Below are 56,895 nucleotides of genomic sequence, written 5' to 3' on the forward strand. Positions count from 1 at the left end.
GAGAATATACGCCACCCTCCGTCCTTTTAACTCTTGCAATAAATCCAGAGGCAAACGGTTTTTGGCACTATTAAGGCCCTAACTCCGGGGCCGGATCGGGGCCGTCTTCTCGGAATTCGCTGGCAGATTTTCCGGTCCACTTTTTGAACGCGCGGCTGAAGTTGGAGAGATCGGCGTAGCCCAGTTCGTAGGCGATTTCGCTCACGGATTGGTTGGTGTAGCGTAATAGCTGAATGGCGCGGTCTTTGAGCACGGATTCTACAATTTCACGGTAACTGGTTTCTCGTTCCGCCAACCGTCTCTTTAGTGTTCTGGAGGAGACGCAAAAGCGTTCCGCCATGGCTTCAAGCGAAGGCAGCGGGCCGGGCATCATTCGCAGCATGTTGCGCACGGCCATGGCAAGGTCGCCTTGGTCCTTGAGGGCCTTCTGTAATTCAAATTCACACTCATCTCTGGCCAGACGGGAAGCGTCTGCGTCGGCCAAGCGCATGCGCACATCCAGCAGTGTTTTCGGGAACACCAGCATCTCATCAGGCTGGTCATACTGAAATTTGACCGGCAACTGATCTGCAAACTGGCGGTAATAGGCAGGCTCTGCGCCGCTAAGGCGAACGTTTACGCCGGGAAGCTTGCCGTGATCAAGGGCAAATCCGCGTTTTTCAGCATCGCTACGGTCCAATAGCTGTTCAGTAAGCATGACCAGTGTGGCGCTGACGGTTTCTGCCAGAAACGGGGAGAGGCTTGGCACGTCGAACTCGGTGCAGAGCTTCACCAGTACGTGCTCACCAGTTTCTGACTGGCTCATGCTCAAAAAGGGCGCTCGTAGCTGCAGGTAGCGGCGAACGGAGTCCAGCGCTCCAGCAAACGTAGGGCTGGTTAATGCAGCAAACCCAAGGGTGCCGTGAATGGTTACCCGCAGTTCTCTGGCCAGCATGAAACTCAGCCCGTCTTTGCCAGCGAGTTTCAGTGCGCGCTCGGCCATAACCATGGCATCGGTAACAAACACGCGGCTATCGTTGGCTTTTAGTTCTTCAGCATTAACGTTAAGGCCTTCATATAGCTGGCGATCGTTATGGCCAAGCTGCTGTACGGTTTTGGCCAACACCCGCATGTACACGCCAGGCACTAGGAAGAGTCCCAGCATTTGCCGTTCTTTTTCCGACCCGGAAATCGCCATAGAGTGCCCTGTTCTTGCTTGAGTGCTGCTTGAGTGAAGCTTCTTAAAGACTCTAGCAGAAGCCAGCAATCATCACAGTGGGAGAGATTGCACACCAGACAGCGTCGCGCTGGCCAACTTCACGCCACTTTCTCCTACCTGTCCTATTTTGAATGGTGAGCGGCCCGCTTTCGCATTCACCCCAACCGTCGACTCCAACACACTGGCTACATGACATCAGCCCATGTGAGGAGTAGACCCATGCTGAGTACTAAAACCGCCCCAAACCAAATTACCTTAGACAACCGAGCATCAAAAACGCCAGACAACGTCGATATCAAAGCCCAACGCATGGGTTTTGAGTTTGATGAGCAGGTTCCACAGTATTGGATGGAGGAGAGCCCCTTTTTTAGCCATCTAATGAATGCACTTTCGGTGCTCTTTCCACAGGGGGAACAGTTCTTTGTGGATGCTGTCCGTGCCTTCCGGGATGACATTGACGATCCGAAGTTGAAAGCCGAAGTACGGGGCTTTATTGGCCAAGAAGCCATGCACTCACTGGAGCATATGGCCATGAACCAGCATGTACGGGATCGCGGAATGCCGGTAGACGACATGGAAAAGCAACTGAACGTCGTTCTGAATGTCGCCAAACTGTTACCAAAGCGCCATCAACTGGCCATTACCTGCGCCCTTGAGCACATAACCGCCATGATGGCGGATATGCTTTTGGAGCGCGACGATGTGCGTGAGGGCATGCATGAGACCATGCGCCCGCTCTGGGCATGGCATGCTGTTGAAGAAACCGAGCACAAAGCAGTGGCTTACGATGTGTTCCAGCAGGTTGGCGGCACCTATGCCGAACGAACCTTTTATCTGGTCTTAAGCACGGCCGCTCTGGGTGTGGTGGCTTCGTATTTCACAGGTCGCATGGTGGCGAATGACACCAAGGGTTTCTCGATTACCGATACTGGCAAGAGCTTGTGGCGCATGTGGGGCAAGAACGGTACTTTCTCAACCCTAATACCTACCTGGTTTGGTTACTTCAAACCGGGCTACCACCCTTGGGACAATGACAACAGCGAGCTGATTGCGCGGTTCAAGGCTGAGATTCAGGCATACATCGCACCGGAGTACCAGAACGGGAATCGCAAAACCCTACAGTGATTACGCAACACAACAGGCCAGCAAAAACAACGCTGGCCTGCTTAGCTCGCAGTCGAACCCTTCTGTTTATTCATCGCAATACCTTTGGCTTCGACAATACCCTTGCGCCACAACCGCCACTCACCGGGCTGGTAGATATCCCATTCCTCATCGCTGGTCAGCGGCTCGGTTACGATAACGCTGACGATATCGTTTGGCGTGGTTTCAGATTCAAAATCCACAATCACGTCGGCATCTTTCAGCCTTGCGGGACCAAAAGGCGCACGGCGGGTAATGCTGGCCATTTTGGTGGTGCAGTAGGTGAACAACCAGTCGCCGTTGCTCAGCAAAAGATTGAAAACACCCTGTCCTGCGAACGTCTTCGAAAGTTCCACCAATTGTTTCGTGACCGCCTCGGCCGGGTCATTCCTGTCACTATGGCTACGCAAATGGTTGAGGATTTCGCAGAACAACGCCTCGCTATCGGTGCCACCAACCGGCTCGTAAAACCCCGGTGAAGACTGGAACTCGGAAAGCTGGCCGTTGTGGGCAAACACCCAGTAACGGCCCCAGAGTTCGCGCATGAACGGATGGGTATTCGCCAAGCAAATTTCGCCTACATTTGCCTGACGAATGTGGCAAATAGCCACTTCGCTTTTGATCGGGTGGGTCTGAACCACTTTCGCAAGCCGGGAGTTAGCGCTGGCATCCACATCGTGGAACGCCCGCACACCCCTACCCTCATAAAATGCCACTCCCCAGCCATCCTTGTGGGGACCAGTGTCGCCGCCTCTACGAGTCAGCCCGGTAAAGCTGAAGCAGAGATCGGTGGGTGTATTGGCACTCATAGCCAGCAGTTCACACATAGAGCGAGGCAGTTCCTTGCGTTATTAAAGCGGGTTAACGATACAAACTCTTACCGGCGAAGCGCTCTACCAACGGCTGATAGGCCGAACCCAGCAAGCGGTTAATGGCATCGATTCCCCAAGCGTCGGACCCTACAAGAATGCGGGACTCGTTTTTGAGAATGCCTTTCACAATTGTTTCAGCCGCTTTTTCCGGCGTGGTCATCGCCAGTTTATCAAAACTAGTGCGCAGCTCTTCCGCACTCTTGGGCTTACTCATGCGCGCCGAGTTGGCAATGTTGGTGCGGATACCGCCCGGGTGTACGCAACTGACGGCAACCGGCTGTTTTTCCAGCTTCATTTCTTGGCGCAGGGATTCTGTGAATCCGCGAACTGCAAACTTGGCTGCATTATAGGCACTTTGCGTGGGCACACCGATTAGGCCAAATACACTGGATATATTCACTACATGTCCATCACCAGACTCAATTAGGTGGGGCAGGAAAGCTCGGGTGCCGTGAGCAACGCCCCAAAAATCGATATCCATAATCCAGGCGAAGTCCTCGTCACTCATCTCTCTCACCGTTGCTGAAAGCGCAACGCCTGCGTTGTTGATGATCAGGTTGACCTGACCAAAATCTTTTACTACTTCTGCAGCATGGGCGTAAATGGCATCCCTGTCGCTTACGTCCAAATGATAAGTTCTAACTGGCGTGCCAGTAATGCCTGCAGCCGTTTCGGCCAGCCCTTCCTCGTTAACATCCGATAACGCCAGCCGGCAGCCCCGCGCCGCCAACGCTTTGGCGAGTGCTCGCCCGATTCCGGAACCTGCTCCGGTGACGACTGCGACTTTGTTTTTCAGATCTTTCATGGGTATTGATCTCTTGTTGTGTGTTGTTCTGATTAAAGAAGATACTCTAACAACTGCCGCTGATCAGCCTATGGCTCTGAATTAATGACTTGCACGACGCCCGGGCCACTCGGACTCAGCTCTCACTTTTGGGTACAATTCATCAACCGGGAGTTCAGTCTTCCGGGTTTCTTAAACCCTGAACCTGCGGATCTTCTGTATGGAATGGAGTCTTACACATTTTTGGCTAATTCTAGCCCTAGCGCTGGGTTTGGCTGAGCTGGCCAATGGCATATTTTTGCTGCTGGCGCTGGCTGTTGCAGCTGCTTTAACCGCCGCTCTGGCGTTCGTTGGCATGTCGTTCGAATGGCAACTGGTTGGCATGGGTGTGTTCTCAGGCCTGTTGGTTCCCATCGCCATCCGTTGGATTCGCCCACGCTTCTCCCCCAAGGGAGTGGCCTACGGAACCACCGGCACAGGCGTCGAGCAGGGCCTACGCTACCGCACCCTGAAAAGGGATTTTGATGGTGCCACGGGTATTAAGGTCAACGGCGACTTTTATCGCTTAAAAGACGAAAAGACCGGCGCCACCGACTTTCCTGAGGGAACCGACGTTATTTTCAAAAAGTTTGATGGCACAACAGCCATTGTCCAAACCGCTACACACAAGGAACAGTAAGCATGGAATCCTATATCACACCGGGGCTGATCATCAGCCTGATTGTTGTCGCCATCGGCATTTTTGTTATCGCCAAAGGCTTGGTGATCGTTCGGCAGTCGGAAGTTATGGTTATTGAACGTTTGGGGTCGTTTAACCGCGTTCTGGAAAGCGGCGTGAACATCATCATTCCATTCGTCGAACGGCCCCGCCCCATCACCATGATTCGCTACGTGCGCATGGGCGAGGAATACCATCCGATGACCACCGATGAAGTCCGCATCGACCGCCGGGAAACGGTAATGGACTTCCCTGGTCAGCCTGTTGTAACCACCGATAACGTAACGGTAAAAATCAATGGTGCTCTCTACTACCAGATCATTGATCCCCGCCGCGCTGTTTACGAAGTGGCGAACATGAGCCAGGCCGTTGAAGTATTAGCCAAAACCACCTTGCGTTCGGTGGTAGGCAAGATGGAGCTGGACAAACTGTTTGAATCCCGCTCTGAAGTGAACAATGCCATTCAGGCCGAGATGGAAGAGCCTGCGTCCAAGTGGGGCGTAAAGCTGACGCGGGTCGAAGTTCAAGACATCAGCATGCCGGAAGAAGTGGAAGAGGCCATGCGCCTGCAAATGGCAGCAGAACGTAAGCGCCGTGCCACAGTTACTGAAGCGGAAGGTGAAAAGTCGGCAGCCATCGCCATGGCACAAGGCCAGCGCGAGTCCGCCATTCTCAACGCTCAAGGCGACAAGGAATCTGCCATCCTGCGCGCTCAAGGTGAGCAGGAGTCTATCCGTTTGGTACTGAGCGCCATGGGCGACTCTGAAGACAACAAGCAAACGGTTATCGGCTATTTGTTAGGGCAGAGCTACATCAAGGTACTGCCAAACATGGCAAAAGACGGCGAGCGGGTGTTTGTGCCCTACGAGTCTTCAGCTCTACTGGGCTCCATGGGCATGTTCCGGGAACTGGCTGGCAGCCCGGAAGACGCGGTTCGCCAATCACTGCAGCGGGATGGCTTGCGTGGTGGATTGGTTGGCGGAGCGGGCAACGCTTAACTGAACGTCGCATGTCCATGATATACCTGCCTGACTCACGTCTGGCAGGTATACCAACTCCAGTATCCAAATAAATCCAGACAGCAATCAACTGCTTCATCCTTTTAACTTCAAGCCATTATTGCGTATCCGCTGTACGTTCACATTCATCAGATGTCTTAGCACATAGCGATAGAGGACCTTTTTTAGCCCGCGCAAATTGCTGCCATGCTTGCTGTAGAACTCATCGGGGTTGTCAAAAACCCCAAAGTCGTCGGCAATACCCTCTGCCTGAATGTAGGTATCGTTTCCATCAAACTCATTGCTGGGCTTCTGCAGGCACGGCACAGAAATACCGTAGCCGCTAAAACTTGTCCGGTTCGGAAAAGCTTGTTGAATCTTAGCTAAAAAAACTTGATCGATGATGAACCCTTCGACGTTCAACCATTCGCCGTCCAGCAGAACTTCTACCCAACTGTGCAGGATGCGCTTCGGGGCGAAGGGCATAAGATATGCTGGGATCGCTCCACTCTGTAGTGCATTGAAAATGGTAAATCCATGGAAGCGACATGGGATGTCCAGAGCACGCAACAAAGCCATAAACAGCGTACCTTTAGTATTGCACTGCCCATAGCCGTTGGCTAAAACGTCACTCGCAGAAATGGAATCATCGCGGTTATATCCAAACTTTATTTCATCCCGCACAAAATAATAGATGCTTTTCACAGCTTGCTTACGGGACAAGCTTCGCCAGCCCTGTCTATCGATCAAGTGTTGAATACTGGCGTGGCTGTAATTGAGAATCGCTGTTTCAGCTGTATATCGAACATTCATACTGACCTCCTATGGGTTAGGAGCACCATAGCGATCAATCGAGTATTGAAATTGAATAAACTGGCTAATTTAAATCTTGAAAGCTGCTCAACAACTGGGTCCCTGTCATTCCAAACGTACTTTTTATCGTTCTGCTGAGGTGAGCACTGTCACTAAAGCCAGCTAAATGTGCCGCTTCAGTAGCGCTTTTGCCACGTTTAATCGTCTCAATGGCGCATATCAGCCGCCGCCACAATAGGTAAGGTCGCCACGCAATGCCCAACTCCGCTTTCACCACATGTAAAAACCGACTCTCAGACAGTGCCAACCACTCAGCGACCTCTTTTGCTCGCCATGCTTCAGGCTTCATACAGTCAACACCAAAACACCGATTTAAACGCTCAAGCAATCTAGCGAGCCGCTCATCACGACAATGATATGGGTTGTTCTTCATTGCGCTCACCAGTTCGGGAAATTCCCCAAGTTGCTCGAAAAGTATCTCTAGTCGGGCATCTGCGTTCACGAATGGCAACCGCATGGGTAACTCACTTATAGCCTCACCCAACAGGCTTTCTGGCTCGGCCAGTATTACCCAGCCATTTGGCATGCTCAGTTGATGTATTTCATTGGGCTTGATCACAGCCCCACCTTTTAGCGACTGCTCATTCAACAAACTGTCTGCACTCGGCAGGCAGACCTGCCACAAGGGATGCTTATGCGGTTCGGCATCAATCGAATGGCCGTAGGCAATGGCCATTCCGGGGGCGAAATAGGAAGCTCTTTGTATCACGTTTGTTCTATAGGCCTAATTGCTCAATGAACATCAACCCAACAGATTATCCAGAGGTTCCTCATAACTCGGTGCAAACACCTTCATAAAGTAAGTCACCTCAGGTAAACCTTCTTGCGCAAGCCTTTGCCGGATCTGTTTCTCAGCTGGCTCAAACTCCCGGTTTCCCGCACGTACTTCTGCTTGGCATTTTAACCAGGCCGATAAGCGGTCCGCTGCTTTGATCAGTTCTCGATCCTCTGCAGGCAGTTGGAATTCCTGAAGGTAAGGCGCAAAATCCTCGCGCAGGTCGCCCGGTAGCAGTGCCAGTAGTTCAGCCTCCGCTTTGTGTTCAATATCGCCAAATGCCTCGCGCATAACCTTGGAGTGGTACTTCACAGGGGTAGGCATATCGCCTGTTATCACTTCCGTTGCGTCGTGGTAGAGCGCGGCGGCGGCAATCCTGTCGGCATTCACCTTTCCACCGAAGTGGCGATTTCGGATGAGCGCTAGCGCGTGGGCCAGCGTGGCCACTTCCCAGGAGTGAGTTGCTACGTTTTCTTCAATGGCGTTGCGCATCAACCCCCAACGCTTAATCCAGCGCAAACGGGAAACATAAGCAAAAAAATGACTACTGGCCTTGGGCACGCCTTATTCCTTTTGCATAGCATTGGATGACTTATGGACGCCTTAACGGGCGTCCAGCGTAAATACGACGATTATATTGCCAGTATCCGACACCGCCGCATTTCGGGAGGGGTCGAGCAAAAACAGCTGGTTAGCTGGCACTCCGTGGGTATCTCGCAGCAGTGCCTCAAGCGCCGAGGCCCGGGCATTGGCTAGGTTATTCAGCAACTCCGGCGCCAATGCTCGTTCTCCGGCCAAATAAGCTTCCTTGGCCTCTTGCCAAGTCTCATCGCTTAGCTCTGCATCTTGGCTCGCTGCCAGCTCATCACGCAAAAGTACCAGCCCGTCTTCAGAAGGTGAGACGCCTCCGCGAATGTTAAGCAACAGATCCGGGCGATCAAGCAGGACTTTAGCCAAAGTCGTCAACTTCTCCGCTTCGCCCGGAGCAAGCTTAGCGGTGCCCGGTTCAAAACCTATCTGGCCTAGTTCTTCGCCAGTTAAACCCGCTAGGTCGGCAATGGAGCCAAGCATACTGAACGGAGATGTGGCTGCCTTAGCCAACAGGTTAACAAACGTTCGCATAACCACTTGGCCAATGTTGAATTCCGGGCTCGCCATATCGCCGCTGATGGGCAGATTCACTTCAATCACTCCATTACTATCCCTGAGCAATGCCAACCCGAGCTTTACAGGTGCATTAACGGCTTCTTCGCTTGCAATGGCTCGCCCTAAGCCGAGGCGATCCATAATTACTCGGTTTGAGGCGTTTATCTGGCTACCGGTAATCTCATAATCAAGATCCAAACCCAGCTTGCCGCTGTCGATGCCATACCCCAGATACCGTCCCAAATAGGGTGAAAGCGCGGGTAATGAGAGGTCTTCCATCGTCAACTTGAGGTTACTGGTTTCGTCCGTGCCCAAAGCTCCAATCGTGCCGTCAAATTCAACGCTGGCACTGCCACCTATACGTCCGTTCAGGGAGACTTTGCCTTGTTGCGGCGATACGTTACTCAAGCCTATAACCGAGCCATTGAGCTGATCGAGAGAGGTTGAAAAGGCTGGCTCTAGTGTCCTGTCGGTATAATCGAGCTCGCCTTGCTCAATCATTAACTGACCGATGCGCAAGATGAACTGAGCTTCTTCATCAGAGCTTTCTTTCGACACGGTGTTGGCATCATCAGCCGCAGGCGGCAACATAATCTGCTCCAAGTTGTGCACACCCGTTGTATTGCGCACCAGATTGATACCCGGTTGCGCCAGTGTAACCGTGCCTATCTCCAACCTAGCCGGGTGCACATTGTACTCAATGGGTGAAAGTCGCAGCGTTTGCCATGACACCAACCGGTCGTTACTGCCCGGCAGTTGCAGGTTCAACCCGGAAACCTCGGCCGTCCCGCTGAACGTGCCGGTTAAGGGTTCCTGCTGGCCATCCAAGTCCAGATTCCCATCCAGCCCCAGCGTGCCGCCTGCAATTGCGAGGTTGGCAGACTCCTGTAGATAGGGTTCAAACGCTGCCAAAAGAATGTCTGAGCCGGAGATCGCGGCTTCCAAGGCAAATGGCTGGGGGGTTAGCTGGCCATTGAGTGAAAGCCGGCCACCGGCTGCCAGAACTGCCTGCATCTGGTAGGACACCTGATCTTCCATTTCACTATTAATACTGCCGAGCGAAAATGATAGTTGCTCCAGCACCAGCTCTGCTGGCGAGCTCGGCTGCTGATCCTGCCAAACCACACGGCCATCAGACATATCGATACTCGCAAAGGACCAACGAAAAGGCTGCTGAGTTTCTGCCTGTAACGGCGCCTCGGAGCTCACTCCATTGTCCTCGCTGTTCGTCTCCTGATTTTTGGCAAAGTCAGCCAAGGCTGCGATCCAGTCAATCTCTCCAGATTTGCGGCGGGCGAGGGCGATATCAGGTTGTTTCAGGGTAATCGGGCCAACGGTGGCTTCACGGGCGCGGAGATCAAACCCTATATCCTCGATGGCTATCGAGGCTGTGTTCAGTCGGGCCTGTTCGCTTTGTTTATCTAGAGCGAGGGCCAGATCATCAACTGAAACCCTGCCGCTGTTGGTGGTGAGGTGCAGAGAGTCGCTTGCCTGAAGCTCATAGTTGGAACTTACGGATACCTTACCTCCCTGCAAGCCGTAGGGTAGGTAGGGTGCAAGAAAGTGCCCAAGTGTTTTGTGGTCAACGCCGGAAATCGCGAGATTTCCGCTGGAGTAAAGCGGTGTAACGCTGAGGTTGCCTTGCCATTCAATGGTTTGATCACCCATAGCCGCCAGCAGTTGATAGTCACTACTGCGATCATCCCGTTGCCAGGTGGCCAAATCCGTCAGTTTTAGATCCAACGGCGTAATCTGGAACTCTGCCATGTCTGGCTGCGTGAAATCCCGAAATAACAGTTCGCCACCGTTTATAGCGAATTGCTGAAGGTATAGAGGCGGCAATGTCCCAGCCCCCTCAGGCTCGGCCGTTTGGTCAGTTTGGCCTGCGCGAGCCGCTTGAAAGTCTCGTGCAAAATTCACACTGTAATCTTCAAGTAAATCCAAACGAATGAATGGTTCATCTAGCTCGATAGTCTCAAAGCCGACAACGCCGCGAATAAGGTCAAAAAAATTCAGGTTTATGTACAAGCGATCAAAACCCACAACTCGTTCGTTGCCGCTATCTTGTGCCGACAGGCTCAGAGCTTCGATGCTGAGCGCAAAAGGATTGCTGTGAATGGAGTCAACATTGGCCTGCCACCCCATCTGCTGCTCCAGTTGGTTGGGCAAGGCGCGCTTTAACCACCAGGGCAACAACAAAAAACCGGCCAGACTGTAGAGCAGGATGAGTACGAGCACGCCGATAACCAGATTTCTGGGAAGACGACTGCGCTGACGGCTTTCAGCCACTTTTTTCTCCTTTCGGGTGGTGGAATCCAAACAACATTACTTTCACAAGGATAGTCGTGCAGGCACCAGTTTGTCAGCCACGGTGCAGCAACCGCTGACACGGCAAACTGAACTCTATATCCTGAGGGCTCGTATCACATGCGATTAATAGTCTCTTTCTTCCACGGCTTTTGAGTTGTCAGCACACGAGGGTAGGCGTTTATGGACATTGGCGATATGCGTCGCGACTTTGAAAGTGAAGGTCTGGATCGCGATGCTTTGAGCAACGACCCGGTTCAGCAGTTCGAAATTTGGTTCGGGAACGCCCGCGAAGCCGGTATTCTTGAGCCCAACGCCATGTCCCTGGCTACAACCGGCGCCAACAACATGCCTGATTTGCGCACGGTGTTGCTGAAATACTTTGATGAGCGCGGGTTTGTTTTTTACACCAATTACGAAAGCCGCAAAGCCCACGAGATTGCGGAAAACCCGAATGCCGCCCTGCTGTTCCCCTGGATTGGCCTGAACCGTCAGGTACGCGTTCAGGGCCGGGTCGAAAAGGTCAGCAAGACTGAATCCCTTAAATACTTTGCCTCACGCCCAAGGGGCAGTCAGATAGGCGCCTGGGTGTCAGAGCAAAGCAAAGCCATCAACTCCCGGGGATTGCTTGAGCAAAAAGTGGCAGAAATGAAACGCAAATTCAGTGAAGGTGAGGTGCCACTGCCCGGCTTTTGGGGTGGTTACCGCGTTGTACCAGAGCGCATCGAATTCTGGCAGGGACGTCCCAGCCGCCTTCACGATCGATTTGAGTACGTAAGGGAAGGCGATGGCTGGCTTATTCAACGACTCCAACCCTGATTCCGGCGGCGTGCTACACAACCCAATTATTACGCTGTGCCACCAAACCGGGCAAGTGCCCAAGCTCGCTCCTGACTGGCTAACTGCCCGTGAGAACGAGAGGTTTGCCGAACTGGAGGGAGACTGTGCGGCAGAGTTTCTCACCAGCCGTTGGTTGATACGCCAAACGCTAAGCAAAGCCTGCTCTGCCAACCCTGAACACTGCTGGCCAGTGGAGGGGCGCGCAATAGCCTCAGCCAGCCCCGCAGGCTGGCACCTCTCGCTCAGCCATAGCCATGGGTTAGCAGCTTGCAGCACGCAATATGGCTCAGCACTGGGCATAGATATTGAGCCCAGCAAGCGCCACCCCCAATGGCAGAAAGTGGTTAAGCGCTGGTTCTCCCCCATTGAGCAGGAATGGCTGTTTCAGGAAGACGATCCCCATGTGTTCCTACAGGTTTGGACGTTGAAAGAAGCGTGGCTGAAGGCCACCGGGCGGGGCATTGCAGGCAACCTGCAAACTCTGGAAGTGCGCAGAAACTTCGAGCTCTACGGTGATCAGCCAGACGATCACTGGCAGGCGTGTGCCTTTTACTCAGAAGGTTTTATATGCACACTGGTATGCAGACAAACCAGCGTTGCCCAAGACGCCACATGGCCGGCTATTACTCTTCTGGAACCGCCCACTGAGAATTACAGTCTTTGTGCGGCACAGGCATTGGACACACACTGGGAGCCTATGTTCCGCCACCGAATCCGCGCTAAGCGCTAAACCCACGGCCGGGAGCCACGCATGCCCGCTTCTTCCACCCCGAACGAAATCTCCTCCGCGCTGGATACCAATGCTCGCTGCTCCTGGTGCGGTGATGATCCACTGTATGTGCACTACCACGATACCGTTTGGGGCCGCCCCGAATACAACAGCCTAGCGCTGTTTGAAAAGCTATGTTTGGATGGCCAACAGGCGGGCCTGAGCTGGATTACCATTTTGCGCAAACAAGAAACCTACCGTGCCGCCTATGATCACTTCAATCCGGAGAAGATTGTTCAGTACAGCGATGCCAAAGTCGCTGAACTTTTAGCAAACCCGGGCATTGTGCGTAACAAACTGAAGGTACGTTCGATCATTAAAAACGCGAGGGGTTTTTTGGACCTACAGGAAAAGGGCATAGAATTTTCCCAGTTTCTATGGTCGTTTGTAGGAAATAGTCCTATCCAAAATAGTTGGCGCAGTTTTGATGAAGTACCAGTGACAACCCCGGAATCCGAAGCCATGTCCAAAGCGCTCAAACGCGCTGGCTTTACCTTTGTTGGCCCCACCATTGTCTATGCATTTATGCAGGCAACCGGCATGGTTAACGACCACATGATTTACTGCCCACAGCACGCCCAATGCCGCTCGCTCGACTAATGATCTTAAATGATCACCGGCTCGTAAGTTCTGGGGAATCAGGTTTCCCGGAGTTTCGCCGTGAGAGTTACGCTAGAACAACTTACTAGCCAGCCAAAGCAGGTCGTAGATCTGCTTGAAATTATTTCCATTGAAGGTCAGCAGTACATGGCTCGGCTAAGTGTCGGAGATCAGCAACTTTTGTTGTCTGACCAAAAGGGCGTTACACGCCTTTTCCGAAGCGCTTGGCAGCTTCAAGAGGCCCTTAGTGATCTTAGCATCAAGGAGTCTCACGTTGTTCACCCCTCTGCTTACCATGAAATGATTGGTATGGAGCCTGCCGCCATAGAGCCCTTACGTATCTGCGTTCAGACCCAGCGTACTCAGGGACAAAAACCATGATTTCTGTTGCGAGACTTGCCGTTCTGGTAGGGATAGCAGGATTGATTCCCTTTATTACCTGCGTGGTTGTTCTTATCGTGATGCCGCAATACAGCGTGGCCATGCTGGGTTATTTCTATCTCTACAGTGCAGGCATTCTTGCGTTTATGGCAGGTGTTTACTGGCCCATCGCAATGCAGTTGGACAACCGCTGCTACCCTCTATCGCCGCTGGTAACTATGTTACTCAGCCAAGTGTTTTTCGTCGCCGCTGGCGTTGGACTGCTGTTGAGTACGGCAGCGCAGATCGTGCTCTATACCCTAGCCTACCTTGCCCTTTACATTACCGATGCGCGCTGGATGCGGGTGTACTGGCCTGCTTGGTACCTACGCCTGCGCTTGGTTTTAACTCTGGTAGCCGTAACTTGCCAACTCACCGTTGGCGCTTGGTTCTTCCTGCAACACTAAAGCCGGAAAGTCTTTTCCACTAGGTTTTCATGCTTGTGAATAAGGCGAGCTTGCCAAGGCAAGCATTCGCAAAATGGAAGGGGCGGTGAAATTCAGACAGAACGTTCCCACACCTGAGTTGCTTCATCGCCAGCCGCCCTAGCTGGCGAATGAATCTATTCGGGTTTGCGTCTCTCAGTCACTCTATAACTTAGACAGCCTAGGCTGCGACAATCGCATAGCCATGATTGTGAGGCTCAACAAGAACACCATGCAAAGCAATAATCGCTTTCTCGTAGTTATCTTCATCAACCACGAATTGGATATCAACCTGACGCATACACTGATGCACGGCCAGAACGTTGATTTTCTCATCAGCCAGAACTTTCACAGAGCGCGCTAGGATACCCGGCATTTTAATATCACTGCCAATCGCTGAAACCACAGCCACTTTACGGGTACTGATTTCTCCATTGGAGAACTCATCCTTCAACGCATTCACCACGCGCTTAACGTGTTTGAGAGTGCTATCTACATAGTGAGTTATGGTATTGGCGTTGGTATCCTTTGCCATAAAACGTACTTTGAAACGGCTCAGAATGTCCAGAATACGACGGTCAGAACCAGGCTCTCCCTGCATGTCCTGATCAAACACCTCAATAGCAAACACACCCTTGGATCCCGCAATAATCTCGACCTGTGGCTTTTCACTCACATAATCGCCAGTGATCAGTGTTCCGGTATGTTCCGGCTCGAAGGTGTTCATTACGCGCAAAGGAATCTCAGCCTGACGCAAGCCTTTACCAGCACGGGGATGGATGGCTTCCATACCCAAGTTTGCCAGTTGATCTGCCACGTCGTAATTGGTGCGACCTAACGGAACCACTTTGTCAGCACCCACAATATTGGGGTCAGCCGAACTTAGGTGGTATTCCTTGTGAATGATCGCTTCGCGGGCGTCGGTCATAACCGCCACACGGCTGAACGTCATCTCGCTGTAGCCACGATCGAAGGTGCGCATCAAGCCTTCCTTACACTGGGCGTAGCCGGTCACAATGGGCAGTTCACGGCTTAAATCTACAACATCGAATGCCTGCTTGAGCTTTTCATCCAAGGGTAGCAGCTCGGTATCGCGCCAGCCGGTAAGGTCCACAAAACGCGCATTGATACCTTCCTGCTGAAGCTTCAGAGTGGTATTAAACGCACTGTGCGCCTCCCCAATACCCGCAAGCATTTCACGAACCGTCAGCAAGTGTTCTTCAAGCTGAAACTGGCCGTAAGAGCACAGACGCTGAAGGTCGATCAGGCAACCGCGAACGCCTTCAATACGATCGGTAATAAACTGATCCGCCTGCTGCTTCAGCATAGGATCTTCAAACAGTTCACCGTTGATATCCGTAATAAATTTGATCAACTGCGTAAGATCATCACCCCACGCCCAGTCAGATTCCGCATCGGCAAACAGCGCGTATACACCTGGCTCACCGGTTTTCTTGTGCTCCAGCAACTCGTTGGTTACGCCACCATAAGCGGAGACCACAAAAATTCGCTGGTAGAGATCTTCCTTACTACGGTCCGCAACAATGATGTTGTCGCGCACGGCTTCGTAGTTACTCATTGAAGTACCGCCGATTTTCTCGACGGTATGTAATTGACTAGTCATAGTTCTATCCTGGCTACCCTGCAGAATGAATGTCCTGAAAATTGCGGCGCCTTACGACGCCTCGCTGATTCCTTCCTGCATAATTTCATCCACACTCTTTGCCAGCAGCTCTGCACCCAGTTTCAGGTCTTCCTTGCTGGTTGTAAGCGGCATCAGGCATTTAATAACTTCATCATTCGGACCACTGGTCTCGATAATCAACCCATGCTCAAAGGCACGTTTGGTAATCGGGCCGGTGACATCAGCATGAGTGGCTTCAATGCCCCGCATCAAACCGCGTCCCTTCATTTTGAACTGACCCGGGTACTTATCGCAAATAGCCTTCAGCGCATCACCCAGAACCTGTGTCTTTTCTTTGACACTGTTGGCGAACTCATCGTCTTTCCAATAGGTTTCTACGGCCGTACGGGCAGTAATGAACGCCATATTGTTACCACGGAAGGTACCGTTATGCTCACCTGAGTCCCAAATGTCCAGTTCCGGCTTGAGCAGCACAAGTGCCATCGGCAGGCCGTAGCCACTCAAAGACTTGGAAACAGTGACGATATCCGGCTTGATACCCGCAAACTCAAAGCTGAAGAATTCACCTGTGCGACCATTGCCTGCCTGGATATCATCAAGAATCAGCAACATATCGTGCTTTTTACACAGAGCTTCCAAGCCTTTCAGCCACTCAGCACGAGCCGCATTCAGGCCACCTTCGCCCTGAACCGCTTCCACAATGACTGCCGCAGGTAGTTCAACACCGGAAGAGCTGTCCGATAGCAGTTTGTCCATAATGGCCAAAGTATCAACATCGTCACCCAGATAGCCGTCGTAAAACATAAAGTCGACGTTGCTCAGGGGCGCGCCCACGCCACCACGGTGGTGTTTGTTACCCGTTGCAGCTACTGCACCCATGGTCACCCCATGGAAACCGTTGGTAAAAGAGATGATGCCGGTACGGCCTTTCACCTTACGTGCCAGCTTCAGGGCTGCTTCAACACAGTTCGTACCCGTCGGGCCCGTGAACTGCATTTTGTAGTCCAGGCCACGAGGATCAAGAATGTATTTCTTATAGGATTCGATGAAGTCATGCTTGGCGGTGGTAAACAGGTCCAGACCCTGACTTACGCCATCTGATTCAATGTACTCAAGCAGTGCTTTTTTAAGAATATCGTTATTGTGGCCGTAGTTCAGTGAACCTGCGCCAGCCAGAAAATCCAGATACTGCTTACCGTCTTCCGTGTAAAGATGCGCGTTTTTGGCACGATTAAAAATAACTGGAAAGGCACGGCTATATACACGTACTTCGGATTCAGTCTTGAAAACTTCCATAATAGTTCCTCTTAGCCTGTAGGCTTTTGAATAGAATTCGGTGTCGATGGGGGGGCGAGAGAGCAGCGCGGGTGCGAAGGGGGAACACAGTGCCCCTTAAAAAACACCCGGATAAACTCTGAAATCGCTCCAGGGCTGTTTGAGAGCCGCTTATTGCAGCTACTTGGTGAAAGGCCCTATGCGCAGCAGAAATTCAGAATCGTGCTGGCCACCAAAGTGAGTGTCTTTTTCGAAGTGCTCATGGTGCTCGAGCTCGGCGCCCATATCCCGCGCAAAGGAGCGGAACAATGCCCATGAAGCTTCGTTGTCAGCGGTGATGGTGGTTTCCATGTGGGTCACGTTTTTGCACGCACCCCGAGCCACGATTTCTTTAAGCATCCGCTTGGCTAAGCCCTGACCGCGGCCTTTCTCATGGACGGCCACCTGCCATACAAAAACAGTTTCGGGCTTTGAGGGGGGGATGTATCCGGAAATAAAGCCGACCAGATCGCCGTCTTTCTCCGCAGCAACGCCGGTGTCGGCGAAATGGCTGCACTGCAAGAGGTTGCAGTAAATCGAGTTGGCATCCAGAGGGGGGCATTCTGCTACCAACTGGTGGAGCCTGAAGCCATCATCCTTAACGGGTGTACGCAGGGTGATGGCGGTGGTATTCGATCCTTCTGATGTCATAACGTGGTTAATTCGCCTTAAAAGTAAGAGGTAAATTATATAGACCACAAAATATATTTCAAGTCGGGCCGGCCCAAGGTGCCTAGCGAACCATGAGCGCCTGCGTCAATGATAGACCGGATTATGGCATTCGCCAGTGACGGAAATATTAAAAAACCGAAGGAAACACAAGTTCGCCCGGGGTTAGCGGGGCACCTTCAAGAACACGTTTTCGATAGGAGATAGCAGCCGGCGAACCCTCGGCCCAGAGGCGATCAAACTCCACAAGCCAAGCCCTCACATCGAAGTCAACAGGCATAAGATGCAGATGCAACCCATCGGTCTTCAGGCCTGCAACCGACTCAGACAGCGGTGCTGAGCGACTAACACGAGCAATCAGGCCGCGGGTATCAGAGCTCAGATTGCCCATACCCGATGAGCCGTTGTTGGCCACCAGGCGACGACGCCCCTCGACTTCGCCCGACCAGAGCACCGGCAGGCAGGTATGGGTGGACACCATCACATCTGCACCGGAACTCCGAAACCACTCCGTGAGCTTTTCTCTGTTGCCAGCAGCAAAGGATTCATGAGCCAGCCCCCAACCGGCCAGAGACTCAGGATCGCCATGCAACACCAGAATCTTTAGGCCTCCAAATAACAAACAATGATATCTGGGAAGAGTGGCCAGCCGCTTCTGGATATCCGGATGAGATCCGGCAACATCCTGAAGCTTCACCATAATCTGATTGGAGCGCTCAACCACATCTTGGCCTACAGTCTCAGGGTAGGCACAGCCGCACCCGGCACCGCCATTCGGCGTTGCCAGTTCATAATCCACATTGCCCAGAGTGGCGGTGTGGCTCAGTACCCGACTGTTGATATCACGGAACAGCTCGTCACTGGCATTGAACCAGTTGAAATCGCCATTGAACACCAGCCTTACGCTGCGCCCTTGCCGTTCTTCGGCAAGGGCCATGCGCTCAATTTCGTCCAGAGCAAACGGGTTCCCATACAGCCCACCAATAACATACAGAACGTCTTCCGTAACCGGCATGGGGTTTGCGCATAAAGACGCCGGTTCATAGCGATAAGCCAGAGGACAACTGCGACCTTCACTCATCGTGCTTCTCCCGCAGTCAGAGATTTACCAACCAGCAAGCGCAAGGCCAGCGGCAGGAAAAAGCCCGCAGTGCAAATAAGGAATCCATAGGCATTAACGCCGAGCAACATGGCGTAATTACCGTCACCAATAGCCCAACCTGCCGGGATAAGACCGATTGCCAGCATCAGCCCCAACCCGAGACCGGTCCAGAAGCTCAGGTGAAAACTCCACGGCGACCAGCGCGTGAACCCGTAAAACAGAAACACTGGTGCCAGTCCCATCACCATGGTTCCGGAAATCGTGGTGGCCTTGAGAATATCCGTACCGGCAAACATCGGCAGGTTGCCAATCACTGCAAATACGATCATTACCGCCGCACCCACCCGCATACCGGGCAGCCGGTCTGTCGCGCGCTTCGCCAGCCGTGGCAGATCCACCGCCAGGGATTTAGCGAGAGAGGTAAAGGTTGAATCCAGGGTAGAGCCTGCAGAGGTCATCATCACCACACTCATAAAAAACAGCGCCGCCAACCCAAGTGACTGGCCGACTGCAGCGGGCGCATTGCCCATGGCCTCAATACCATTAAGGCGAGCGTGAACACCCACCAGACTGAACAAGAACACCGCCACAAAACCCAACAAGCCGGCAACTACAAAGCTTTTGAGCATGGTTTTTTCCTTGTTCACAAAACCCCGATCCGTCAGCACCGGGTCGTGAAACGGATAACTGAACATCTGCAACAAAGCGACTAACAACAAATCAAACCCGGCATTTAACCGGAACTCGCCTTCGCTCAGCAAAGCCGAGGTTTCGTTGACCGGGATAATCATGAACAGCACCGCACCCAGGAAAAACACGAACACGAAGGTCTGAATCACATCGGTAAAAATCGAAGACCGGAGCCCGCCTTTCAGGCTGTAGGCTAGCGTGAACGCCGTGAACACCATAGCCGCAACGTAATACTCCCACTCACCGGGCAACCCGAAGTAACCGCCCACAACCGCCGTGTTACTCCAGACCTCGTTATACAACCGAATCAGAATAGCCGCTGCAAACGCCAACCCTGCAAAACGCCCAAACCGCGAAGTAAGAAAATCCTGCAGGCTGCGCGCGCCAGTCTGTGTACGAATGAGATAAATGATGTACCCAGCTACCGGAATCGACAGCCAATAACTGGCATAAGCCAGCCCTCCGGTCACGCCATAAGTCGCGCCAAGATTCGCCGCATTGGTCACCGACTTGGCAAAAATCCAGCTGATAAAGATACTCGCCGTAAGCGACCACTGACTAACCGGGTTACCCTGATCATCCGCGCCTTTGTAAAAAGACTCTGAATTCCTGCTTTTTGGCGACAGCACATACATAACCACGCCATAAACCAGCAAGAACCCCCAAAACAGGGAGGCTTCTGTGATATTCACGGTTGTTTACTTCCTCATTGTGTTCCGGGTTTGCCCCCAGAGCTTTAATCCGGGGCATTACTCAGTTTCTTTAACCTGGAGATAACGGTGCCGAACAACTAGCCCCAAACCGATAACAGGAAAAACACCGGTGGTGCCGCAACATAACCCGCTCATCCATGCTCTCCGCCAGCGACCCACCCAGATCATACTGAGGATCATCATCCACCAGCGTGCACGCATAAACCCGCACCGAATCGCCCTTCTTCACCAACATCCGCGTATAGGTACACATGAAATGCGCACGACTATCCACCGTCGGATATTTCTCCATGCAGTTCTCGGTAATCTCCGGGCTACCGTCTTCTGATCCCGGCGTACCCAGATCCGGGAACGCAGTAAACGCCAGAGTTTCGGGAATCTGCCACTCACGGAAAATCTCCCGGAACGCAGCTTCCACATCTGCCGGAATTTCATTCGGATCTGTCTGGCGAGCAATAGATACCTTGAACCCCTGCTCAACCAGCCAATGAATGCCCTCCAGCGCCTGATCAAAACTCCCCGCACCACGATCCTTGTCATGGCGAGCTCGATCCGGGAAGTCCAAGCTCACGCGAAAATGGATCGGGTAGGGATTTTCCAGCAACGGCAACACCTGATGACGGCGCTTAAGTAACGGCTCCGTGGCGTTGGTAAGCACAAAGCAGGGCCGATGCTGACTGGCATAATCCAGAATGTTCACAAAATCACGAATCACAAACGGCTCGCCACCGGTGAACGAAAGCTGCTCCACACCCATATCCAGGGCTTCGTGAATAAACGGCTTCACATCACTCAGCTTCATGCCGGGAATACGACCATCGCCCGGGTGGCTGCCTTCCAGACAGAACGGGCAGGCCAGATTGCAGGCAGTACCCGTGTGAATCCACAGCTCTTTCAGCCTGGCGGCGTCGATGTATCCGCGAGGGTCGCCATTGCGGGTGTGAGTCCAGCTATCAAACGCTCTGGACTCCAGTACTTCTACCGCCGGAATGCGCTTTCTGGCAGGTCGGGTTTCAATCAGGGGCATGGAGGCTCCTTGATGGTTCAGGAATAAGGGTGCGCGGACATGGGCGACGCCGGCTGGTTGCAGCCATCGCCCCACATTTTTCAGCCCGCAGTTATTTCTTTACGTTTTTGTTGGTGAGCTTGGCCTTTACCCCGGCGCCAGCCATGCAGCTTCTCCAACAATTTCAGAATACCTTCAGGGGCATGGGCACGTTTCCACTCGCCAGCCGCATACTTGGCCGACTCGTTCCAGGTCGGGTAGGGGTGAATGGTGCCCAGAATCTTGTTCAGGCCCAGGCCATGCTTCATCGCCAGCGTAAATTCCGCGAGGATTTCACCCGCATGAGAACCAACCACAACCACCCCAAGGATCTTGTCTTTACCCGGTGGTGTCAGGATCTTTATAAAACCGTAATCTTCACTTTCAGCAATAGCGCGATCCAGGTCATCCAGGCCATATCGGGTAATTTCGTAAGCAACACCCTGCTCTTTAGCTTCCGCCTCACTGAGCCCGACCCGAGCCACCTCTGGCGAAGTAAACGTCACCCAGGGCATTACCCGATAATCCACCCGGAAGCGTTTGAACTGACCGAACAGGCCATTAACCGCCGCATACCAGGCCTGATGAGCAGCCGCATGAGTAAACTGATAAGGGCCTGCCACATCACCACAGGCAAACACGTTGGGGTAGCGAAGGCTCATATCGTCTTCAACTGGCACGGAACCATTGCGTAGAGTTTCAATACCAATTTTTTCGAGCCCCAGACCTTTGGTGTTCGGGGCGCGACCCACTGCGACCAACACCTGATCAAAGGCAATACGAACCCGCTCGCCTTTGTGCTCACAGTAAACGACTTTCTCACCCTCTTCGATGGCGAATTCTCTGGCCGCGTGTTCCAGACGAAGGTCGATACCATCGCTCTCAAACTGGGTTTTTATCAGTTCCGAGACATCGCTGTCTTCTTTAGCCAACAACCGGTCACCCATTTCTACCTGAATTACCTGACTCCCCAAGCGAGCAAACGCATGGGCCAGTTCGGAACCGATTGGACCGCCACCCAGAACCAGCAAGCGCTCTGGCTGTTCCTGCAATTCCCATAAATTATCAGAGTTCAAAGGCTCCATTTCTGCAAGCCCTGGAATCGGCGGCATGGCCGGTTTTCCGCCAGTGGCAACAATTATGCTGCGAGCGGTCAACCGTTCGGTACGGCCGTCGTTATGCCTGACTTCCAGCTCCCAGGGAGATACGAAGCTTGCCTCTCCCGAGATGCAATCCACACCCAGCTTGCTGTACCGCTCCGGGGAATCGTGGGGTTCTACCTTGGCAATCACCTCTTGAACACGGTTCATGATGTTCTTGAAGGAGCCTTTCACCGGCACCGACTCCAGCCCATAGCGGTTGGCATGGCGCATGGTATCCGCGGCCTTGGCACTTCGGATAAGGGCTTTCGATGGCACGCAGCCAGTGTTCAGACAATCGCCACCCAGCTTGTGCTTTTCAATCATCCCCACTTTCGCTTTCACCGCTGCAGCTATGTAGGCGGACACCAGGCCTGCCGAGCCACCGCCAATCACCAACAGGTTGTAGTCAAAGCTCTCAGGCTTCTGCCAGCCGGCATACACCTTGCGGCGGCGGATGAAGCCCACCACGAACTTTGCAATCAGAGGGAAGAGCCCGAGCAATGCAAAAGAAAGCAGCAGGTCTGCGGAGACGATATCACTCGTAGACTGGATCTGACCCAGTTGCGTTCCAGCGTTAACGAAAACAAAAGTACCCGGAAGCATGGCAATCCAGCTTACCAGAGCGTAAGTGCGCAGCTTCATGGCCGTCAGGCCCATGGCCAGGTTAATCAAGAAAAAGGGGAACACCGGAACCAACCGCAGCGTTGCGAGATAAAACGCACCGTCCTTCGAAACACCCCGGTCCATCTTTGCGACGGTTTCCGCGTAGCGCTTGCGCAGCGTGTCCCGCATGAGGAATCGGGCCACCAGAAACGCCAGGGATGCACCCAGAGTTGAAGCAATAGAAACCGCAATCAGGCCATAAAAATTGCCTAAAAAGGCACCACCTGCCAAAGTCATTATGGTAGCCCCTGGCAGAGACAGGGCTGTGACGACCACATAAACAGCGGCATAGCCGACCACGGCGATCAGAAGATTCTGCTCAATCCATTGTGCCAAAGCACTCTGGTTCGCCTGCAGATTCTCCAGGGTAAGCAACTTGTGCCCGTCGAAGCCGATAAAAGCGGCAACAATTACCGCTATGACCAAAAGAAGTAAGAGCTTGCTACGAGTCATATCCATGCCTTTTAAAATATAGGAACCAGTATGTTGATTTCATTCAGACACGGTCATCTGTTGAATGTTACACGCTACTGAAAAATATTTTTGAGTGATCGCTCCAAAATACAGGAACTTTCCCGGAATCAGAAACACTAAAAACAAAATAATCTCCTAACGCCTTACAAGGGACGACGTTCCATGGACACTTCCACCCATCCCGATCCTCAAGGTTCGCTGATCGAAGATCTGAAACGAGGCAACTCATTCGCCTACAAAGAAGCCGTGCGGGAATACTCTCCCGGTATGCTGGCAGTCGCCCGGTTTTACCTGGATCACTCCAGTGCTGAAGAAATTGTCCAGGACTGCTGGGTTACGGTGATTGATGCCATTCAGAAGTTTGAAGGCCGCTCTGGCCTGAAAACCTGGCTGCACCGAATTGTCGCCAACCGCTGCAAGAACAAGCTCCGATCCATCAACAGGGAAGTAGCTACTGACTTTTCAGAGAGCCTCGATCCGGAGCTTGCCGACCGTTTCAATGCCAAAGGCCGCTGGGACCTGCCACCAAAACTAAAGTTCCACGAATCTGCTGACACACTTATGGAAAATGATGCGCTCAGTGGTTGCCTGGACAAGCACTTGTCGGCTCTGCCAGAAACCCAGCGTTCGGCCCTGATGCTGTACGAAGCCCATCAGCACAAATCTGAAGATGTCTGTAACATTCTTGATATCAATGCATCTAACCTCCGTGTACTTTTACACCGCGCGAGGCAGAAGATCTTTCTGATGGTTGAAACGTTTCAGGAGACAGGAAAATGTTGATGTGCAGGGATCTGGCAGACATAGCCAGTGACTACATAGATGGTGAACTCACAAACCGACAGAACCTATCCGTGAAAATGCATCTGATGATGTGCAAACACTGTCGGACCTTTATCGGCAATCTGCGCGCGAGTACCGATCTTTTAAAGGTGCATGCATCCAGACAGGAAAATGAGGAGCTGATTCGCAAAATCGATGAACGGGTGGCCGAAGCCCTCGGAGCCAGAAAATCCGAGAGCGACGGTTGCAAATAACAGGATAAAACCTGCCGCTCACAGAGTGTCAGGCATCCGTTCAGCAAGTTTGTTACAACGAGCCTTGTCGAATCTGGGTCTTTTGAGCCTCCTCGTGCACACTCTGTCTTGCCATTTCGGCTTCCCGTAGTAAGTGCATATCCTTGCTTACACTGGTATAGGTCGAGACGAGGTAGGGCACGCAATAGGTCAACGCAACCTTCAGCCAATCCATTGAACCCGCTCCGGTGACTGCTTCCCACTGATTAATCACCACCAGCAGACTACCTACTACCGCCGCCAACTTTGCGGCACGCCCGGGCGTGCCATCGCTTATGGCAAGTACACCTGCTTGCCTGCAATGGCGAGCTTGCTTACGCAAAATCCCGATAAAAAACATCAACACCTCAACATTATTTGGCATTCTGCCAGACATAGCCGTGTCTGGCTGTTACAAAAATGCTCTCTTGGGTGGAACTCTGTAGGACCATCCCTGTCATTGGAGCGATCGCTCAAAAACCACAAAGGAGAAAGGAATGCCCAAACAGTTACCCCTTGCCCTGCTGTTTCTCAGACTCGGCGTTTTCATTGTATTTCTGTTCTGGACCCTGGACAAACTGGTACAACCCGAACACGCTGCCAAAGTCTTCACCGCGTTCTATGGGCTAGGAAGTCTTGGAGAAAGCGCTTTTTATGCAATGGGTGTCGCCCAACTGGCACTGATTTTCGCCTTCGTTGCAGGGCTCTTTAAAACCTGGACCTACGGCGCCATTCTGGTGTTCCACGGGGTTTCCACCTTCGCGTCATTCAGCAAATACCTTCAACCTTTCGACAACCTCGTATTCTTCGCTGCCTGGCCAATGCTGGCCGCCTGTGCCGCCTTATTCCTGCTACGGGACTACGATACCCTTACGCTTTCACGACAGCCGACTCCCGCCCTTGCCTAGCACCATGCATTAGCGGCTTGTGTAACAGGTGCCCCGATTGTCTGTCTGTGTTATCAATATGAACAGATTCACGACCGGGGTACTGCATGTTTCTTGACTGGATATCGAAACGTCTGGCTACTTATCTTTCCAAACAAGTAGCGCAGCATTCCGTGCCGACGTCAACCTATCAGGCGCTTGAAAAGGCCCTCAGGCCGGGAGACGTTCTGCTCGTAGAAGGGAATACACGCATCAGTACCGCGATAAAATACCTAACCCAGTCCACTTGGTCTCATGCAACACTTTACCTCGGACCGAATTCGGGTTTGGGAACATCGTGTGACGGCGAGCCTCACACCCTGATCGAGGCGGATCTGGAGTTCGGTATTCGTCCCCTGCCGCTCTCCTATTATCGAAATAGTCATACCCGTATCTGCCGCCCTGTAGGGCTGGATGACGATAACATGAGCACGCTCACAGATTACGCACTGAGCCGGTTGGGCCATCAGTATGATATGAAAAATGTGTTTGATCTGGCCCGTTATCTTGTTCAGACGCCCCCAGTCCCCTCACGACACAGACACAAGCTGCTGTCATTCGGAAGCGGGGACCCGACACGGGCAATCTGTTCTACGTTTATCGCAGAAGGTTTTCAGCGCCTTCACTATCCGATACTACCAACCATCGACACAATTCCATCAAACGATCCTGACTGCGCCGACTGTGTTCGTGAGCACTACCGAATTCGGCAAACATCCCTGTTTACGCCGCGAGATTTCGACGCATCTCCATATTTTCAGATCATAAAACCAATGCTGGAAAGCAGCTTTGATTTCAGAACCATCAATTGGGCCAACCAGTAACGGGCTCAGTTTGGTGTTGAAGGGCAGGGTGCTTCACAAGGCGCGCAGGCCGCTTCAGGCCGAGTACGGCTCGCCTCGTTAAACCGGTTCGCCAGACCTGCCAACGCGGTTGCTACGATAAATCGGCCCACCTGCCAGCTAGGCTGCTGAAGCCCCTTCTTCGCTACCTGCATCGGTTGGCTCCTGTTCTGGGACCACTCCGCCATTGAGCCATCATAGAGCGCAATCTCCTGAAACCCAGACTACCAATCAGGCGCTTCCAACAGAACAATAGCCAATATGCGGCTCATGGCGCTTCTCCTTATATCACTATCAATTTTTGAGCGGCCATCATGAATTCAACGTTGAGTAATGGACAGCACAGCTTTTATGACGTTCGGCCACATGGAAATCTCCAATTTTTCTTGCCACTTCCAAAAAATCTGTAACACAAGGGGGAAGTCGGTTGTCTATACCTCGTAAGCGCGGCCTGACCAAGCCTCGGACAGATCCCGTGCATCATCACGAACGAGGTACCAAACCATGAAAAAACTGACACTGATTCTCGCCGCTATCGCTCTGTCGTTCTCTGCTTCCACTGCGCTGGCCATGAACGGTCAAGCAGACAGATACAACGAAGCAAAGACCTACCCGATGACAACCACTGTCAAAGCTGTGGATGTGACAGTCTCGGCAAAGTGACCAGAAGCGGAAAAGTGATCAGAAACGAAAAAGGCCACTACTCTCCGGATTAGCGGCCTTTTCGTGCCCGTTTCTCAGGAGCAGGCTTAACGCAACTCGGAAAAATTGGCCGGACTGTTTAAAGTCCAGTCATAGTCGATGAATTCTATGGACCCTGTGCCTGCCACTCGATCCACCACTATCGGATCAGCCCATTCTTCAATGAAAGCCTTTTCAGAGCCGGATACCTCTGTGAAGTCCTCTGCGTACCATTTAAATAATTCGGTGAGATAAAGAACCTCACCCTCTACACGGAGGTGACGCTCTGTACTGAACGCCCGGCGGGTATTTTCTGCAAGCATGTCTTCCAGATTGTCTGCGGTATAAAGGGTGTCCCGAAGTGGCGGACAACCAACCGAAGCACAGTTCACCGCAAAATGGACACGGGCATCCTTCCAGCCCATGTCGGCGTAGTCGTCACCCAGCAGGATGTCCTTTTCAATCTCATTGAGGCTGTATTCGCGCCCTCCAATAGCAAAGCTCTTCCGCTCAAACACATTGTCAACAAACGGATTCACCCGGCCACCATAATCCCAGACGGACGAAACCAGTTCGCCATCCGGTCGCTCAGTGAGTATCTGGGCAAGCATGAAAAAATTGTAGGCGTTAATCCAGAAGGCAACGGATTCCTCTTGTCCATTCAGGGTCGCGGGGTCGAACTCCTGCAGTTTGGCCTGTTGGTCCGCCAGGTTTTTTTGCAAGCCACTATCGGCCAGAGCAGACCGATAATCGAAAGCCGATATCAGGCCGTTCCCGGGCATCGCTTGCTCAACCACGTAATCAGTCAGAAGGCGCTGGTAGCTCTTGTACAGCCCGGTATTAGTATCTGCCCAAGCAAGGGCAGGCATAACGAGAATGGCCAGAACACAGGATAGACGTCGGTAACCAAGCATAATCACTCCAATCGCATCGGATTTTTAGTAAAGGAATGCGATTACAGACAACAATCTTCGCGTTCTGTTACACAGAAAATGCCCAGACTTAAACAACCTTATTCAGATGCAGCGCTGATGGGCAGTGTCGGAATGGGCCCCACAACCACAGCGAGGATCATCAACAGCATCAGCAGCAGCGGTCCGAACGTGCCCTGATCGTTAAGCCACTCAGACAGTGCTACTGGTGCCAAACTCACAGGCATGCCCAAGTAACGGTTCACACCGCAATAGGCGGTGATAACCCTGAAGGCTGGACTGGAGTTTCGAATGGGTGATCGCCCTCAAGGGTTTACCTTTATTCCGGGCCCGGTAGGTCGAGGCAATGCCACGTGACGGCAATCTTCTGGTAAACAATGACTGGACAGACAACAACACGATCAAGGTAAACCGCACCGTCGACCAAACCATTCTGGGTTTACAGTGGCTAGGGCCACGATTTGGGGCCCACCTCTACCTTTGGCTGTCTACGGAAACCGTCGATGATTCCAACCTGCCGCCGAGTCAGGATCCCAGAAACACGCCGGAACCAATGCGCTTTGGCTCCGGCATCTTCCCTGAATACTGAGTTCGGGCAGCTTAGCGAAGGTCCGGGTTCAGCGTATAGGTGCCCGTCACCCGTGCACTTGCCAGTACATGGCCCTTCATGGCATTGCGCACCGCCTCACCGTCAAACTCTCCGGAAAGCCCTAGCGACTCCACATCCAGCGCATGAACTTCGTAGTGATAGTGGTGCAACAATTCATCGTTCCAGGGCGGACAAGGACCGTCATAGCCGAAGTAAGTGCCGGCCATATCGGGGTTTCCAGCCAGGAACTGGGTGAAATTGTTCACCCCTCGCAGGCCAACCGGGCCAGAGCCTCCGTCTTTGCCTTTGGGCGTAACGCCATCGCTGTCTTCGCCTTCCGGAATACGGCTGATTTTGGCGGGGATATCCACCAGAAGCCAGTGGAAGAAATCAACCCGCGGAATATCTTTGGAAACTGTTTTGCCTTCCTGGTTTGCATCATCAGCCACACTGGGTACATCCGGATCAAACATCATAATCACGAAACTTTTTGTGCCCTCCGGCGCACCTTCCCAGGACATTTCAGGGTTCCGGTTTGGGCCAAAGCTCATGCGATCTTCTGGGTGGAACACGCCGAACGCGAATAAGTCCGGGACCGGTTTGCCCTGTTCAATCCCCTCAACGTTCAGTTTCATGGTGCTTTCTCCTTTCAATGATTGCCATTATTAGCTGGATTCTATTCCAGCAATCATGCCTGAGACTAACTCATTCTGTGATAAAAGGTTGTATCAACGGTATCCTACCCATGTCTACAGTCACGGTTCACCACTGCTTTAAATGGAGCCCAGATGAGCGAAAACCAACCCGGCGAGCCACAGCAGCCAGAAAATCAAATGGATAAAGACGCCATCGCCTTCGCCCAAGGCATTTTTGAACTGGCACGTAACGGCGGGACTAGCATGTTGCGCCCAATGCTAGAAGCAGGCGTACCGGTAAACATGCGCACCAGCGATGGAAAAAGCCTGCTCATGCTTGCTGCCAGCAACGGCCACGCAGATACGGTGCAGCTTCTTTTAGAAAAAGGCGCCAACCCGGAATTACAGGACACAGAAGGCAATACGGCACTGAGCCTTGCACAGGCCATGGGTGCCAAAGAGGCCATCAAACACCTGAGTCCTTAGTAAGCCCCTCTTAAAGAGCACCCTATGTTCAACAAAGGCGAGATTATTCACCACAGCCGGGACAAACTCGGTAGCATTTTGGTGATCGACTACCGAAAACATCGGGTATTAACCTTCAATTCGGTGTTTGAGCAAAGCAAGATTGATCGGCGATACCCGCACGTGCCCGTGCATGAGTACAGCCGGGCGATGTTACTTCCCGCAGCCTTCAGCAACCCTCAACACGTCACCATATTAGGGCTTGGCGGCGGCGTGATGGCCAGCGCCTTTCATCATCTTTTTCCGGAATGTCAGGTGCACGCGGTTGAACTGCGCCAAGCGGTGTTGGATGTAGCTCGGGAGTACTTTGGGCTGCCTAGTAGCGAACGCCTAAACGTAACCATTGCTGATGCCCGCAATGCCTTGAACAAACTGCCGGACGCCAACACCGATATAATTCTGGCCGACCTATACAGTGCAGACCGGATGAGCCCTGCACAGGCACAGCGTCAGTTTGTGGAAAGTTGCAGCCGAGCGCTCAGCTCCAAGGGTTGGCTGGTATTGAATTACCACCGTACGCCAGATGCCGAAGGGCCTTACTTCCGCCAGCTTCGAAAGCACTTTTCCGAGCTGCTGGTGTTTAAAAGCAAAACCAACAACACCGTTGTTTACGCTAGCAAACAGCCCTTCGATGCCATACACCCAAAAGACCCGGTATTGGCCAACCTCGAAAAACGCCTACCTATCGATTGGAGCCGGCTCATGAGCAGAGTCAACAGGCTTTAGAAGCGAGCCGCACACTGCGTATCTTCAAGCCCACTTTTCCTGCGGCGGAACATAGCTGCTAAAACCATCAACCAGTTCTTTCGGAGTGTGTGCCAATACAATCATATCGAGGTATTGTTGCTTCACAAACCCGGCCGCAACCATGGTTTTTACCATGTCTAGCAGCGAATCGTAAAAGCCAGTCACGTTATAAAATGCACAAGGCTTCTTGTGAAAGCCGAGTTGGGCCCATGTCCAAACCTCAAAGATTTCTTCCAAGGTACCAATACCGCCTGGCAGCGCGACGAAACCATCGGCCAGTTCTGCCATCTTTGCTTTACGCTCGTGCATGTTTCCCACCACAAACAGCTCGGTAAGGCCCGGATGTGCAAGCTCCCGGTTAACCAGATGCTGCGGGATAACGCCATACACCTTGCCGCCGTTTGCCAGCACCGCATCAGCAATAATGCCCATTAGGCCAACATGCCCGCCGCCGAACACGAGGTCTATACCGTTATTACCGAAGAATTCGCCCAGCTCTCTGGCCTTCTCAGCATATAACGGCTCGTTACCTGAACGGGAACCACAGTAAACTGCTACTTTCATATTTTTCTGTCTCTAGCTGTGTAGTGAGTGGTCAATGGGTATTCCGACCAATTGTGCAGGCTGACCGGGGCGCGTTAGTATTCACCCCTCAGCGTCCGTATCCTACCCGTAAGCTGGCCCCAGTGACGACAGCCAAGTGTTTTTTCGCAAGAGCATTTGGCTTTCATTACTTAAAGGTCGGAATGCTATGGATAATCTACATCATATTGTTGTGGTCGGCGGTGGCGCTGGCGGTCTCGAGCTTGTTACGAGTTTAGGCCGGAAACTCGGCAAAAAAGGCAAAGCCCGGATTACTTTGGTAGACGCAGGTCTTACCCACGTTTGGAAACCCCTCCTGCATGAGGTTGCATCTGGGTCGTTAGATGCCAATTCAAACGAAGTGAACTATCGCGCCCACGCACGTAAACACCATTACGAATTTCAGCTTGGGCGTATGAAAGGCCTCAACCGTGAAGCCAAGGAGCTGGTCATCGCCCCTTTTGTTGATGAAGACGGCAATGAAGTGGTCCCCAAACGCCTCCTTAAGTACGACACGCTGGTTATTGCCGTGGGCAGCACCGCCAACGATTTCGGCACCCCCGGCGCACAAGAACATTGCCTATTCCTCGACAGCCTGAAGCAGGCACGGCGCTTTCACAATCTGATGCTCAATGCCTTCCTCCGCAAGAACCACGAGGGCTTGCATGGCCGGGATCACAGACTCAACATCAGTATTATCGGCGCAGGCGCTACCGGCGTTGAGCTAGCCGCAGAGCTGAGAACGGCATCACGTGAGCTGCCGGTGTACGGCATGAACCATCTGAAAGCCTCCGATGTATCCATCACTTTGATTGAAGCAGCCGACCGCATCTTGCCTGCACTTCCCGGCAGGTTATCGGCAGCGGCCACCAAAGAACTCGAGCACCAAAATGTAGAGGTTCTGAACGGCCAGCCCGTCAGCGAGATTCGCTCTGGCCTTGTCGTCCTGAAAGACGGCACCGAATTGCCTTCAGAAATGACGATCTGGGCCGCTGGCATTAAAGCGCCCGCCTTCCTTGCCGATCTGGAAGGCCTAGAATCCAACCGCGGCAACCAGCTGATCGTGCACCAAACGCTCCAAACTACTCAGGATGCCAACATTTTCGCCTTTGGCGACTGCGCCGCCTGCCCACAGCCGGATTCTGATAGGCCCGTAGCACCCCGCGCTCAAGCCGCACACCAACAGGCCGACACTCTATTTAAAACCCTGTGTAACCGACTGGAAGGCAAAGACGCAGTACCCTTCGTGTATAACGACTACGGCTCACTGATCAACTTCAGCCACTACACCACCGTAGGCAACCTGATGGGCAACCTCTCGGGCCGCAGCATGTACATCGAAGGCAAGGTAGCCCGGCTGTTCTACGTATCACTTTACCGCATGCACCAGGTGGCATTGCACGGTTTTCTGCGTACTGGCGTGATCTGGTTTATGGATAAGATTGGCAGGGCGATGCAACCGCGGATGAAGTTGCATTGATGCTCGGCTGACGAATCCCAGACCAGAAAATAATTGATGTACTTCCTGGAAACCGGTCCTGATGTCTCGACAAAGGATGAGCAGGGCCGAACGCCTCTAGATTTTGCGAGGCTTTTGCAGGAGAAGAAAGCCGGTGCAGATATAGCTGAGATTGTTAAAAGCTTGGAGGAAGCTGGGGGGTAATTCTGGGCTAGACATGACGCTGAGCCGATGACGCTTGCTTATTTATGTGAATAATAAGCAAGCCCTTCATAAATACATATCTTTCACGTATCGCAAAGCCTATTTAAACCGCACCACCAACTCATGCAACTGCCCGGCAATATTTTCCATCTGCTGAACCCGGTCGATGGCCAACTCCCCTTTATGCAGGCTATCGGAGCCCAAGCTGGAGATGTGTTCAACCTGCTCGTTAATTTGGTCAAACACCTGAGCTTGCTCTTCTACAGCTGCTGCCATCTGGATCGACATTTCTGCGATGGTACCAACCGACTCGGCTATTTGCCCAAGCGTGGTTTCGGCTTCCAACATGTGGGCAAGCCCGCTATCAGCCGACCTTTTACCTTCATCAGTCGCGCGCACAGAGGTGGAGGTTCTCGAGAGTAAGGCTTCGATGATTCCGTGGATCTCCTGCGTTGAATCCTGAGTTCGTTTAGCAAGCCCTCGCACTTCATCCGCCACAACGGCAAACCCGCGTCCGTGCTCACCCGCCCGAGCTGCTTCAATGGCCGCATTCAAGGCGAGTAAGTTGGTTTGCTCCGCGATCTCTTCAATGATTTTGGCAACGCTTGCGATTCTCTGGGTTTCTGTCGCCAGCTCGCCAACTGATTCACTGATGCTGTGTACGGTGGTTTGTAGGCCCTCAATGACCTCACGGGTTGTGCCGATGACACTCGCCCCTCGATCCGCCAACGAGCGGGATTCCTCTGCTTTTTGGGCAGTGTTCTGGACATTGGAAGACACTTCGGTGATGGTCTGGGACACCTCATGCACAGAGGCCGCCACATTACTGATTTCCGCTTGCTGTTTTCTGAGGGCTTCATGGGACTCATGGGTTACTTCAAGCCCTTGCACGGCGCCGCTTTTTACTTCTCCGGCGGAGTCTTCCAGACGTGTGAGCACAGCGTCCAGATGAGCTTTCTGGGCCATTATTGCGACTTTCATACGCCCAGTTTCAAGATCATCATCGGTATAGCTGTGCGCAGCGAGGTCGTCCGTAAAGCTTTTTTCGAGAAGCCGCATCGCTGAGTCTATCAACCGGCGCTGTGAGCGCCGCGTCCAGAGGATATAAGTAACCACACCAAACAAAAGTACAGATTCCGATAACAACGCTTGGCCGGTAAAAAATGTGAGCGCTGCAATAACCAGCATAGTCGCCAGAAACAGAGATTCCGGCGAAAACCTTTTCAAAAACGACTTGTGTGACCTGCCTTGTCGAATGTCGGCGTACTGTTTTTCTGCTCGTTTTATATCCGCTCTGGAGGGGCAGGAGCGAACCGACTCATACCCAATAACCGAACCGTTTTCAGTAATAGGGGTTATGTAGGCACTAACCCAGTAATAGTCACCGTTCTTGCGCCGGTTTTTAACCATACCCATCCAGGAAGTGCCTGTTTTCAGGTGCGACCACATATTTTCATAGGCATCTGAAGGCATATCGGGATGGCGAACAATGTTGTGTGGCTGGCCAATGAGTTCTTCCCGCGTAAACCCGCTGACTTCCACAAACGCTTGATTGCAGTGGCGAATTTTACCTCTTAAATCTGTCGACGATATGAGCTTTTGCGACTCAGAAAACGTGTACTCAGTGTCTGTAACCGGTAAGTTTTTTCTCATACCATTCGCCTCTTGCCAACCAACGTCCTATGTCTAGATTGGTACAAGATTATGGGCATGTAAAACCGGTTCTTTCCCGCCTGCGTCGTCGCCATACCTGGCGCTCACTTCTTTGAAATGATCAAGGGCCAGAAAACAGCCATTCCGCTTTGACATGTCAGCGTGTCGATTTTGCTCTGATAATCTTTGATTTTCGGCAAAACCCCGAAATAAAAACGCAACGCCTTCATCGCCCGTTTCATCATTTTGCGGCGGAAAGTGTCTTCCTTGCTACGGCAGGTTTTACCTGTCTTCATCGCATTGAGGATGGGGCAGGCTTTCCTTACTGTCTGCTGCGCCTGCCAGTTTGCCAATCGTCATACGAGACAAGCCTGACAACGCTTCCGGGTTCTCGTTGGCGCATTCAATCACTTGCTGTTTCATGCTGCGGGCCCAGAATTTGTGCAGGTGGTCGGCTGCCACATCTGTCACCTTGTCGTCATCGCCGTGATGCCGGTTGTTGGCTATGATTTGGTCGAGCATTTTAATAAGATTGTTCACCTGCTGATCAATCACAACTGTCTCTCCTGAGCCTTTGTATCGCCACGGGCATAGATTACGTGGCGGCCGGGACGGGCAAAGCCGATTAAATTCATGCCGCTTTTTTCGGCCTCGCGAATCGCCAGAGCAGTCGGGGCAGACACTGCCACCAGACTGCCTATGCCCGCGCTGGCACTTTTCTGCACCATTTCAAAACTTGCACGGCTAGAGATCAGGGCAAAGCCTTCATTGAAGGCTTGGTCGCCATGCTGTCGTAGCCGGGCCCCAATCAGTTTATCCAGTGCGTTATGCCTTCCTACATCCTCCCGGGCGAGCACTATGCGGCCCTGTAAATCGCACCAGGCTGCGCCGTGGGTGGCACCGGTTTGCAGTTGTAACGGCTGGTGTTTTTTCAAATTGCTCAGCGCATCCTGCACCGCTTTGTCGCCGGGGAGTGGCTCTGGAGCGACTTGCTCTAGGGTTCGCACTACATGGGCCAATAATTCAGTACCACAGAGCCCGCAACCGGTTCGGCCTGTCATGTTGCGGCGCTGCTCCCGCAAGCGAGCATAGCAATCGCCGGCAATGTGCATTTGCACTTCTATGCCGTCTTCACCCGGTTTTATCTCGACACTGAAGAGTTGGTCCGGCCGCTGCAAAATACCTTCGCTCAGGCTGAAGCCTAGGGCAAAATCTTCGAGATCGCAGGGAGACGCCATCATCACGGCATGGGACACGCCGTTGTAGACCATGGCCACAGGTACTTCTTCCGCAACCAAATCGTGGGAACGCGCGCCCTCGATACCACCGCGCACATTTACCCAGGCCTCGCACACTGCAGGCGGCGAGATTTCGGTAGGTGAATCCGCCACGGCTATCGGCTTGTGATTATTTAAGAGTATTTGCATGGCGGCTTTCCTGCTGTCCCATGGCCGGTTTCAGCAGAGCCTGCTGGCGCTTGTCGAAATCTACAAAATCACGCTGCCAATCCGATGGCTGGGACACTTTTTCTACCTGAACGGCGGTTACCTTGTATTCCGGGCAGTTGGTGGCCCAGTCGGAATTATCGGTGGTGACCACGTTGGCACCGCTGCCCGGATGGTGGAAAGTGGTATACACCACGCCTGGCAGCATGCGGGTGCTCAATTTTGCCCTTAGTACGGTGTGGCCTACACGGCTGCTGATGCCGAGCCAGTCGCCGTCGCTGACGCCGCGCAGCTCTGCGTCGCTTGGATGCAGCTCTAGCACATCTTCCTCGTGCCAATCACTGTTGTTGGTGCGACGGGTTTGGGCGCCGACATTGTACTGAGATAAAATTCGCCCTGTGGTCAACAGCAGAGGGAAGCGACGGCTGGCTCGCTCTTCGGTGGCCAAATATTCGGTTACAGCAAATCGGCCCTTGCCAATGGGGAACTCCACCTCATGCATGGTGGGTGTGCCCTGAGGGTTATCGTCGTTACACGGCCACTGAATACTGCCCAGTTGTTCCAGCTTGTCGTAATCTACACCGGTAAACGTGGGCGTAAGTGAGGCGATTTCATCCATAATTTCAGAGGGATGGTTGTAGTTCATGGGATAGCCAAGAGCATTGGACAGGGCCATGGTTACTTGCCAATCCTCCATTCCTGCAATGGGCTCCATCACTTTGCGCACGCGGTTAATACGACGCTCAGCGTTGGTGAACGTGCCGTTCTTTTCCAGAAAAGTGGAACCGGGCAACAGCACATGGGCGTACTTGGCAGTTTCGTTAAGGAAAATGTCCTGCACAATAAGGCAATCCAGTGATTTAAGAGCCGCCTCTACGTGCTGGGTGTTGGGATCCGACTGGGCAATGTCCTCGCCCTGCACATACATCGCCTTGAAGGTGCCAGCGATAGCCGCATCAAACATATTGGGTATGCGCAGGCCGGGCTCGTCGTCAATCGGCACGCCCCACACAGACTGGAAGCGCTCGCGCACTTTCGGGTCATTAACATGCTGGTAACCGGGTAGCTCGTGCGGGAAGGAGCCCATGTCGCAAGAGCCCTGCACGTTATTCTGGCCCCGCAGCGGGTTAACGCCGCCGCCTTCTTTGCCGATGTTACCAGTAGCCAATGCCAGATTGGCAATGCCCATCACCATAGTGGAGCCTTGACTGTGCTCGGTTACGCCTAAGCCGTAGTAAATAGCGCCATTGCCTGCGCCGGCGTATACCCGGGCGGCTTCACGCACTTTAGAGGCAGACACGCCAGTCACTTCTTCCATGGCTTCAGGGGAATTACGCTCTTCAGCAATGAATGTGCGCCAGATGTTGTAGGCGCCTGTGTCGCAGCGGCTGTTGATAAAGTTCTGATCTTCCAGCCCTTCGGTCACGATTACGTGGGCCAGCGCATTCACAATGGCCACGTTGGTACCAGGGCGCAGAGGCAGGTGAATGCCTTCACCACCATGTGGCGTGTTTAGCACGTCAATACGGCGGGGATCAATCACGATCAGCTTGGCACCCTGACGCAGACGCTTGCGCATCAACGAGCCAAATACCGGGTGGGCATCGGTTGGGTTGGCGCCGATCACCATGATGGTGTCGGCCTTCATCACCGAATCGAAGGTTTGCGTACCGGCGGATTCACCCAGTGTAGTTTTCAGGCCATATCCGGTGGGGGAATGGCATACCCGAGCGCAGGTATCGGTGTTGTTATTGCCGAAAGCTGCGCGTACCAGTTTTTGCACCAGATAGGTTTCTTCGTTGGTGCAGCGTGAGGACGTAATACCGCCGATGCTTTCACGGCCATATTTAGCCTGAATGCCCTTGAGCTTTTTGGCAGAGAACGCCAGCGCCTCGTCCCAGGACACCACTTTCCAGGGGTCGTTGATGGAATCGCGGATCATCGGCTCTTTTATGCGGTCGTCGTGGGTGGCATAACCGAAGGCAAAGCGGCCTTTCACACAGGAGTGGCCATGATTAGCCTCACCGCCCTTGTAGGGCACCATGCGTATCAGTTGATCGCCCTTCATTTCGGCTTTAAATGAGCAACCGACACCACAGTAAGCGCAGGTGGTAACCACGCTGTGTTCTGGTTGACCAGCGTCGATCACGCTCTTTTCCATTAGCGTAGAAGTAGGGCAAGCCTGTACACAGGCGCCACAAGACACACACTCAGAATCCATGAACGGGTCGTTCTGGCTGGCAGCGACTTTGGAATCAAACCCCCGGCCTTCGATGGTCAGCGCAAAGGTGCCCTGCACTTCCTCGCAGGCCCGCACGCAGCGAGAGCAGACAATGCATTTGCTGGGATCGAAGCTGAAATACGGGTTGGAATCGTCTATTTCCGCATCCAGATGGTTTTCGCCTTCAAATCCGTAACGCACTTCCCGCAGGCCGACGGCACCGGCCACATCCTGCAGTTCGCAGTTACCGTTGGCCGGACAGGTCAGGCAGTCCAGCGGGTGGTCGGAGATGTACAACTCCATGATGTTGCGACGCATCTTGGCCAACTTACCGGTTTGGGTAGTCACTTCCATGCCCTCTGCCACCGGTGTGGTGCAGGATGCCGGGTAGCCACGACGGCCTTCGATTTCGACCGCGCACAAGCGACAAGAACCAAAGGCTTCCAGATTATCAGAGGCGCAGAGCTTGGGAATGTTAATGCCCGCCAGCGCGGAAGCACGCAATACAGAGGTACCCTCTGGCACAGTAATGGCTCTACCATCCACAGAAATGGACACGAGAGTTTCGGACACACTCGCTGGCGTACCGTAATCAAAATCCGGATTCAGGCCGCTTTTGCTAGGCTCGTAGCTTTGGATGCTCGGATCATAATAATGCAACATGTCATGCCTCCACTGGGCGCGGGCTGGCCATCAGGTCTTCGGGGAAATGCTTCATCACACTCTGTACCGGGAATGGGGTCATGCCGCCCATGGCGCAGAGGGAGCCGTCCACCATGGTTTCACACAGATCTTCCAGCAATTCCAGATTACTGTCCCGGTTTTCGCCAGCTCGGATTCGATCAATCACTTCCACGCCGCGCACTGAACCAATCCGGCAAGGTGTGCATTTACCGCAGGATTCCACAGCGCAGAACTCCATGGCAAAGCGGGCCTGCTCGCCCATATCCACTGTGTCGTCAAACACCACCACACCGCCATGGCCGATGCCCGCGCCCAGTTTGGCGAAGGCTTCGTAATCCATGGGGGTGTCCCATTGCTCTTCCGGCATGTAGGCCATCAATGGGCCGCCAACCTGAACGGCTTTGATGGGCCGGCCGGTAAAGGTGCCATCGCCAAAGTCTTCCAGCACTTTGCGCAGGGTTACGCCGAAGGCCAACTCAATCAGGCCGCCCTGTTTGATATTACCTGCCAGCTGGATAGGCAAGGTGCCCAATGAACGGCCCATGCCGTAATCGGCGTAGGCTTTGCCCCCGTGGGCCATGATGTATGGCACGGCAGACAGGGACAGCACGTTGTTCACTACGGTTGGCTGGCCAAACAGGCCTTTGATAGCAGGCAAAGGTGGTTTGGAGCGCACCAGCCCGCGCTTGCCTTCCAGACTTTCCAGCAGTGAGGTTTCTTCACCGCAAATATAAGCGCCAGCGCCTAAACGTACTTCCAAACGGAACGAGCGGCCATTGCCGCAAACGTTATCGCCCAGATAGCCGTGGGCTTCCGCCCTGCGAATAGCTTCATCCAGCATTTTTTTGGACAGCAGGTATTCCGAACGAACATATATGAAGCCCAAAGTCGCGCCCACCGCCAAGCCAGCAATCACCATGCCTTCAATCAGCATGTAGGGGTCACACTCCATCACCAGACGATCAGCAAAGGTGCCGGAATCACCTTCATCGGCGTTGCACACCACGTATTTTTGCTGTTTGTGTGGTTCATCCAGCACAGTTTGCCATTTGATGCCTGCGGGAAAGGCAGCCCCGCCACGGCCGCGCAGCCCAGAGGTTTTTACTTCATCAACAATGCGTTGGGGCGTCAGTGCTGCGGCTTTTTTCAGTCCCGCAAAACCGCCGTGGGCAATATAATCTTCAATGCAAACCGGGTCGGTAATACCGATGCGGGCAAATGTAAGGCGTTGCTGGCGCTGCAAATAGGCGTGCTGTTCAATATCGCCCAGATACAGCGGATGCTCGGAGCTGCCCTCAAACAAACCAGCAACCACCAGTTCTTCCACCTGATGGGGCGCTACCGGGCCATAGGCCACACGGCCATAGGGAGTTTGCACTTCTACCAGCGGTTCCAGCCAGAACAGGCCGCGGGAGCCGTTGCGAACCAGATGAATATCCAGACCTTGCAGCTCAGCAAGGTTCTGTAGCTGTTTCGCCACGCGGTCGGCCCCTAAAGACAGGGCTGTGGTATCGCAGGGCACGTAAATTGTTGTTGTCATGGTGTTTTGGTTCCTACCTTTATTTTAGCTGCAGAACAGAGGTTGTCAGGCTGTCCGCCAGCTGATCAAAGGTTTGCGGGGTAACCCGACCAATGGTTTCATTGTTCACGCGAATAGAGGGGCCGCAGGCACAGTTACCCAGACAATAAACCGGCTCCAGAGTGAACTCGTTATCGGCAGTGGTTTGGTGGTAGCCCACACCCAACTTTTCCTGCACATGGCGCTCTAGCGCACGGCCACCCCTAGCCTGGCAGGCTTCGGCACGGCATATTTCAAGCACGTTGCTGCCCGCCGAACGGGTGCGGAAATGATGGTAAAAGCTGATGACCCCATGCACATCAGCACGGGTCTGTTGCAGCATGTCCGCAATAATGGGCACGGCGCCTTCCGGAACATAGCCAATACGGTTTTGTATAGCATGCAGAATAGGTAACAGCGCACCGGGTTCGTGTTGCAGGGCAGCCACCTCTTCACGGATCGCCTCTGGGCGCCATTCACTGCCATCGGGAGGAATTACCCCCGCTTCATTCGGGTTGGCTCTCTCTGAAATATGCATAATTGTTCTTACCTATTTTTATTCTGATACAGTACCAAGCTTGTTATAACGCCAAATTAGCATTCCAGACACTATCACGGAATATGAACGCATATGCATAACAAAAAACTAAACATATCCCCCGCCTGGGTCTTTCGTACCGACACCAACGAATTTTTCGAGCCGGTGCTATTTCGCTTGTTGGAAAGCATTCGCGATACCGGCAAACTCACGATGGCCGCGACAGCCGCTGGCATTTCCTACCGGCACGCCTGGAACCTTCTCAACCGTGGCGGCGACACCCTAGGCTTGCCATTAGTAGTTATGCGCAAAGGCCACGGCAGCAAGCTATCAGCTCTGGGCGAACAACTGCTGTGGGCTGAGCATCGGGTAAAAGCCCGATTGGGGCCACAAATCGACAGCATGACTGCCGAACTGAACGACCAGATTCAACAACTGCTAGCCGGTGCCAAGCCCACCCTGCGACTACACGCCAGCCATGGCTACTCAGTGGCGCTGCTGCCGGAGTTATCCAAACAGATCAACGTGAACCTGCAATACCGCAACCCGGAAGAAGCTCTTTCTGCCCTCAACCGTGGTGAGTGCGATGCCGCCAGCTTTCACCTACCTACCTGCCCAGTGCTGGCTCAGCAGATCATTCATCATTACCAGCGGCATCTGGACAGCAACCATCACCGCCTGATTCGTTTTGTCACCCGGCGTGAAGGCCTGATGATGCGCAAAGGGGAGCACCCACACGTTCGCACCCTGCAGGATCTAAGTACCTCGGGGCTCAGCTTTATCAGCCGCGACTCCCACTCAGGCACCCGCATTCTTCTCAACCTGTTACTCAAACAACAGGGCTTGGCAGAAGACAGCATTAACCGCACCGCCCAGCAGGAGTTCACTCACACAGCCATAGCGGCCTTTGTGGCCTCTGGCATGGCAGAGGTTGGCTTTGGCGTGCAAGCGGCAGCCGAACAATTCAATTTGAACTTTATTGAAATGGCCAGCGAGCACTACATGCTGATTTTCCGTAAAGATCGTTTGCCTCACGAAACACTGGATCAGTTAACTGCGCTACTGAAATCCCCGGCACTGATTGATCGCATCAATCAGGTACCGGGTTACGCACCGGACAACCCCGGAGAAGTCACCACGTTTGACACGCTGACCGCCGGGGAGCCCTGAACACACATCAAAACAAGGCAGCGGCCTTGGCAATTGCGATGTAAAGCCCGACCATGAAGGGCACACCCACGGCCAACCAAGCCAACACACCGGTAAGCCCAAACGCCCCGCGCGCGGCAGTTTTCGCTTTTGAGGAAATACCGTTATCCCGCTGCAACATGCGCTCGCGGGCCAGCTCTTCATCGGTCATGTGCAGCGACGAGTCCACCGGGCGCACCAAAGCGTTGCAGATCAGTCCCAACACCAGTAGGCCAGCCATAATGTACAGCGTGCGGTCATATACCAGAGCTGGCTCAATACCCGCATCCAACTGGACTTCACGAATCAGCGCAATCACCACTGGGCCAACAAGGCCTGCAGCTGTCCAGGCGGTTAACAGGCGACCGTGGATGGCGCCTACCATTTGCGTACCAAAGATATCCGCCAAGTAAGCTGGCACTGTTGCGAAGCCGCCACCGTACATGCTCAAAATGATGCAGATGGAGATCACAAACATGCCAGCCATACCCATGTGGCCCCAAGTTGGCAGCAGGCAGTAAAGGGCAATACCTAACACAAAGAAGGTCAGATAGGTGTTCTTGCGACCCAGCTTGTCAGATAGCGAAGCCCAGAACAGGCGCCCAACACTATTGAATAAGCTAATAAGCCCCACCAAACCGGCAGCTGCCGCCACCACAGCGGCTTTCTGCGCCTCAGTAAGCGCTACAGCTGAGTCTTTAATACCCACAAGCGCCCCGCCAAAGACATCCTGCAACATCGGGCTGGCCATGGAGATAACGGCGATGCCTGCGGTTACATTTAGGAACAGCACACTCCAGATCAACCAGAACTGTTTGGTTTTCCAAGCCTTTTTCAGGTGAACATGACCGTGGGTAATCATCGCGTTGGCCTGCTGGCCCTTGGGTGGCTCCCAACCTTCCGGCTTCCAGCCATTCGGTGGTACCCGGAAACCCAGCGCACCAGCCATCATGACGAAAAAGTAGATAACGCCCATGACCACCAACGTCATAGCTACACCGGCTGCGCCGTCGGCAGATAAATAACTCATCAGCCATACTGCCAAAGGCGCACCCACCATGGCGCCACCGCCGTAGCCCATGATAGCAAAGCCGGTGGCCATACCACGGCGATCCGGGAACCACTTGATTAGCGTTGAAACCGGAGTGATATAGCCCAGCCCCTGACCGATACCACCAAGTACGCCACACCCGAGATAAAGTAACCAAAGTTGGTGGGTCATAACACCGACACCGCCCAGAATCATACCGCCACCCCAGCACAATGCCGCAATGGCTCCGGCTTTACGCGGGCCTGCGTGTTCCAGCCATGCACCCCAAAGCGCGGCCGAAATGCCGAGCATGGCAATGAATATTCCGAAGGTGTAGGTGACGTGGCTGACCGCCCAGTTACATGAGGTGGTCGTCAGCGCTTGAAAAAAACTGATATCTGCACAGGCGACCGGATCTGCGCCAGCCACAAGATTTGCCATAGGCAACCAAAATACCGAAAAGCCATAAGCCATCCCGATACACAGGTGTATTGCCAGCGCCGCGGTGGGTACCAGCCAGCGGTTAAAGTTAGGACCGGCAACGGTGTTTTCTCGATCGAAAAAGCCCGGCTTTGAGCGCGAGGTATCGCCACCATACAGGCGGTCTTCGGCTATCCCATCCATAAACAAACCCTTTTGTTTTTGTCATTTTGTTATTGGCGATAACGACATTTCGCTCTGTCACAGACCTATATATGCAATCATGTGCCTATATAAACTCTTAATAAACGCCGAATCGTCTGGCAATGATTTGATTGGTTGGGATGAAAAACATCAACTAGCTAAACGTATTATGAATATCTGTGCTTATATAGCGCACAAGCAACACACGCCTGCCCCAATGCCCAGAAATGGGCAAACCCGCTGAATCTTGGCACCCCTTCTTGGGAGGCCGTGTGTTCCGCGTGCCCTATTCGGTGGCGGGCTAGCGGTGGTACAGATTACGTGACAAGCTGGGAGTCTGATATCCTATCGCTGGTGCAAATGGAGGGGGTTGCCCGACGCAAACAGAACCAACTGTTGGGCCGCGCGGATGACGGCACCGAACCGGACTCGCCCAACAGCTTGATTACCTGCACAACGCCGACGCTTCCACTAGTTTTGTCGGGCACTCACATACGGAGTTCAAATGGATCCAATGCTCACTCTGGTCGGTGCTCTGATGCTTGTCATCAGCATCCTCTTGAGCCCGCTCTCCAGTCGAGTAGGCATGCCTGTACTGCTCATATTTCTGGCAGTAGGCATGATGATGGGCAAAGATGGTCCCGGCGGCATTGAATTCGACGACTTTCAACTCTCTTTTCTTGTGGCCAGTTTGGCGCTGGGCGTGATTTTGCTTGATGGCGGAATGCGTACCCGGGCAGAAACCTTCCGGGTAGGCCTTAAGCCAGCCATGCTGCTTGCGACAGTTGGCGTTGCCATTACCGCTCTGGGCTCTGCGCTTGTCGCCTGGCTGGTTTTCGATTTGAGCTGGATGACCGCATTATTGGTAGGTGCCATCATTTCATCCACCGATGCGGCGGCAGTATTTTCATTGCTGCAGGGTCGTGGGCTGCACCTAAATGAACGGGTTAGTGCCACTCTGGAAATTGAATCCGGCAGTAACGACCCCATGGCGATCTTCCTTACGCTGATGATGGTAACCCTAATTGCCAACGACGGTGATCATGCCATTCAAGACTCGCTGATTTTGCTGTTCAAACAGTTCAGCATTGGTGGTATTGGTGGTGTCGTTGGCGGCTATTTAATTTCGGAACTGACCAACCGCATTCGCCTTACGCCCTCGCTCTATCCTCTTCTGGTAGTGGCCGCAGGCATTCTTTTGTTCTCTGTTATTAACCTGTTCGGCGGCAGCGGATTCTTGGCTATATACCTCTGCGGTGTAGTGATCGGTAACCGCAAGGTCCGGATGATGCCGATGATTCTGCAGGTGCACGACGGCTTGGCATGGCTGGCTCAGCTATGCCTGTTCCTCATCCTTGGCTTATTGGTTAATCCGTCCGACCTACTGCCCCTTGCGGGAAGTGGTCTGGTTCTAGCGCTGGCCCTGATTTTCGTGATCCGGCCGATAACCGTTATGGCCACTATCTGGCCTTTCGGTTTTAACCGCAGGGAGCTGGGCTTTATCAGCTGGGTAGGCCTGCGCGGTGCCGTACCGATTGTACTGGCTCTGTTCCCAATTATAGCTGGTCTTCCGGAGGCGCAACTGGTGTTTCATGCCGCCTTTTTTATTGTGCTGGTTTCCTTACTGGTTCAAGGCACCACTATCACCCCGCTTGCGCGCTTGCTGCGCTTGGAAATTCCCGCAAACGGCGAGCCGTTTCGCCGATTGCCGCTGGATGCTCCCGCCGCTGGTGATCACGAACTGATGCTGTTCCCCCTACGGGGCGAGAACTGGGAGACACCAAGAGTGCTGGGCCAGCTGCGGTTTCCGGAAAACACAGCCGTTGCCGGGGTGTTCCGCAACCGGGTTTGTCTGCAGCCAGAGGCTGACTTGGAAGTGTCCAGTGGCGACATGGTGGCCATGTTTGCCACGCCCAGCGTAATGAAGGAACTGGGCAAATCGCTCAGCGGGCGCCACACGCCCAAATATTTGGCTGAAAGAGCCTTCTTCGGGGACTTCGTGCTCAATGGCGATGCGCTACTTGGCGATGTGGAACAAGTTTATGGCATCGAATTTGATGAACTGTCGCCGAATTTGTCTTTGGCCGAATGCTTTGCAAAACGCACCAAGGGCCACCCGGTGATTGGCGATACCGTTGTCCTAGGTCCGGTTACACTGGTCGCAAGGGCTACAGAAGCAGACCAAGTAACCAAGGTTGGCCTAAAAATGGATAAATCGCAAAATGTGTGACCAGCTCATCGGATAGCCATAAAAGTTAACAAAACCCCTTAACATCTAGCGCATCGGTTATGTTATAAACGGTTCTGCGCAAAGATTAATCATTGGTAAGTTAAGGTTATGGCTATTCCTCGTTTATTAACTCGCTGCTTTTTGGCTTTTTTTATAGCTTTGAGCCTTCCCGTCTACGGTTCTGAGTTGCTTGCCAGAGCGGATACCCGCATGCCGGTCATCGAGGAATCTCCCGCCGACTCCTTGGTGGTAAACCGGGTATTGGTTAAAAAAGGGCAACGCCGACTTTATCTGATGAACGGTGAGGAAATCGTACGTAGCTATCGTATATCGCTTGGAGATAACCCTGAGGGACATAAACTCTATGAGGGCGACGAACGCACGCCTGAAGGCGACTACACCCTTGACTGGCGCAATTCCAGTAGTGATTTTTACAAATCCATCCATATTTCCTACCCCAGTGCCTTAGATCGTGAGATGGCTGAAAACTGGGGTTTGGACCCTGGCGGCAGTATTATGATTCACGGTCTGCCCAATGGGGCAGGCGATATGGCGTTTGCCTATACAGGTTTGGATTGGACCAACGGTTGTATTGCCGTCAACAATCAGGAAATGGATGAAATCTGGCAACTGGTTAACGATGGCACCCCAATACGCATCATCCCCTGAGTACCTCCCCCATGACACAAGCATTAAGTTGTTGTCACAACCTAAGAAAATTTACGTATACTTAGTTAACATTTCCGCTCAGAGTGTTTTACACTGTTTCACGACTCCGGTAGTCAACGCCTATCGGGCCGAAGCTGACAGGAAGTCGTTTTAACTGACTTTCGGATTAACAGGAAATAACTCGACCAATAAGGGGATTTACAATGCGTAAACTGACGATCGCCGGAATCGCACTGGCTACCGCTCTAACTGCAGGCTGTGCAACTAGCGACCAGGGCGCTCTTGACGAAGCCAATGCAACTGCTAACTCTGCCGAGCAATCTGCAGACAAAGCAATGAACACCGCTAACAGTGCCGCCAGCGCCGCGCGTTCCGCGCAGCAAACTGCCGACCGTGCTCTGGCAGCAGCGAAAGCAGCTCAGAAGTCTGCTGACGAAGCAAACGAGCGCGCCAAGCGTATGCTCGACCGTGCCAGCAAGAAGTAAGATTTGAGCTGAAGCACTACGAAAAAAGGCCGGGAACCCCGGCCTTTTTTTATGACACTACCTTTTGAAGCACTCCCTCACTAGGGTGATTTCGAAGGACGTGTTAGAACACTTTAGCAAGCAGAGAAACCGGTAAGCGCCGGATTAGGAAACCGATGGGCGCCCAAGGCCAGATAGGAACAAAGCTCTCGCTTTTACCGGATTCAATGGCCTTCACCATGGCTTTACAACCGGTTTGTGCGTCCACAATGAAAGGTGCCTTCTTTACCTTCTCATTGATTGCCGTTTTGATGTAGCCCGGATACAGCGTTGTCACCTTGATGGGTGATTTCGCCTTTTTCAGCTCAATCCGCAAACCTTCTGAAAGCGCCGCTAGGCCCACCTTGGTGGCTGCGTAGGTGTTCACGTTACCCGGCATGCCACGAACAGCTGTGACTGACGACACGGTAACCAAATGCCCCCGGTTTTGCTCGCGAAAAATCTCCATAGCCGCCTCCATTTGCGCTAAGGCGGCAACGAAGTTGGTTTCTGCGGTTTGGCGGTTGGCGTTAAACGCACCTGTACCCAAAGGTTGACCCTTGCCAATACCAGCGTTAACAATCACCTTGTCAAGAGTGCCAAGTTCCTGCTGAAAGGCTCGGAAAACCTCGAAATTCTGTTCGTGGTTGTTCACATCGAGAGCACGAACACTGATGACAATCTGAGGGTATTTGACCGCCAGCTCATCACGTAAGGCTTCCAGCCGTTCGGTACGACGAGCACACAGCGCCAGATTATCACCTCTGGCCGCAAATTCACGGGCCATGCCCTCACCAAGCCCGGAACTGGCTCCGGTGATCAGTATGGTGCGCTTCATGGATTCTCCTGTTTTATTATTGTCTAGAAATAGGGCGGCCGCAGTATCAGAAATACAATTGCTGTTCCGGTTCTTCCGATGGAGGACGTTGTTTATCGTTTGGTGTTTTATCCGATGCCAGCCGTGAAACTTGCTCGCCAACCATAGCCGGGATCCCGTTCGCTTGATCTACAGCCAGCTCAATCGCCTTGCGTTGCACCTCTACACCCGGATATTTCTGGCGGAAGGCTTCTACTTCCAGAGTTACTTCACCCCAGAGGCGATCCCTATCCTGTTGACTGTAATCTTCGTGGGGGCGGTGAACTTCAAGCCAAACCTCGCCCTCGGAAAGGCCCATCTTTACAGGGTCGTTCACAATTTGAACCGAAGTACCCTTAGCAACCTGATAGACAAAACGGGATATGTCTTCGTTGTACATGCGGAAACAGCCATGGCTAACCGGCATACCAACACCAAACCGCTTGTTCGTACCATGAATTAAATACCCCTTCTCACTCAGCAAAAGAGCATGGGTACCCAATGGGTTATCAGGGCCGGGCGGGATCATTCGCGGCAAAAAATCGCCAGAAGCTTCATATTCAGCGCGGATACTTTGGGGCGGGTACCACGCAGGCGATTCAAGCGGCATAGTGACCTTTGCATCAGTCAAAGGGGACGGATTTTCAGACGTGCCGACACCAACTGGGTAAACCTGCACACCGTTTTCAGAAAAGTAGTAAAGCCGGTACTCCGCCAGATTAATCACAATGCCCTCTCGGCGGGCTTCAGGAATAACGTACTGCTGCGGCAGAGTGATCGTGGTGCCCTCTCCGGGCAGCCAGGGATCAACACCCGGGTTGGCTTTCACGAGTTCAAGATAGCCCATCGCAAGCTGGCTACCCACTTCGGCAAAGGTATCTTCGTATTGGGTGGTAAACGCTCCCAAACGACCCGCCAAATCACCGTTGATTTTAAAGGTGGCGACTCGCGGGCTACGATCCGTTGCTGCTTCTACCGCAGTTTCTTCAGGTGTGCTGCTGGGCTTTGCGGCCCACACAGACTGCAAGGCCAATGTTCCGATTAACAGCAATGCCAAAGTTGTTTTAAAAACCATAAATCCTATTCCACATAAGCCTGCTTCTTTGCGTGCAGTGACAGCGGCCCATCTCAGGAGTTCCAGACGACCGACGAGAGAGTCACAACAGCCATCACCGCGAACAAAATGCTTGCACAAACCCGAGCGGTTGCCAGTGGCAAACGCTCCATTAACCAGTGCCCCGCCATGATAACCGGTATATTGGCCAGCAACATACCCACTGTTGTACCGATGATAACCCAGATCGTGTCGGTAAAACGGGCCGCTAGTACAACTGTAGCAATCTGCGTTTTATCGCCAATCTCCGCCAAAAAGAACATAACGGTCGTTGCCATAAAGGCACCCATTCCCAAAAACCGAGAGTCATCGCTGTCATCTTTGTCTGGCACAAGCAACCACAAAGCGATCAACACAAAGCTCACAGCTAGAATCCAAGGTAACCAGTCTGCAGGAATCCAGACCGCCACCCAGGCTCCCAGCCAAGCCGAGAGCGCATGGTTCAAGATGGTCGCAACAAGTATGCCCAAAACAATGGGAAGGCGCTGGGTGTAGCGAGCAACAAGAAAAAGCGAGAGTAGCTGGGTTTTGTCGCCAATTTCCGCAATGGCAACGGCTACTGTTGAGATGAGAAAAGCGTCCATGGATTTTTCCGGGGCGGATAATCAGACATGAGACAGCCCACCTTCCGCCCTTGGAGGTGAAACTGCCTCAGGTCTTGCCAATTTCACTTAAGCCAAGTGAAACACGGTAGCCATGGGGATGGGCCCCAAGTATGTTGACTACCGTCCGATCCGTAACCGGATGCGGAGGCTACTCCCCTGAAGAGTTGGACCATATTAGTTAATCATAACGGGCAAGGCAAACACGCTAAGCCCGCATGCGCCAAACCGGCAGTGCCGCAACAGCAACAAATAGGGCAACCAACCACCAAGCGGAATGGAAGGCATTGATGGTGGGCACGCCGCCGCTATGCTCACCGAACTCAATGGTCAGGGCCACTATGTTCACCCCAAATGCTCCACCCAGCTGGCGCGTAAAGTTGATGGTACTTGAGCCCGCGCCCAGCTCTTCGGGCTCAAGCGGATTCAAGGCGCCGATCGACAAAGATGGCAACATAAACCCTATGCCTATGCGACCGAACACTGTCCAGAGCATAAGCCAGCCGAAAGCCAAGGTAAGATTCGATAACGCAAATAGAGTCGCTGATGAGGCAAACATAGCCATTCCGAAAATAACCAGTTTGCGTGCATCACCGCCACGATCGGCCAGCTTTCCTGCCAGTGGAAATGTCATGCCCAAAACAATACCCGCGGGCAGCATCAGCAGACCCGCTTGAGTTGCTGTGTAGCCCAAAGCCGTCTGAACGTACAAGGGTATTAAGTAAGTGGAACCGAACAGGGCCAACCCGAGCGCCATAGCTCCCAGATTGGCGTACAAAAAGCTTGGCTTGCGCAGGAGAGTAACATTCACCAAAGGGTGCTTTATGCGCTTTTCGCGCAATACGAACATAACCAAAAGCACCAGTGCCAGCATTCCTTCAATGGCAACCCGAGCTTCCTGACCCTCAAGATTCTGTAAACGGTTCAGGGCATCCAGGGAAAGCCCGACAGTGGCTCCAAGCAACACCAGACCGGGCAGATCGAATCGGTAGGGCGCTGGCCGAGAAGCTGGCGTGGGCAAAAACCGAAGCGCCATAAACACCCCGATAAAGGTGACCGGCGCCGGTGCAAACATCACAAAGCGCCAATCCAGCTGGTCAACCAGAAAACCGCCTAGAACAGGCCCAAGCGCTGGAGCCAATACAACACCCATGCCATAGATGCCCATGGCTTGGCCGCGGCGGTTACGGGGGAAAATACGGAACACTAAATACATGCCCATGGGCTGCATAAGGCCAGCCATGGCACCTTGCCCAACACGGGCTGCAATTAACTGCTCTGGCGTGTTGGCAAAGCCGCCAATCACCGAAATCAGCGTGAAGACTGCCATGGCAACCGCCAGTGTCTTGCGCACGCCGAAGTGATCAAGCAACCATGAAGACGCCAACATGGTGGTTGTCATGGCCGCAATAAACCCGGTTGCCAACCAGTGCACCTGACCCTGACGGATACCAAACTCCACCATAATTTCGTGGAGCGCTACGTTCACCACGGTGGCACTCAATACGGTCGCAATGGTTCCCACCATTACCGTACAGACTGCTAACCACCGCCACTTCGCACCATAACGGGCCACCAGGCCCTCAACAGAATTATCACTCAAGTGACTATTTCTGCTTTTCAGCGTTATCCATGATTTTATGGAACACCTTGAGCGCAATTTCGATGTCAGCAAGGTTCACGCCATCGAGCATTTCGTCACGTAACGCATCAGCGCGGGCTGTAAGAACAGCCATAAAATCGCGGCCGGGATCAGTGAGGTGCAGCCGGCGCGCCCGGCGATCGTTTGGACAAGCCCGGCGTTCAATTAAGCCCTGCTGTTCAAGGCTATCGAGCAAGCGCACGAGTGTAGGGTTCTCAATGGCCATCAACCCGGCCAGCTCCCGCTGAGTTAGGCCTTCACCGCCTTCCCGCAGGTAGACCATTGTGGTCCAACGCGCTTGGGTGACACCCAAATCTTTCAGGCGTTCATCCAATAGTTTGCGCCAACGACGGGTTACTCGAGCGACGGCAAAAGGGAACTGATCTTTCATAACGACTACTCCGTTCCAGGGCCGGAATCGCGATCCGCGAGTCACACAGTACCGACCAAAAGGCTTACATTACAGGAAAGCTACCAATAGTAAGCTAACCATTGAAATAAAAACAGATGTTAAAGCAAAAACAGAATCGGGAAAAACCGAAAAGCGGGGCTGTAACCTGAAATCAGCCTGTCTGACGCAAGGCTTCCTCGTTCATCTCCTCAATCTCAGGAGACTCCTGAAACTCGGTATTTCGCGGATCGAGTTCAGTTAACACAGACGACGTTTCCGGCATTGCAGGCACATAATGCTCCTGATCTTCCACCGCCACGTCTTCTGTGTAGGTAATGCGCAGAGAAGTAATTGCAGCAAGAATCAGCAAAAACCCGGCGTTACCCAAAAACAAGCCTTTCGGACCCAGTAGATTGATCAGCTCTGCCATAACGATAGGGCCAATGACGCTGCCCACACCGTAACTGAGCAACAGCGTCGCACTGGCAGCCACAATGCGCGTGCTTTCCATACGGTCGTTGGTTATGGCGACAGAGATCGGATAAATCGTTGCCGAGAAGCCAGTGAAGGCGCCCACAAGAAGTGTGAGCAACCAAAGGTCGTCAGCGCCTGTAAAGCTAACGCCAACTGCGGCAAGGGCTGCAAAGAAAGCCACCCAGAACATTACACGGCGACGATCAAAGCGATCACACAATCGACCAAGTGGCCATGCAAGCAACATGGCTGCAACAATGGCGCTTGCCATGAATGAAGATGTTTTGGCGACATCCAACCCCATGAGCGTTGCATACACCGGCCCTAACGCATAAAAGCCTCCAATCAGCACGCCACAAATCAGAGCGCCAGCGACACCTGTGAACGATTCACGGGCCAGCGTGAAGAAAGAAATACGTTGAACCTGCTCGATAACCGGAGCTTCCATGCGGGTAAGCGATAAGGGAACAAGCGCCAGTGTCAGCAAAATAGCCGCTATGGAAAACGGCATGAAATTGGCCGGGTCGCCCACATTAATAATAAGCTGGCCGCCCGCCGCAGAGAGATAAAAAACAATTTGGTAAATGGCAAACAGTGCGCCGCGGTTGCTGTTGCTGGCACGGCTGGAGAACCAGCTTTCGATAACAACAAGCACGCCCGCAATCGTAAAGCCCGAAAGCACCCGCAGGAGCGCCCAGAACACCATCGATATAGCCATTGGGTACAACAATGACGTGACGGCTGCAATCGCTGCAAAGGCTGCGAAGGCTCGTATATGTCCCACACGTCCAATGATTTGATGTACGTATAGGGTGCCCAGAACAAAACCAATGGAATAACACACCAACACCCAACCGATAGTGTCGGGTGAAACCGATTCAATGCTCAGGCGGATACCCAGCAGCGTCATCAGAAACGCATTTCCGCTGACCAGCAAAACAATGCTCAAAAGAAGAGCAGAAAGCGAAGCGACCATTCGGGTCATGGCGGAAACTCCGGGAAATTTCTAGCTGGATATTACAACAGCACGCCGGGGCGGTGACTACTAAGCACTTCCCGTAGCCGCGAGGCGGCACCACCATGCATCAGGCCCCGCCACAACGCGGTTTCACAAAATTTTACATTAATGTGCCGTAACAGACCGAAACACCCTTAGGAGGTAATATACAGCCATTACTCAATGAACCCGTGAGCGTCTGGTTATGAAAAAAACGGACTGGCCCATCCGATGGGATTTGCTGCTTCGCTACCGACTCATCGAGACCATCGCACTGTGGGAGGGTCGCCTGACGACGAACCACATATGCCACAGCTTTGGTATCGGTCGGCAGCAGGCATCTAAGGATATAAACACATACCTACGCGAACTTGCTCCAGGCAATCTTGTTTATGATCGCCACCTGAAAGGCTATGTGCCTTCGGCTAGATATAAGCCCGTTGTAACCCGGGGGCATGTGAACGAATACATGGACTTGCTCGCTCGCCAACAGAGCCTCAGCAACACGTTTGAAACTCTGGATATCGGCTTGCCCGACAGCACGGTTGTTTTCAGCCCGAACCGCGTTATAGCCCCCGAAATCATGCGCGCTGTTGTGGCTGCCACACGCCATGGCCGCCAGCTCAGGGCCAGCTACTCTTCCCTAAGCCGCCCCGAGGCTGTAGAAGGCATTCTTGAGCCACACACCCTGGTATGCACCGGCACCAATTGGCACCTCCGCGCCTGGTGCGATTCCAACCGTGAATATCGGGATTTTGCTCTTAGCCGGTTCCACTCAGCTCCCGTAGCGCTGCGGCAAAAAGCCAAGCATACCGTGCAGCAAGATGATGACTGGAACCGCAGCGTCACCATGAGCATCTCCCCCGACCACCGCCTGACCGAGGCTCAGCAGAAGATCATAGCGTTGGATTACGGAATGGAGAACGGGTATTTGAGTGTTGAAACTCGGGCCGCCTTGGCGCCCTATGTATTGTCGCGGCTCGGCGTCACACTTGATAGCCAACACCCAGACCCACTCATCCAGCAGCTTGAGCTAACCAATCCGGACCAACTCGGGTTTGGCAGCAAACGCGAACGCGCCTTGAAAGCGGTTGCGGGCCACCGCTAGCCAATAGCCGGCCACTATGACCTCAAGCACAGATTGCATTCGTGCCTTAGCTCTGTCTCTGTTACTGCTGCCAACCCCGCTGGTACTGGCAGCAAGTAACTGTGGCGATGCCGCGACTCCGATTTCTGAGATTCAGGGCCGGGGAGACACCTCACCGCTGGTTGGCCACCGCGTTACCGTTGAAGGCGTTCTTACATTCAATGCCCGCATGGAAGGTGGATTTGACGGCTTTTATTTACAACAGGCCGACGGTGAAACCGATAATAATCCCGAAACCTCAGAAGCCCTGTTTATTTATACTCGTAAAAAAACCGGAATGCCGGGAGAGCGCTTGCGGGTTACCGGCACAGTAAAAGAATTTCATAACCTGACCGAACTGGTCGATATTAAAACCATTAAGTCGTGTGGCCCAGCCGATCTTCCGAAGCCTCAAAATTTAACCCTATTGTGGCCTAACGCTCTGGAATCGATGGAAAACATGCGAGTGCGGGTCACCCAGCCCCTAACGATTATAGACTCCTGGAATCTCGCACGTTTCGGTGAACTCACATTAGCGGCTGGCGACCAAATTATGCCTACCGAGTATATGGAGCCTGGCCCGCAGGCGGCACAAATCGCAGGGCGTAATAGGCAACAACGCCTGCTTCTTGACGATGGTCGTGGCGCACGCGAGCCCGATCCGATTCCCTGGCCTCCGGATGGTCTAACCGGCAAGAACACTATCCGCAGTGGCGACAGAATCCATAACATATCCGGTATTCTTGATTATCGTTTTGGTGCTTGGCGGGTACAGCCGGAGCGCCCGCCGGTTTTCGAGACTGTGAATGCCCGCCGCCCCGCCCCTGCACGACCAGACACCCCGCACATTCGGGTTATGACAATGAATCTGGAGAATTACTTCAACGGTGACGGTAGAGGCATGGGTTTTCCGACTTCCCGTGGGGCATCGACAGCTCTCGCACTTGGGGTGCAGCACCGGCGGTTGGTAGAAGCTATGCGGCGCCCGGACCCGGATATTCTGGCGATAAGCGAACTGGAAAGTGACGGCTACAGCGAAACCAGCGCAATAGCACAGCTTGCGGAAGCTCTTGGGCCAGAGTGGGCGTTTGTGGCTACGCCTAACGCTGACGGCCGCGACCAAATACGCACCGGCATACTTTATCGCCATGATCGCATCGTCGCCGAAGCTCAACCGGAGCGCCTGAAAACAGGCCTTTTCAACACACAAGGCCGGCCGCCATTGGCGCAAACGTTTAGACCCAAAGGGCAGCGCCTTGCTGTTCGGCTGGCGGTGCCTCACCTAAAATCAAAATCTTGCAAAGGTGCGACCGGTCGAGACCAAGACAGAAACGACGGCCAAGGCTGCTATGCCCAGCGCCGCGTAGACGCGACCCGAGCGCTTGTGGAATGGCTTGAGCAACTTCCTCAAGTACCCGATCTGGCGGGTACATTGATTACCGGCGACCTCAACAGCTATTTCCGCGAAGCGCCACTTCAAGCCCTGCAACGTGCAGGCTTCACCAGCATGGTGCACCATTTCCACCCGTGCACAGCACACGAGTGCGATCACTACACCTACAGGTACAAAGGTGAAAAGGGATCACTGGATTACGCCTTTGCATCCTCGTCGCTCAAGCCACGGGTTCTCAGTGCCCAAACATGGACAATTAACGCCGACGAACCCCCGGCTCTAGGTTATCGTAACAATCTGTCGGGCACCGCTGTATCGCCTTGGCGCTCCTCCGACCACAACCCGATAATTACCGATATCCAACTTTGACATAACCCCCTCAAACCCCAACACGATTACGCCATTGCACTGTCCGATTGGCTTCGTGCACCCGCAGACCCGTCATTGAGGTCATGGGGGAGAGAAGCGGCAAAGGTCATAATCCAAGCGAGTTAACTAAATCAGACAACAAGAACCGCTTATTGCAAGGATTCCCATGGGTGCTTCTGCCTCCGCTACACAGGATCTGGGTATGCCGGCCATCTACCTACATATACTGGCCGAACTGCTGAAGGCCATCGGTTTGGACGAGCGTAACCTGCTGCTTAGGGTTGGACTGGACCCGGTTCGGCTGCAATCCACAGACGTTCGAGTAAGCCATGCACAAGCCAGTGAGTTCGTGACCCGCGCCATCATCGAAAGTGGAGAGCCCGGCCTTGGCGTTATGCTAGCCCGCGAGCTAAAGCTACCTTTGCACGGTGCTCTAGGCGTGGCGATTATGAGCAGCCGAACACTGAAGGATGCGCTGGACCTTATGACCCGTTACCTCACCCTACGCGCACCAAACCTCAGCGTTAGCTGCCGCGAAAAAGGTGGTGCCATGCATTACACCATTGTTTGTGATGGTGATCCGGGACCACTGAAAGGATTCATAATGGATGCCATGTTGTTTGGCTGCGTTTTTATGGGTACACAGCTTATCGGTACTGCTATTACAGGCGCTGGAATTCTGAGAAAAGGGCCTGAACCCTCCTATTTTCACCGCTTCCGGCAATCGATCGTCATTCCGGTTGACTATGGTTCTCAGGAGGATGCGTTAGTTGTCTCCCATGCAGCTCTGTCAGCGCCTATACGCTTTAGCGACGACCAGCTTGCGCAGTCGTCTCGCGCGCAGTGCGAAAAAGCACTGAAGCAGCTTAACGAAAATGCGGGCTTTGACTGCCGGGTAAGGCGGGTGATTGAGACCAGTCATCCGTTCCCTCCAAAGCTAGCCAGAGTGGCTGCGACTCTGTTTGTATCCGAGCGCACGTTAAAACGCCGCCTGCAGGAAGAAAACGCCAGCTTTCAGTCTCTGGTGGATCAAGTTAGGCTGGATCGCGCGCGGGAATTGCTCACCGGCACTAACATGAACTTAAA

56 protein-coding genes, 1 pseudogene and 1 riboswitch (1 of these 58 cut by a window edge) are annotated in these 56,895 nt (G+C 53.2%); of the genes and pseudogenes, 24 read left to right on the forward strand and 33 right to left on the reverse strand.

Features of this window, described 5'->3' with window-relative positions:
* Positions 1–70: 70 nt before the first annotated feature.
* Positions 71–1,177 carry an AraC family transcriptional regulator gene (locus tag KO508_RS01930; protein ID WP_216006651.1) on the reverse strand — a complete coding sequence of 369 codons (1,107 nt, stop codon included), beginning with the start codon at positions 1,175–1,177 and terminating at the stop codon, positions 71–73.
* 240 nt (positions 1,178–1,417) lie between these two features.
* Here KO508_RS01930 and KO508_RS01935 point away from each other — a divergent pair, with 240 nt between their 5' ends.
* On the forward strand, positions 1,418–2,323 hold the full coding sequence (locus KO508_RS01935) for a metal-dependent hydrolase (protein ID WP_216006652.1): 906 nt from the start codon (positions 1,418–1,420) through the stop codon (positions 2,321–2,323).
* A gap of 41 nt (positions 2,324–2,364) precedes the next feature.
* Here KO508_RS01935 and KO508_RS01940 read toward each other — a convergent pair whose 3' ends face one another.
* Positions 2,365–3,168 carry a class II glutamine amidotransferase gene (locus KO508_RS01940; RefSeq protein WP_216006653.1) on the reverse strand — a complete coding sequence of 268 codons (804 nt, stop codon included), beginning with the start codon at positions 3,166–3,168 and terminating at the stop codon, positions 2,365–2,367.
* A 34-nt stretch (positions 3,169–3,202) separates the two neighbouring features.
* A complete protein-coding gene (locus KO508_RS01945) occupies positions 3,203–4,018 on the reverse strand; it encodes an SDR family NAD(P)-dependent oxidoreductase (RefSeq protein WP_216006654.1) in 816 nt (271 codons plus the stop codon).
* Between the two features lie 199 nt (positions 4,019–4,217).
* Here KO508_RS01945 and KO508_RS01950 point away from each other — a divergent pair, with 199 nt between their 5' ends.
* Positions 4,218–4,676 (forward strand): nodulation efficiency, NfeD-like protein, encoded by a 459-nt coding sequence (locus KO508_RS01950; RefSeq protein ID WP_216006655.1) that lies wholly within the window; start codon positions 4,218–4,220, stop codon positions 4,674–4,676.
* 2 nt (positions 4,677–4,678) lie between these two features.
* On the forward strand, positions 4,679–5,713 hold the full coding sequence (locus KO508_RS01955) for an SPFH domain-containing protein (RefSeq protein ID WP_216006656.1): 1,035 nt from the start codon (positions 4,679–4,681) through the stop codon (positions 5,711–5,713).
* A gap of 96 nt (positions 5,714–5,809) precedes the next feature.
* On the opposite strand, the gene KO508_RS01960 is transcribed toward KO508_RS01955, so the two are convergent.
* From KO508_RS01960 to KO508_RS01975, 4 genes are all read right to left on the reverse strand, one after another.
* Positions 5,810–6,526 (reverse strand): transglutaminase-like domain-containing protein, encoded by a 717-nt coding sequence (locus KO508_RS01960; RefSeq protein ID WP_216006657.1) that lies wholly within the window; start codon positions 6,524–6,526, stop codon positions 5,810–5,812.
* Between the two features lie 64 nt (positions 6,527–6,590).
* The gene (locus KO508_RS19020; RefSeq protein WP_354667993.1) at positions 6,591–7,295 is read right to left on the reverse strand and encodes a helix-turn-helix transcriptional regulator; all 705 of its coding nucleotides are present in this window, start codon (positions 7,293–7,295) and stop codon (positions 6,591–6,593) included.
* Positions 7,296–7,328: 33 nt separating this feature from the next.
* Complete coding sequence (gene yfbR, locus KO508_RS01970) at positions 7,329–7,922, reverse strand: 5'-deoxynucleotidase (protein ID WP_216006658.1); 594 nt, start codon at positions 7,920–7,922, stop codon at positions 7,329–7,331.
* Between the two features lie 42 nt (positions 7,923–7,964).
* Complete coding sequence (locus KO508_RS01975) at positions 7,965–10,796, reverse strand: DUF748 domain-containing protein (RefSeq protein ID WP_216006659.1); 2,832 nt, start codon at positions 10,794–10,796, stop codon at positions 7,965–7,967.
* Positions 10,797–10,997: 201 nt separating this feature from the next.
* Here KO508_RS01975 and pdxH point away from each other — a divergent pair, with 201 nt between their 5' ends.
* The 5 genes from pdxH to KO508_RS02000 are packed head-to-tail and all read left to right on the forward strand — an operon-like array spanning position 10,998 to position 13,850.
* Entirely contained in the window at positions 10,998–11,633 is a 636-nt protein-coding gene (pdxH, locus tag KO508_RS01980; RefSeq protein ID WP_216006660.1) for a pyridoxamine 5'-phosphate oxidase, read from the forward strand.
* Positions 11,602–12,384 carry a 4'-phosphopantetheinyl transferase family protein gene (locus KO508_RS01985; RefSeq protein ID WP_216006661.1) on the forward strand — a complete coding sequence of 261 codons (783 nt, stop codon included), beginning with the start codon at positions 11,602–11,604 and terminating at the stop codon, positions 12,382–12,384. The genes pdxH and KO508_RS01985 overlap by 32 nt, the downstream gene beginning before the upstream one ends.
* A 21-nt stretch (positions 12,385–12,405) precedes the next feature.
* A complete protein-coding gene (locus KO508_RS01990) occupies positions 12,406–13,023 on the forward strand; it encodes a DNA-3-methyladenine glycosylase I (RefSeq protein ID WP_216006662.1) in 618 nt (205 codons plus the stop codon).
* A gap of 60 nt (positions 13,024–13,083) precedes the next feature.
* A complete protein-coding gene (locus KO508_RS01995; RefSeq protein ID WP_216006663.1) occupies positions 13,084–13,404 on the forward strand; it encodes a DUF6482 family protein in 321 nt (106 codons plus the stop codon).
* On the forward strand, positions 13,401–13,850 hold the full coding sequence (locus KO508_RS02000) for a DUF3429 domain-containing protein (protein WP_216006664.1): 450 nt from the start codon (positions 13,401–13,403) through the stop codon (positions 13,848–13,850). Before KO508_RS01995 ends, KO508_RS02000 begins: the two co-directional genes overlap by 4 nt.
* A 199-nt stretch (positions 13,851–14,049) precedes the next feature.
* On the opposite strand, the gene KO508_RS02005 is transcribed toward KO508_RS02000, so the two are convergent.
* From KO508_RS02005 to KO508_RS02035, 7 genes are all read right to left on the reverse strand, one after another.
* The gene (locus tag KO508_RS02005; protein WP_216006665.1) at positions 14,050–15,492 is read right to left on the reverse strand and encodes an aspartate kinase; all 1,443 of its coding nucleotides are present in this window, start codon (positions 15,490–15,492) and stop codon (positions 14,050–14,052) included.
* 51 nt (positions 15,493–15,543) lie between these two features.
* Positions 15,544–16,809, reverse strand: a complete 1,266-nt coding sequence (gene ectB, locus KO508_RS02010; RefSeq protein ID WP_216006666.1) for a diaminobutyrate--2-oxoglutarate transaminase — start codon at positions 16,807–16,809, stop codon at positions 15,544–15,546.
* A 159-nt stretch (positions 16,810–16,968) separates the two neighbouring features.
* Positions 16,969–17,478, reverse strand: coding sequence for a diaminobutyrate acetyltransferase (gene ectA / locus KO508_RS02015; protein ID WP_216006667.1), 510 nt, complete (start codon positions 17,476–17,478; stop codon positions 16,969–16,971).
* A gap of 148 nt (positions 17,479–17,626) precedes the next feature.
* Entirely contained in the window at positions 17,627–18,577 is a 951-nt protein-coding gene (locus KO508_RS02020) for a hypothetical protein (RefSeq protein ID WP_216006668.1), read from the reverse strand.
* Complete coding sequence (locus KO508_RS02025; protein WP_216006669.1) at positions 18,574–19,980, reverse strand: sodium:solute symporter family transporter; 1,407 nt, start codon at positions 19,978–19,980, stop codon at positions 18,574–18,576. Before KO508_RS02025 ends, KO508_RS02020 begins: the two co-directional genes overlap by 4 nt.
* Before the next feature lie 70 nt (positions 19,981–20,050).
* Complete coding sequence (locus KO508_RS02030; RefSeq protein ID WP_216006670.1) at positions 20,051–21,028, reverse strand: radical SAM protein; 978 nt, start codon at positions 21,026–21,028, stop codon at positions 20,051–20,053.
* A gap of 80 nt (positions 21,029–21,108) precedes the next feature.
* Complete coding sequence (locus KO508_RS02035; RefSeq protein WP_216006671.1) at positions 21,109–23,304, reverse strand: FAD-dependent oxidoreductase; 2,196 nt, start codon at positions 23,302–23,304, stop codon at positions 21,109–21,111.
* 183 nt (positions 23,305–23,487) lie between these two features.
* On the opposite strand from KO508_RS02035, the gene KO508_RS02040 reads away from it, so the two are divergent.
* Both KO508_RS02040 and KO508_RS02045 read left to right on the forward strand, forming a co-directional pair.
* Complete coding sequence (locus KO508_RS02040) at positions 23,488–24,108, forward strand: RNA polymerase sigma factor (protein WP_216006672.1); 621 nt, start codon at positions 23,488–23,490, stop codon at positions 24,106–24,108.
* Positions 24,102–24,362: a zf-HC2 domain-containing protein gene (locus tag KO508_RS02045; protein WP_216006673.1), complete on the forward strand. Its 261-nt coding sequence runs from the start codon at positions 24,102–24,104 to the stop codon at positions 24,360–24,362. Before KO508_RS02040 ends, KO508_RS02045 begins: the two co-directional genes overlap by 7 nt.
* Before the next feature lie 52 nt (positions 24,363–24,414).
* Here KO508_RS02045 and nrtS read toward each other — a convergent pair whose 3' ends face one another.
* Positions 24,415–24,777, reverse strand: coding sequence for a nitrate/nitrite transporter NrtS (nrtS, locus tag KO508_RS02050; RefSeq protein ID WP_252737766.1), 363 nt, complete (start codon positions 24,775–24,777; stop codon positions 24,415–24,417).
* Positions 24,778–24,877: 100 nt separating this feature from the next.
* Here nrtS and KO508_RS02055 point away from each other — a divergent pair, with 100 nt between their 5' ends.
* Together KO508_RS02055 and KO508_RS02060 are read left to right on the forward strand one after the other, a co-directional pair.
* Positions 24,878–25,288 (forward strand): hypothetical protein, encoded by a 411-nt coding sequence (locus KO508_RS02055; protein WP_216006674.1) that lies wholly within the window; start codon positions 24,878–24,880, stop codon positions 25,286–25,288.
* A gap of 86 nt (positions 25,289–25,374) precedes the next feature.
* Entirely contained in the window at positions 25,375–26,130 is a 756-nt protein-coding gene (locus KO508_RS02060) for a YiiX/YebB-like N1pC/P60 family cysteine hydrolase (RefSeq protein WP_216006675.1), read from the forward strand.
* A 5-nt stretch (positions 26,131–26,135) separates the two neighbouring features.
* Here KO508_RS02060 and KO508_RS02065 read toward each other — a convergent pair whose 3' ends face one another.
* Positions 26,136–26,303 (reverse strand): hypothetical protein, encoded by a 168-nt coding sequence (locus KO508_RS02065; RefSeq protein WP_216006676.1) that lies wholly within the window; start codon positions 26,301–26,303, stop codon positions 26,136–26,138.
* A gap of 349 nt (positions 26,304–26,652) precedes the next feature.
* Between KO508_RS02065 and KO508_RS02075 the strand changes: the two genes are divergently transcribed.
* A complete protein-coding gene (locus KO508_RS02075) occupies positions 26,653–26,811 on the forward strand; it encodes a hypothetical protein (RefSeq protein ID WP_216006677.1) in 159 nt (52 codons plus the stop codon).
* 86 nt (positions 26,812–26,897) lie between these two features.
* Here the strand turns inward: KO508_RS02075 and KO508_RS02080 are convergent, their stop codons facing one another.
* Positions 26,898–27,743 (reverse strand): DUF547 domain-containing protein, encoded by an 846-nt coding sequence (locus KO508_RS02080; RefSeq protein ID WP_216006678.1) that lies wholly within the window; start codon positions 27,741–27,743, stop codon positions 26,898–26,900.
* A 104-nt stretch (positions 27,744–27,847) separates the two neighbouring features.
* Positions 27,848–27,988: pseudogene (locus KO508_RS02085) on the reverse strand (TVP38/TMEM64 family protein); the annotation flags it as partial.
* A gap of 119 nt (positions 27,989–28,107) precedes the next feature.
* Between KO508_RS02085 and KO508_RS02090 the strand changes: the two are divergent.
* Positions 28,108–28,350 (forward strand): hypothetical protein, encoded by a 243-nt coding sequence (locus KO508_RS02090; protein WP_216006679.1) that lies wholly within the window; start codon positions 28,108–28,110, stop codon positions 28,348–28,350.
* 11 nt (positions 28,351–28,361) lie between these two features.
* On the opposite strand, the gene KO508_RS02095 is transcribed toward KO508_RS02090, so the two are convergent.
* Positions 28,362–28,985, reverse strand: a complete 624-nt coding sequence (locus tag KO508_RS02095; protein ID WP_216006680.1) for a YbhB/YbcL family Raf kinase inhibitor-like protein — start codon at positions 28,983–28,985, stop codon at positions 28,362–28,364.
* Positions 28,986–29,138: 153 nt separating this feature from the next.
* Here KO508_RS02095 and KO508_RS02100 point away from each other — a divergent pair, with 153 nt between their 5' ends.
* Together KO508_RS02100 and KO508_RS02105 are read left to right on the forward strand one after the other, a co-directional pair.
* Positions 29,139–29,471 (forward strand): ankyrin repeat domain-containing protein, encoded by a 333-nt coding sequence (locus KO508_RS02100; RefSeq protein ID WP_216006681.1) that lies wholly within the window; start codon positions 29,139–29,141, stop codon positions 29,469–29,471.
* A 24-nt stretch (positions 29,472–29,495) separates the two neighbouring features.
* Positions 29,496–30,236: a spermidine synthase gene (locus KO508_RS02105; protein WP_216006682.1), complete on the forward strand. Its 741-nt coding sequence runs from the start codon at positions 29,496–29,498 to the stop codon at positions 30,234–30,236.
* Between the two features lie 24 nt (positions 30,237–30,260).
* On the opposite strand, the gene KO508_RS02110 is transcribed toward KO508_RS02105, so the two are convergent.
* Positions 30,261–30,821 (reverse strand): TIGR00730 family Rossman fold protein, encoded by a 561-nt coding sequence (locus KO508_RS02110; protein WP_216006683.1) that lies wholly within the window; start codon positions 30,819–30,821, stop codon positions 30,261–30,263.
* Positions 30,822–31,008: 187 nt separating this feature from the next.
* On the opposite strand from KO508_RS02110, the gene KO508_RS02115 reads away from it, so the two are divergent.
* On the forward strand, positions 31,009–32,319 hold the full coding sequence (locus KO508_RS02115; protein ID WP_216006684.1) for an NAD(P)/FAD-dependent oxidoreductase: 1,311 nt from the start codon (positions 31,009–31,011) through the stop codon (positions 32,317–32,319).
* 282 nt (positions 32,320–32,601) lie between these two features.
* Here the strand turns inward: KO508_RS02115 and KO508_RS02120 are convergent, their stop codons facing one another.
* The 6 genes from KO508_RS02120 to KO508_RS02145 all read right to left on the reverse strand — a co-directional run bounded on the left by KO508_RS02120 (position 32,602) and on the right by KO508_RS02145 (position 40,601).
* The gene (locus tag KO508_RS02120) at positions 32,602–34,155 is read right to left on the reverse strand and encodes a methyl-accepting chemotaxis protein (RefSeq protein ID WP_216006685.1); all 1,554 of its coding nucleotides are present in this window, start codon (positions 34,153–34,155) and stop codon (positions 32,602–32,604) included.
* Positions 34,156–34,437: 282 nt separating this feature from the next.
* Positions 34,438–34,710 (reverse strand): formate dehydrogenase subunit delta, encoded by a 273-nt coding sequence (locus KO508_RS02125; RefSeq protein ID WP_216006686.1) that lies wholly within the window; start codon positions 34,708–34,710, stop codon positions 34,438–34,440.
* Positions 34,707–35,582, reverse strand: a complete 876-nt coding sequence (fdhD, locus tag KO508_RS02130) for a formate dehydrogenase accessory sulfurtransferase FdhD (RefSeq protein ID WP_216006687.1) — start codon at positions 35,580–35,582, stop codon at positions 34,707–34,709. The genes KO508_RS02125 and fdhD overlap by 4 nt, the downstream gene beginning before the upstream one ends.
* Positions 35,563–38,484: a formate dehydrogenase subunit alpha gene (gene fdhF, locus KO508_RS02135; RefSeq protein ID WP_216006688.1), complete on the reverse strand. Its 2,922-nt coding sequence runs from the start codon at positions 38,482–38,484 to the stop codon at positions 35,563–35,565. Before fdhF ends, fdhD begins: the two co-directional genes overlap by 20 nt.
* A gap of 1 nt (position 38,485) precedes the next feature.
* Positions 38,486–40,045, reverse strand: coding sequence for a formate dehydrogenase beta subunit (locus KO508_RS02140; RefSeq protein ID WP_216006689.1), 1,560 nt, complete (start codon positions 40,043–40,045; stop codon positions 38,486–38,488).
* Positions 40,046–40,064: 19 nt separating this feature from the next.
* Complete coding sequence (locus KO508_RS02145) at positions 40,065–40,601, reverse strand: formate dehydrogenase subunit gamma (protein WP_216006690.1); 537 nt, start codon at positions 40,599–40,601, stop codon at positions 40,065–40,067.
* A 93-nt stretch (positions 40,602–40,694) separates the two neighbouring features.
* Between KO508_RS02145 and KO508_RS02150 the strand changes: the two genes are divergently transcribed.
* The gene (locus KO508_RS02150) at positions 40,695–41,771 is read left to right on the forward strand and encodes a substrate-binding domain-containing protein (RefSeq protein WP_216006691.1); all 1,077 of its coding nucleotides are present in this window, start codon (positions 40,695–40,697) and stop codon (positions 41,769–41,771) included.
* 7 nt (positions 41,772–41,778) lie between these two features.
* On the opposite strand, the gene KO508_RS02155 is transcribed toward KO508_RS02150, so the two are convergent.
* Positions 41,779–43,443 carry an OFA family MFS transporter gene (locus KO508_RS02155; protein WP_216006692.1) on the reverse strand — a complete coding sequence of 555 codons (1,665 nt, stop codon included), beginning with the start codon at positions 43,441–43,443 and terminating at the stop codon, positions 41,779–41,781.
* Between the two features lie 505 nt (positions 43,444–43,948).
* On the opposite strand from KO508_RS02155, the gene KO508_RS02160 reads away from it, so the two are divergent.
* From KO508_RS02160 to KO508_RS02170, 3 genes are all read left to right on the forward strand, one after another.
* On the forward strand, positions 43,949–45,673 hold the full coding sequence (locus KO508_RS02160) for a potassium/proton antiporter (protein WP_216006693.1): 1,725 nt from the start codon (positions 43,949–43,951) through the stop codon (positions 45,671–45,673).
* A 108-nt stretch (positions 45,674–45,781) separates the two neighbouring features.
* Complete coding sequence (locus KO508_RS02165) at positions 45,782–46,342, forward strand: L,D-transpeptidase family protein (RefSeq protein ID WP_216006694.1); 561 nt, start codon at positions 45,782–45,784, stop codon at positions 46,340–46,342.
* Between the two features lie 203 nt (positions 46,343–46,545).
* Complete coding sequence (locus KO508_RS02170) at positions 46,546–46,827, forward strand: Lpp/OprI family alanine-zipper lipoprotein (protein ID WP_200363547.1); 282 nt, start codon at positions 46,546–46,548, stop codon at positions 46,825–46,827.
* 103 nt (positions 46,828–46,930) lie between these two features.
* Here KO508_RS02170 and KO508_RS02175 read toward each other — a convergent pair whose 3' ends face one another.
* The 6 genes from KO508_RS02175 to KO508_RS02200 form a co-directional block, all read right to left on the reverse strand.
* Positions 46,931–47,683 carry an SDR family oxidoreductase gene (locus KO508_RS02175; RefSeq protein ID WP_216006695.1) on the reverse strand — a complete coding sequence of 251 codons (753 nt, stop codon included), beginning with the start codon at positions 47,681–47,683 and terminating at the stop codon, positions 46,931–46,933.
* A 46-nt stretch (positions 47,684–47,729) separates the two neighbouring features.
* Positions 47,730–48,776, reverse strand: coding sequence for a L,D-transpeptidase family protein (locus tag KO508_RS02180; protein WP_216006696.1), 1,047 nt, complete (start codon positions 48,774–48,776; stop codon positions 47,730–47,732).
* A gap of 53 nt (positions 48,777–48,829) precedes the next feature.
* Positions 48,830–49,399, reverse strand: coding sequence for a TMEM165/GDT1 family protein (locus tag KO508_RS02185; RefSeq protein WP_216006697.1), 570 nt, complete (start codon positions 49,397–49,399; stop codon positions 48,830–48,832).
* A gap of 1 nt (position 49,400) precedes the next feature.
* Positions 49,401–49,587, reverse strand: a riboswitch (yybP-ykoY riboswitch).
* A 38-nt stretch (positions 49,588–49,625) separates the two neighbouring features.
* Positions 49,626–51,020, reverse strand: coding sequence for a DHA2 family efflux MFS transporter permease subunit (locus tag KO508_RS02190; RefSeq protein ID WP_216006698.1), 1,395 nt, complete (start codon positions 51,018–51,020; stop codon positions 49,626–49,628).
* Between the two features lie 4 nt (positions 51,021–51,024).
* The gene (locus tag KO508_RS02195; RefSeq protein WP_216006699.1) at positions 51,025–51,450 is read right to left on the reverse strand and encodes a MarR family transcriptional regulator; all 426 of its coding nucleotides are present in this window, start codon (positions 51,448–51,450) and stop codon (positions 51,025–51,027) included.
* 172 nt (positions 51,451–51,622) lie between these two features.
* Positions 51,623–52,909 (reverse strand): MFS transporter, encoded by a 1,287-nt coding sequence (locus KO508_RS02200; RefSeq protein WP_216006700.1) that lies wholly within the window; start codon positions 52,907–52,909, stop codon positions 51,623–51,625.
* A 217-nt stretch (positions 52,910–53,126) separates the two neighbouring features.
* On the opposite strand from KO508_RS02200, the gene KO508_RS02205 reads away from it, so the two are divergent.
* The 3 genes from KO508_RS02205 to KO508_RS02215 all read left to right on the forward strand — a co-directional run.
* Positions 53,127–54,029 (forward strand): helix-turn-helix transcriptional regulator, encoded by a 903-nt coding sequence (locus KO508_RS02205; RefSeq protein ID WP_216006701.1) that lies wholly within the window; start codon positions 53,127–53,129, stop codon positions 54,027–54,029.
* A gap of 16 nt (positions 54,030–54,045) precedes the next feature.
* On the forward strand, positions 54,046–55,809 hold the full coding sequence (locus KO508_RS02210; protein WP_216006702.1) for an ExeM/NucH family extracellular endonuclease: 1,764 nt from the start codon (positions 54,046–54,048) through the stop codon (positions 55,807–55,809).
* A gap of 166 nt (positions 55,810–55,975) precedes the next feature.
* Positions 55,976–56,895: the 5' portion of an AraC family transcriptional regulator gene (locus KO508_RS02215; RefSeq protein ID WP_216006703.1), read on the forward strand. Its footprint extends 151 nt past the window's final position; only the first 920 of its 1,071 coding nucleotides appear in the window; it begins with the start codon at positions 55,976–55,978; its stop codon lies beyond the right edge, outside the window.

The organism is Marinobacter salexigens (assembly GCF_018860765.1).
Classification (GTDB): domain Bacteria; phylum Pseudomonadota; class Gammaproteobacteria; order Pseudomonadales; family Oleiphilaceae; genus Marinobacter; species Marinobacter salexigens_A.

Coding starts and splice junctions, on each gene's coding strand:
- KO508_RS01930 (WP_216006651.1), bottom strand. CDS start 1,177: ATGGCGATTTCCGGGTCGGAAAAAGAACGGCAAATGCTGGGACTCTTC.
- KO508_RS01935 (WP_216006652.1), top strand. CDS start 1,418: ATGCTGAGTACTAAAACCGCCCCAAACCAAATTACCTTAGACAACCGA.
- KO508_RS01940 (WP_216006653.1), bottom strand. CDS start 3,168: ATGTGTGAACTGCTGGCTATGAGTGCCAATACACCCACCGATCTCTGC.
- KO508_RS01945 (WP_216006654.1), bottom strand. CDS start 4,018: ATGAAAGATCTGAAAAACAAAGTCGCAGTCGTCACCGGAGCAGGTTCC.
- KO508_RS01950 (WP_216006655.1), top strand. CDS start 4,218: ATGGAATGGAGTCTTACACATTTTTGGCTAATTCTAGCCCTAGCGCTG.
- KO508_RS01955 (WP_216006656.1), top strand. CDS start 4,679: ATGGAATCCTATATCACACCGGGGCTGATCATCAGCCTGATTGTTGTC.
- KO508_RS01960 (WP_216006657.1), bottom strand. CDS start 6,526: ATGAATGTTCGATATACAGCTGAAACAGCGATTCTCAATTACAGCCAC.
- pdxH (WP_216006660.1), top strand. CDS start 10,998: ATGGACATTGGCGATATGCGTCGCGACTTTGAAAGTGAAGGTCTGGAT.
- KO508_RS01985 (WP_216006661.1), top strand. CDS start 11,602: ATGGCTGGCTTATTCAACGACTCCAACCCTGATTCCGGCGGCGTGCTA.
- KO508_RS01990 (WP_216006662.1), top strand. CDS start 12,406: ATGCCCGCTTCTTCCACCCCGAACGAAATCTCCTCCGCGCTGGATACC.
- KO508_RS02000 (WP_216006664.1), top strand. CDS start 13,401: ATGATTTCTGTTGCGAGACTTGCCGTTCTGGTAGGGATAGCAGGATTG.
- KO508_RS02005 (WP_216006665.1), bottom strand. CDS start 15,492: ATGACTAGTCAATTACATACCGTCGAGAAAATCGGCGGTACTTCAATG.
- ectB (WP_216006666.1), bottom strand. CDS start 16,809: ATGGAAGTTTTCAAGACTGAATCCGAAGTACGTGTATATAGCCGTGCC.
- ectA (WP_216006667.1), bottom strand. CDS start 17,478: ATGACATCAGAAGGATCGAATACCACCGCCATCACCCTGCGTACACCC.
- KO508_RS02020 (WP_216006668.1), bottom strand. CDS start 18,577: ATGAGTGAAGGTCGCAGTTGTCCTCTGGCTTATCGCTATGAACCGGCG.
- KO508_RS02030 (WP_216006670.1), bottom strand. CDS start 21,028: ATGCCCCTGATTGAAACCCGACCTGCCAGAAAGCGCATTCCGGCGGTA.
- KO508_RS02035 (WP_216006671.1), bottom strand. CDS start 23,304: ATGACTCGTAGCAAGCTCTTACTTCTTTTGGTCATAGCGGTAATTGTT.
- KO508_RS02040 (WP_216006672.1), top strand. CDS start 23,488: ATGGACACTTCCACCCATCCCGATCCTCAAGGTTCGCTGATCGAAGAT.
- KO508_RS02045 (WP_216006673.1), top strand. CDS start 24,102: ATGTTGATGTGCAGGGATCTGGCAGACATAGCCAGTGACTACATAGAT.
- nrtS (WP_252737766.1), bottom strand. CDS start 24,777: ATGTCTGGCAGAATGCCAAATAATGTTGAGGTGTTGATGTTTTTTATC.
- KO508_RS02055 (WP_216006674.1), top strand. CDS start 24,878: ATGCCCAAACAGTTACCCCTTGCCCTGCTGTTTCTCAGACTCGGCGTT.
- KO508_RS02060 (WP_216006675.1), top strand. CDS start 25,375: ATGTTTCTTGACTGGATATCGAAACGTCTGGCTACTTATCTTTCCAAA.
- KO508_RS02065 (WP_216006676.1), bottom strand. CDS start 26,303: ATGCAGGTAGCGAAGAAGGGGCTTCAGCAGCCTAGCTGGCAGGTGGGC.
- KO508_RS02075 (WP_216006677.1), top strand. CDS start 26,653: ATGAAAAAACTGACACTGATTCTCGCCGCTATCGCTCTGTCGTTCTCT.
- KO508_RS02080 (WP_216006678.1), bottom strand. CDS start 27,743: ATGCTTGGTTACCGACGTCTATCCTGTGTTCTGGCCATTCTCGTTATG.
- KO508_RS02090 (WP_216006679.1), top strand. CDS start 28,108: ATGCCACGTGACGGCAATCTTCTGGTAAACAATGACTGGACAGACAAC.
- KO508_RS02095 (WP_216006680.1), bottom strand. CDS start 28,985: ATGAAACTGAACGTTGAGGGGATTGAACAGGGCAAACCGGTCCCGGAC.
- KO508_RS02100 (WP_216006681.1), top strand. CDS start 29,139: ATGAGCGAAAACCAACCCGGCGAGCCACAGCAGCCAGAAAATCAAATG.
- KO508_RS02105 (WP_216006682.1), top strand. CDS start 29,496: ATGTTCAACAAAGGCGAGATTATTCACCACAGCCGGGACAAACTCGGT.
- KO508_RS02110 (WP_216006683.1), bottom strand. CDS start 30,821: ATGAAAGTAGCAGTTTACTGTGGTTCCCGTTCAGGTAACGAGCCGTTA.
- KO508_RS02115 (WP_216006684.1), top strand. CDS start 31,009: ATGGATAATCTACATCATATTGTTGTGGTCGGCGGTGGCGCTGGCGGT.
- KO508_RS02120 (WP_216006685.1), bottom strand. CDS start 34,155: ATGAGAAAAAACTTACCGGTTACAGACACTGAGTACACGTTTTCTGAG.
- fdhD (WP_216006687.1), bottom strand. CDS start 35,582: ATGCAAATACTCTTAAATAATCACAAGCCGATAGCCGTGGCGGATTCA.
- fdhF (WP_216006688.1), bottom strand. CDS start 38,484: ATGTTGCATTATTATGATCCGAGCATCCAAAGCTACGAGCCTAGCAAA.
- KO508_RS02140 (WP_216006689.1), bottom strand. CDS start 40,045: ATGACAACAACAATTTACGTGCCCTGCGATACCACAGCCCTGTCTTTA.
- KO508_RS02145 (WP_216006690.1), bottom strand. CDS start 40,601: ATGCATATTTCAGAGAGAGCCAACCCGAATGAAGCGGGGGTAATTCCT.
- KO508_RS02150 (WP_216006691.1), top strand. CDS start 40,695: ATGCATAACAAAAAACTAAACATATCCCCCGCCTGGGTCTTTCGTACC.
- KO508_RS02155 (WP_216006692.1), bottom strand. CDS start 43,443: ATGGATGGGATAGCCGAAGACCGCCTGTATGGTGGCGATACCTCGCGC.
- KO508_RS02160 (WP_216006693.1), top strand. CDS start 43,949: ATGGATCCAATGCTCACTCTGGTCGGTGCTCTGATGCTTGTCATCAGC.
- KO508_RS02165 (WP_216006694.1), top strand. CDS start 45,782: ATGGCTATTCCTCGTTTATTAACTCGCTGCTTTTTGGCTTTTTTTATA.
- KO508_RS02170 (WP_200363547.1), top strand. CDS start 46,546: ATGCGTAAACTGACGATCGCCGGAATCGCACTGGCTACCGCTCTAACT.
- KO508_RS02175 (WP_216006695.1), bottom strand. CDS start 47,683: ATGAAGCGCACCATACTGATCACCGGAGCCAGTTCCGGGCTTGGTGAG.
- KO508_RS02180 (WP_216006696.1), bottom strand. CDS start 48,776: ATGGTTTTTAAAACAACTTTGGCATTGCTGTTAATCGGAACATTGGCC.
- KO508_RS02185 (WP_216006697.1), bottom strand. CDS start 49,399: ATGGACGCTTTTCTCATCTCAACAGTAGCCGTTGCCATTGCGGAAATT.
- KO508_RS02195 (WP_216006699.1), bottom strand. CDS start 51,450: ATGAAAGATCAGTTCCCTTTTGCCGTCGCTCGAGTAACCCGTCGTTGG.
- KO508_RS02200 (WP_216006700.1), bottom strand. CDS start 52,909: ATGACCCGAATGGTCGCTTCGCTTTCTGCTCTTCTTTTGAGCATTGTT.
- KO508_RS02205 (WP_216006701.1), top strand. CDS start 53,127: ATGAAAAAAACGGACTGGCCCATCCGATGGGATTTGCTGCTTCGCTAC.
- KO508_RS02210 (WP_216006702.1), top strand. CDS start 54,046: ATGACCTCAAGCACAGATTGCATTCGTGCCTTAGCTCTGTCTCTGTTA.